The organism is Gluconacetobacter takamatsuzukensis, assembly GCF_014174275.1.
Taxonomy (GTDB): Bacteria; Pseudomonadota; Alphaproteobacteria; order Acetobacterales; family Acetobacteraceae; genus Gluconacetobacter; species Gluconacetobacter takamatsuzukensis.
The window spans coordinates 1-54726 of record NZ_JABEQK010000016.1 but is presented as its reverse complement, the minus strand read 5'-3'; the positions used below and the strand labels follow the sequence as shown (position 1 = coordinate 54726).

61 protein-coding genes and 1 tRNA gene (1 of these 62 only partly in view) are annotated in these 54726 nt (G+C 62.4%); 14 read left to right on the top strand and 48 right to left on the bottom strand.

Annotation, left to right across the window (positions count from 1 at the left end):
- The 10 genes in view from HLH27_RS15900 to trbB are tightly spaced (at most 11 nt apart) and all read right to left on the bottom strand, a layout consistent with a single transcriptional unit that may run on beyond the window.
- Positions 1–153 carry the 5' portion of a TrbI/VirB10 family protein gene (locus HLH27_RS15900; RefSeq protein ID WP_182951023.1) on the bottom strand. Its footprint begins 999 nt before the window's first position, so only the first 153 of its 1152 coding nucleotides appear in the window; the start codon lies at positions 151–153; its stop codon lies beyond the left edge, outside the window.
- Entirely contained in the window at positions 150–1136 is a 987-nt protein-coding gene (trbG, locus tag HLH27_RS15895; protein ID WP_182951022.1) for a P-type conjugative transfer protein TrbG, read from the bottom strand. The genes HLH27_RS15900 and trbG overlap by 4 nt, the downstream gene beginning before the upstream one ends.
- Entirely contained in the window at positions 1136–1816 is a 681-nt protein-coding gene (gene trbF, locus HLH27_RS15890) for a conjugal transfer protein TrbF (RefSeq protein ID WP_182951021.1), read from the bottom strand. The genes trbG and trbF overlap by 1 nt, the downstream gene beginning before the upstream one ends.
- Positions 1817–1818: 2 nt before the next feature.
- Positions 1819–3075 carry a P-type conjugative transfer protein TrbL gene (trbL, locus tag HLH27_RS15885; protein ID WP_182951020.1) on the bottom strand — a complete coding sequence of 419 codons (1257 nt, stop codon included), beginning with the start codon at positions 3073–3075 and terminating at the stop codon, positions 1819–1821.
- Between the two features lie 4 nt (positions 3076–3079).
- Entirely contained in the window at positions 3080–3352 is a 273-nt protein-coding gene (gene trbK-alt, locus HLH27_RS15880) for a putative entry exclusion protein TrbK-alt (RefSeq protein WP_182951019.1), read from the bottom strand.
- Positions 3352–4083, bottom strand: a complete 732-nt coding sequence (trbJ, locus tag HLH27_RS15875) for a P-type conjugative transfer protein TrbJ (protein ID WP_456305495.1) — start codon at positions 4081–4083, stop codon at positions 3352–3354. The genes trbK-alt and trbJ overlap by 1 nt, the downstream gene beginning before the upstream one ends.
- Positions 4084–4094: 11 nt before the next feature.
- Positions 4095–6521, bottom strand: coding sequence for a conjugal transfer protein TrbE (gene trbE, locus HLH27_RS15870; protein ID WP_182951017.1), 2427 nt, complete (start codon positions 6519–6521; stop codon positions 4095–4097).
- 7 nt (positions 6522–6528) lie between these two features.
- Positions 6529–6795 carry a VirB3 family type IV secretion system protein gene (locus tag HLH27_RS15865; RefSeq protein ID WP_182951016.1) on the bottom strand — a complete coding sequence of 89 codons (267 nt, stop codon included), beginning with the start codon at positions 6793–6795 and terminating at the stop codon, positions 6529–6531.
- Positions 6795–7121 carry a TrbC/VirB2 family protein gene (locus tag HLH27_RS15860; protein WP_025829632.1) on the bottom strand — a complete coding sequence of 109 codons (327 nt, stop codon included), beginning with the start codon at positions 7119–7121 and terminating at the stop codon, positions 6795–6797. The genes HLH27_RS15865 and HLH27_RS15860 overlap by 1 nt, the downstream gene beginning before the upstream one ends.
- Positions 7118–8086, bottom strand: coding sequence for a P-type conjugative transfer ATPase TrbB (trbB, locus tag HLH27_RS15855; protein ID WP_182951015.1), 969 nt, complete (start codon positions 8084–8086; stop codon positions 7118–7120). Before trbB ends, HLH27_RS15860 begins: the two co-directional genes overlap by 4 nt.
- A gap of 213 nt (positions 8087–8299) precedes the next feature.
- Here trbB and HLH27_RS15850 point away from each other — a divergent pair, with 213 nt between their 5' ends.
- From HLH27_RS15850 to HLH27_RS15840, 3 genes are all read left to right on the top strand, one after another.
- Positions 8300–8569, top strand: a complete 270-nt coding sequence (locus tag HLH27_RS15850; RefSeq protein ID WP_182951014.1) for an HU family DNA-binding protein — start codon at positions 8300–8302, stop codon at positions 8567–8569.
- A gap of 437 nt (positions 8570–9006) precedes the next feature.
- The gene (locus tag HLH27_RS15845) at positions 9007–9231 is read left to right on the top strand and encodes a YodC family protein (protein WP_182951013.1); all 225 of its coding nucleotides are present in this window, start codon (positions 9007–9009) and stop codon (positions 9229–9231) included.
- A gap of 2 nt (positions 9232–9233) precedes the next feature.
- Positions 9234–12245, top strand: coding sequence for a DEAD/DEAH box helicase (locus tag HLH27_RS15840; protein ID WP_182951012.1), 3012 nt, complete (start codon positions 9234–9236; stop codon positions 12243–12245).
- A 271-nt stretch (positions 12246–12516) separates the two neighbouring features.
- Here HLH27_RS15840 and HLH27_RS15835 read toward each other — a convergent pair whose 3' ends face one another.
- The 14 genes from HLH27_RS15835 to HLH27_RS15770 all read right to left on the bottom strand — a co-directional run bounded on the left by HLH27_RS15835 (position 12517) and on the right by HLH27_RS15770 (position 22455).
- Complete coding sequence (locus tag HLH27_RS15835; protein WP_182951029.1) at positions 12517–12969, bottom strand: CopG family transcriptional regulator; 453 nt, start codon at positions 12967–12969, stop codon at positions 12517–12519.
- Positions 12970–12974: 5 nt separating this feature from the next.
- Entirely contained in the window at positions 12975–14957 is a 1983-nt protein-coding gene (locus tag HLH27_RS15830) for a conjugal transfer protein TraG (RefSeq protein WP_182951011.1), read from the bottom strand.
- Positions 14958–15367: 410 nt separating this feature from the next.
- A complete protein-coding gene (locus HLH27_RS15825; RefSeq protein WP_182951010.1) occupies positions 15368–15661 on the bottom strand; it encodes a type II toxin-antitoxin system RelE/ParE family toxin in 294 nt (97 codons plus the stop codon).
- Positions 15658–15930: a type II toxin-antitoxin system ParD family antitoxin gene (locus HLH27_RS15820; RefSeq protein WP_019086914.1), complete on the bottom strand. Its 273-nt coding sequence runs from the start codon at positions 15928–15930 to the stop codon at positions 15658–15660. The genes HLH27_RS15825 and HLH27_RS15820 overlap by 4 nt, the downstream gene beginning before the upstream one ends.
- Positions 15931–16018: 88 nt before the next feature.
- Positions 16019–17728: a relaxase/mobilization nuclease domain-containing protein gene (locus HLH27_RS15815; RefSeq protein ID WP_182951009.1), complete on the bottom strand. Its 1710-nt coding sequence runs from the start codon at positions 17726–17728 to the stop codon at positions 16019–16021.
- A 246-nt stretch (positions 17729–17974) separates the two neighbouring features.
- Entirely contained in the window at positions 17975–18676 is a 702-nt protein-coding gene (locus HLH27_RS15810) for a lytic transglycosylase domain-containing protein (RefSeq protein WP_182951008.1), read from the bottom strand.
- On the bottom strand, positions 18663–19001 hold the full coding sequence (locus HLH27_RS15805; RefSeq protein ID WP_182951007.1) for a DUF736 domain-containing protein: 339 nt from the start codon (positions 18999–19001) through the stop codon (positions 18663–18665). The genes HLH27_RS15810 and HLH27_RS15805 overlap by 14 nt, the downstream gene beginning before the upstream one ends.
- 1 nt (position 19002) lies before the next feature.
- Complete coding sequence (locus tag HLH27_RS15800) at positions 19003–19545, bottom strand: S26 family signal peptidase (protein ID WP_182951006.1); 543 nt, start codon at positions 19543–19545, stop codon at positions 19003–19005.
- On the bottom strand, positions 19542–20039 hold the full coding sequence (locus HLH27_RS15795) for a DUF2840 domain-containing protein (protein WP_182951005.1): 498 nt from the start codon (positions 20037–20039) through the stop codon (positions 19542–19544). Before HLH27_RS15795 ends, HLH27_RS15800 begins: the two co-directional genes overlap by 4 nt.
- A complete protein-coding gene (locus tag HLH27_RS15790; RefSeq protein ID WP_182951004.1) occupies positions 20036–20278 on the bottom strand; it encodes a ribbon-helix-helix protein in 243 nt (80 codons plus the stop codon). The genes HLH27_RS15795 and HLH27_RS15790 overlap by 4 nt, the downstream gene beginning before the upstream one ends.
- On the bottom strand, positions 20275–20466 hold the full coding sequence (locus HLH27_RS15785) for a hypothetical protein (protein WP_246375954.1): 192 nt from the start codon (positions 20464–20466) through the stop codon (positions 20275–20277). The genes HLH27_RS15790 and HLH27_RS15785 overlap by 4 nt, the downstream gene beginning before the upstream one ends.
- On the bottom strand, positions 20463–21101 hold the full coding sequence (parA, locus tag HLH27_RS15780) for a ParA family partition ATPase (protein ID WP_182951003.1): 639 nt from the start codon (positions 21099–21101) through the stop codon (positions 20463–20465). Before parA ends, HLH27_RS15785 begins: the two co-directional genes overlap by 4 nt.
- On the bottom strand, positions 21098–22162 hold the full coding sequence (locus tag HLH27_RS15775) for a replication initiator protein A (protein WP_182951002.1): 1065 nt from the start codon (positions 22160–22162) through the stop codon (positions 21098–21100). The genes parA and HLH27_RS15775 overlap by 4 nt, the downstream gene beginning before the upstream one ends.
- On the bottom strand, positions 22162–22455 hold the full coding sequence (locus HLH27_RS15770) for a helix-turn-helix transcriptional regulator (protein WP_182951001.1): 294 nt from the start codon (positions 22453–22455) through the stop codon (positions 22162–22164). Before HLH27_RS15770 ends, HLH27_RS15775 begins: the two co-directional genes overlap by 1 nt.
- A 399-nt stretch (positions 22456–22854) precedes the next feature.
- Here HLH27_RS15770 and HLH27_RS15765 point away from each other — a divergent pair, with 399 nt between their 5' ends.
- Positions 22855–23337 (top strand): Hsp20 family protein, encoded by a 483-nt coding sequence (locus HLH27_RS15765; protein WP_182951000.1) that lies wholly within the window; start codon positions 22855–22857, stop codon positions 23335–23337.
- A gap of 470 nt (positions 23338–23807) precedes the next feature.
- On the opposite strand, the gene HLH27_RS15760 is transcribed toward HLH27_RS15765, so the two are convergent.
- Positions 23808–24365, bottom strand: coding sequence for a phosphate-starvation-inducible PsiE family protein (locus HLH27_RS15760; RefSeq protein ID WP_182950999.1), 558 nt, complete (start codon positions 24363–24365; stop codon positions 23808–23810).
- A 77-nt stretch (positions 24366–24442) separates the two neighbouring features.
- Here HLH27_RS15760 and HLH27_RS15755 point away from each other — a divergent pair, with 77 nt between their 5' ends.
- Positions 24443–24637 (top strand): hypothetical protein, encoded by a 195-nt coding sequence (locus tag HLH27_RS15755; RefSeq protein WP_182950998.1) that lies wholly within the window; start codon positions 24443–24445, stop codon positions 24635–24637.
- 51 nt (positions 24638–24688) lie between these two features.
- On the opposite strand, the gene HLH27_RS15750 is transcribed toward HLH27_RS15755, so the two are convergent.
- The 11 genes from HLH27_RS15750 to HLH27_RS15710 all read right to left on the bottom strand — a co-directional run bounded on the left by HLH27_RS15750 (position 24689) and on the right by HLH27_RS15710 (position 30752).
- Positions 24689–25066 carry a hypothetical protein gene (locus tag HLH27_RS15750; protein ID WP_246375953.1) on the bottom strand — a complete coding sequence of 126 codons (378 nt, stop codon included), beginning with the start codon at positions 25064–25066 and terminating at the stop codon, positions 24689–24691.
- 10 nt (positions 25067–25076) lie between these two features.
- Positions 25077–25727 (bottom strand): STN domain-containing protein, encoded by a 651-nt coding sequence (locus HLH27_RS15745; RefSeq protein WP_246375952.1) that lies wholly within the window; start codon positions 25725–25727, stop codon positions 25077–25079.
- Between the two features lie 875 nt (positions 25728–26602).
- The gene (locus HLH27_RS15740; RefSeq protein ID WP_182950997.1) at positions 26603–27313 is read right to left on the bottom strand and encodes a hypothetical protein; all 711 of its coding nucleotides are present in this window, start codon (positions 27311–27313) and stop codon (positions 26603–26605) included.
- Between the two features lie 65 nt (positions 27314–27378).
- A complete protein-coding gene (locus tag HLH27_RS15735) occupies positions 27379–27939 on the bottom strand; it encodes a DUF2285 domain-containing protein (RefSeq protein WP_338029933.1) in 561 nt (186 codons plus the stop codon).
- Positions 27845–28144 carry a transcriptional regulator domain-containing protein gene (locus HLH27_RS16945; protein ID WP_246375951.1) on the bottom strand — a complete coding sequence of 100 codons (300 nt, stop codon included), beginning with the start codon at positions 28142–28144 and terminating at the stop codon, positions 27845–27847. Before HLH27_RS16945 ends, HLH27_RS15735 begins: the two co-directional genes overlap by 95 nt.
- Before the next feature lie 132 nt (positions 28145–28276).
- A complete protein-coding gene (locus tag HLH27_RS15730) occupies positions 28277–28555 on the bottom strand; it encodes a DNA -binding domain-containing protein (protein ID WP_113596948.1) in 279 nt (92 codons plus the stop codon).
- 11 nt (positions 28556–28566) lie between these two features.
- A complete protein-coding gene (locus tag HLH27_RS15725) occupies positions 28567–28851 on the bottom strand; it encodes a helix-turn-helix domain-containing protein (RefSeq protein WP_182950996.1) in 285 nt (94 codons plus the stop codon).
- Between the two features lie 214 nt (positions 28852–29065).
- Complete coding sequence (locus HLH27_RS15720) at positions 29066–29392, bottom strand: DUF736 domain-containing protein (protein ID WP_182950995.1); 327 nt, start codon at positions 29390–29392, stop codon at positions 29066–29068.
- A gap of 553 nt (positions 29393–29945) precedes the next feature.
- The gene (locus tag HLH27_RS17145) at positions 29946–30137 is read right to left on the bottom strand and encodes a hypothetical protein (protein ID WP_246375950.1); all 192 of its coding nucleotides are present in this window, start codon (positions 30135–30137) and stop codon (positions 29946–29948) included.
- Positions 30138–30170: 33 nt separating this feature from the next.
- Positions 30171–30425, bottom strand: a complete 255-nt coding sequence (locus tag HLH27_RS17140) for a hypothetical protein (protein ID WP_246375949.1) — start codon at positions 30423–30425, stop codon at positions 30171–30173.
- Positions 30426–30593: 168 nt separating this feature from the next.
- Positions 30594–30752, bottom strand: coding sequence for a hypothetical protein (locus HLH27_RS15710; protein ID WP_182950994.1), 159 nt, complete (start codon positions 30750–30752; stop codon positions 30594–30596).
- Between the two features lie 768 nt (positions 30753–31520).
- On the opposite strand from HLH27_RS15710, the gene HLH27_RS15705 reads away from it, so the two are divergent.
- A complete protein-coding gene (locus HLH27_RS15705; RefSeq protein ID WP_182950993.1) occupies positions 31521–32120 on the top strand; it encodes a glutathione S-transferase family protein in 600 nt (199 codons plus the stop codon).
- 166 nt (positions 32121–32286) lie between these two features.
- Here the strand turns inward: HLH27_RS15705 and HLH27_RS15700 are convergent, their stop codons facing one another.
- A complete protein-coding gene (locus HLH27_RS15700) occupies positions 32287–32565 on the bottom strand; it encodes a hypothetical protein (protein ID WP_182950992.1) in 279 nt (92 codons plus the stop codon).
- A gap of 703 nt (positions 32566–33268) precedes the next feature.
- On the opposite strand from HLH27_RS15700, the gene HLH27_RS15695 reads away from it, so the two are divergent.
- From HLH27_RS15695 to HLH27_RS15680, 4 genes are all read left to right on the top strand, one after another.
- Positions 33269–33796, top strand: coding sequence for a hypothetical protein (locus HLH27_RS15695; protein WP_182950991.1), 528 nt, complete (start codon positions 33269–33271; stop codon positions 33794–33796).
- A 12-nt stretch (positions 33797–33808) separates the two neighbouring features.
- Positions 33809–34762, top strand: coding sequence for a hypothetical protein (locus HLH27_RS15690; RefSeq protein ID WP_182950990.1), 954 nt, complete (start codon positions 33809–33811; stop codon positions 34760–34762).
- Between the two features lie 2 nt (positions 34763–34764).
- On the top strand, positions 34765–36033 hold the full coding sequence (locus HLH27_RS15685) for a hypothetical protein (RefSeq protein ID WP_182950989.1): 1269 nt from the start codon (positions 34765–34767) through the stop codon (positions 36031–36033).
- A gap of 861 nt (positions 36034–36894) precedes the next feature.
- Complete coding sequence (locus HLH27_RS15680; RefSeq protein WP_182950988.1) at positions 36895–40947, top strand: hypothetical protein; 4053 nt, start codon at positions 36895–36897, stop codon at positions 40945–40947.
- Between the two features lie 60 nt (positions 40948–41007).
- Here the strand turns inward: HLH27_RS15680 and HLH27_RS15675 are convergent, their stop codons facing one another.
- A complete protein-coding gene (locus HLH27_RS15675; RefSeq protein ID WP_246375948.1) occupies positions 41008–41679 on the bottom strand; it encodes a tyrosine-type recombinase/integrase in 672 nt (223 codons plus the stop codon).
- A gap of 317 nt (positions 41680–41996) precedes the next feature.
- Between HLH27_RS15675 and HLH27_RS15670 the strand changes: the two genes are divergently transcribed.
- Together HLH27_RS15670 and HLH27_RS15665 are read left to right on the top strand one after the other, a co-directional pair.
- Positions 41997–42779, top strand: a complete 783-nt coding sequence (locus HLH27_RS15670) for a DUF2335 domain-containing protein (protein ID WP_182950987.1) — start codon at positions 41997–41999, stop codon at positions 42777–42779.
- Complete coding sequence (locus tag HLH27_RS15665) at positions 42772–43161, top strand: hypothetical protein (protein WP_182950986.1); 390 nt, start codon at positions 42772–42774, stop codon at positions 43159–43161. Before HLH27_RS15670 ends, HLH27_RS15665 begins: the two co-directional genes overlap by 8 nt.
- A 540-nt stretch (positions 43162–43701) precedes the next feature.
- On the opposite strand, the gene HLH27_RS15660 is transcribed toward HLH27_RS15665, so the two are convergent.
- The 9 genes from HLH27_RS15660 to HLH27_RS15620 form a co-directional block, all read right to left on the bottom strand.
- On the bottom strand, positions 43702–44406 hold the full coding sequence (locus HLH27_RS15660; protein WP_182950985.1) for a hypothetical protein: 705 nt from the start codon (positions 44404–44406) through the stop codon (positions 43702–43704).
- A gap of 20 nt (positions 44407–44426) precedes the next feature.
- Complete coding sequence (locus HLH27_RS15655) at positions 44427–44702, bottom strand: hypothetical protein (protein WP_182950984.1); 276 nt, start codon at positions 44700–44702, stop codon at positions 44427–44429.
- Between the two features lie 3 nt (positions 44703–44705).
- On the bottom strand, positions 44706–45131 hold the full coding sequence (locus HLH27_RS15650; protein ID WP_182950983.1) for a hypothetical protein: 426 nt from the start codon (positions 45129–45131) through the stop codon (positions 44706–44708).
- Between the two features lie 163 nt (positions 45132–45294).
- Positions 45295–46221 (bottom strand): DUF2493 domain-containing protein, encoded by a 927-nt coding sequence (locus HLH27_RS15645; RefSeq protein WP_182950982.1) that lies wholly within the window; start codon positions 46219–46221, stop codon positions 45295–45297.
- Between the two features lie 323 nt (positions 46222–46544).
- Positions 46545–47594: a DUF7146 domain-containing protein gene (locus HLH27_RS15640; RefSeq protein WP_182950981.1), complete on the bottom strand. Its 1050-nt coding sequence runs from the start codon at positions 47592–47594 to the stop codon at positions 46545–46547.
- Positions 47581–48021, bottom strand: a complete 441-nt coding sequence (locus HLH27_RS15635; RefSeq protein ID WP_182950980.1) for a hypothetical protein — start codon at positions 48019–48021, stop codon at positions 47581–47583. Before HLH27_RS15635 ends, HLH27_RS15640 begins: the two co-directional genes overlap by 14 nt.
- A gap of 83 nt (positions 48022–48104) precedes the next feature.
- Positions 48105–49289, bottom strand: coding sequence for a DUF932 domain-containing protein (locus HLH27_RS15630; RefSeq protein ID WP_182950979.1), 1185 nt, complete (start codon positions 49287–49289; stop codon positions 48105–48107).
- A 126-nt stretch (positions 49290–49415) separates the two neighbouring features.
- Positions 49416–50318 (bottom strand): hypothetical protein, encoded by a 903-nt coding sequence (locus HLH27_RS15625; RefSeq protein ID WP_182950978.1) that lies wholly within the window; start codon positions 50316–50318, stop codon positions 49416–49418.
- Between the two features lie 88 nt (positions 50319–50406).
- The gene (locus HLH27_RS15620) at positions 50407–52401 is read right to left on the bottom strand and encodes a ParB/RepB/Spo0J family partition protein (protein WP_182950977.1); all 1995 of its coding nucleotides are present in this window, start codon (positions 52399–52401) and stop codon (positions 50407–50409) included.
- 392 nt (positions 52402–52793) lie between these two features.
- Between HLH27_RS15620 and HLH27_RS15615 the strand changes: the two genes are divergently transcribed.
- Both HLH27_RS15615 and HLH27_RS15610 read left to right on the top strand, forming a co-directional pair.
- Positions 52794–52988 (top strand): hypothetical protein, encoded by a 195-nt coding sequence (locus HLH27_RS15615; protein ID WP_182950976.1) that lies wholly within the window; start codon positions 52794–52796, stop codon positions 52986–52988.
- A 12-nt stretch (positions 52989–53000) separates the two neighbouring features.
- The gene (locus HLH27_RS15610) at positions 53001–54659 is read left to right on the top strand and encodes a recombinase family protein (RefSeq protein ID WP_182951026.1); all 1659 of its coding nucleotides are present in this window, start codon (positions 53001–53003) and stop codon (positions 54657–54659) included.
- Here HLH27_RS15610 and HLH27_RS15605 read toward each other — a convergent pair.
- Positions 54616–54692, bottom strand: a tRNA-Met gene (locus tag HLH27_RS15605). The two genes, HLH27_RS15610 and HLH27_RS15605, sit on opposite strands and share 44 nt — an antisense overlap.
- Between the last annotated feature and the right edge of the window lie 34 nt (positions 54693–54726).

Below are 54726 nucleotides of genomic sequence, written 5' to 3'. Positions count from 1 at the left end.
GATTCCGCACACGGCGACGACTGACAGGCCGAGGATCACCTTGCGCGACAGCCGCGTGACCGGCGGCCGCGTCGTCCGCAGCCGCATCTCTCCGGGTGGCCTGACAGCAGCCCCTGCCGTTTCGGTGCCGCCATTTCCGGCGCTGTCGCTCATGACCGCCGCGTCCCGTCGGTGCGGACAATGCGCACGACCTGCTGATGCTTCACCCCCAGCCGCAGTTCGGCGGCGGCAAACAGGCGATCGACGATCATGCGATTGCCGCGCACCCGGTAGTTCACCAACTGACCGTCGCCCTGTGGGCCGATCACCCACAGCGGCGGCATCTCACCCTGCGCGATGCCAGTGGGGAATTCGATAAAGACCTGCCGCCCGTCATCGAAGGCCCGCAACGGCCGCCACGGCGCCTCGTCGCCCTCGATCCGGTAGCGGAAATTCAGCGCATCGAGATCGACGCCGTTCGCGACTGGCGTCGAGAGGTCCGCGTCACGATCCTGGCCGCGCAGGGCAACGATCTGGTCCTGGGGATAGTCCCACGACACCGACGCCATGTAGGTCCGCTCATCGGAGCGCAGCTCCAGATGATAGGTGCGCCGGTCGGTATTGATGACCAGGTTGGTGGTCAGGTCCGGGCGGGTCGGCTTGAGCAGGATATGAATCCGCTTCGTCCCCCCTGCCCCGCTCTCGGTATCGCCAATGATCCAGCGCACGGTGTCGCCGGCGGCGACCGGACCGGAACCGACCAGCTTTTCGCCCGGCTGCAGCGCAATATCGGTGATCTCGCCCGGTGCCGCGTAGAGCTGGTAGAGCGCACCCTCGGAAAACGGATAGACCTGAATCGCATTGAGATAGCCAGCCCGCGTCGGCTGGATCCGCGCCGCGCTGTTGGCGCGCTCGACCCGCTGGTGCGGATCCGTCGGGTCCGGGGCCGCATGCCGGGTTAGGATCGGCTTGAGCTGCCCCGGCAGCGGCAAGGGCTCGGGGAGTGCCACCACCTGCACCGGCTTGGGCGGGTCAGGCGTAAGAACCGCCTGGCGGGGCGTATCGTCGTATTTGATGGCAGGCGGCTTCCATGAGGAGCAGGCTGCAAGGGGCGCCAGCAGGATCATGAACGGCGCGATGGTGTTGAAGGTGCGCATCAGCCGAGTTCCCTGGACCAGTTGAGGGCATGGATGTAGATGCCAAGCGGGTTCTTGCGCAGCCGCTCGGCATCAGTCGGGGTGGTGACGACGATGGTGAGGATCGCGCTCCAGCGCTCGCTGGCGGCCAGCGCGCCATCGACATAGCGGCGCTCGATCCATTCCACCCGGAAACTGTCGTCGGAGGCGCGGATGACGCTGGCGATTTCGACCGCCACCTGCATCTTGCCGATCCGGCTGAAGGGATCGCTGGTGCGGGCATAATCGTTCAGGGCCAGCGCGCCGCGATCGGTGACGTAGTTATAGGCGTCGAGCCAGTTCTGCCGCAGCACTACCGGATCGGCCGGAATGGCGCGCACCTCGGAGATGAAGCGTGCCAGATACCAGGCGATCTGTGGGTCGGTCGGGCGATAGGCGGCGGTCGCCGAACCAACGGCCTGCGCCTGACCGAGATGGTCGATCTGCACCACCCAGGGCGTGACGGTGCCGCGCAGCGACTGCCAGACCAGCCCAGCGCCCAGGCCGCCGCTCAAAGCCAGGCTGCCGAAGAAAGCCAGCCGCCAATTGCGGGCCTGGACGCGGGCCGAGCCGATGCGGTCGTCCCAGACCTGAGCGGCCTTGTGATAGGGCGTCTCGGGCTCCGGCGTCCGGCCGAAACGCACATTGGGGCGGCGGAACATGGCTATTCTCCTTCTGAGAGATCGACATCGTGGCCGCCGCTGGGCCGGTCGCCGCCCTTGATCGCCTGCGCGGCCGCGTCAGCCCCGCCCTTGATCCGGTTGTTGCGCTGCATCCGGCTGGCCCAGGCCGGCGGTTTGCCGGCAGAACCTCCACCGCCGCCGCCCGAGGCCGTGGTACCGCCCGTCCCACCGGTGGCGGCCGCCCCGCCGGCCTGATAGCTGGTGCGAACACCGGTCGCCGCGCGGCGCAGCGGGCTGGCGGCAGCGGACAGTCCGGTTTTGGCCACACCTGCCGCGCCGCCCGCCCGATAGGCGGCGGTGGCACCTCCGGCGACAAAGGCCCCACCACGCACGGCCGCCATCGCTGCACCCGCAGCGAGTCCGACCCCTGACGCGGCGGCCACGCCGACACCGACAACCCCAGCCGCAGTGGCGACGGCGGAGCCCGCACCCAACTGCGGGCCACCGGCGATCAGCCCATTGGCCAATGCCGGGCCGAACACGGTCAGGCCGAGCAGCGTCAGCGAAGCGAGGATCAGGGTCAGCGCATCATTGATGGTCGGCGGGTTGTTGAAGCCGCTGGTGAACTGGCCGAACACCGTCGAGCCGATACCGACGATGACGGCCAGCATCAGCACCTTGATCCCGGACGACACGACGTTGCCCAGCACCTTCTCGGCGAGGAAGGCGGTGCGGCCGAACAGGCCGAAGGGCACCAGCACGAACCCGGCAAGTGTGGTCAGCTTGAACTCGATCAGCGCCACGAAGAGCTGGATCGCCATCACAAAGAAACTGATGACCACGATCAGCCAGGCGATCAGCAATACCGCGATCTGGATCGCATTGTTGAAGATGGCGACGAAGCCGACCAGCGAGGAGATCGAGGTCAGGATCGGCTTGCCGGCATCGATGCCGACCTGGGCCAGCCGCCCCGGCTGGAGCAGTTGCGCCTGGGTGAGATGTCCACCACCGGCCTCGATGCCCAGCCCGGCGAAGGACTCATAGATGATCTGCGCCAGATGGTTGAAATCGCCGATAATGAAGGCGAACAGGCCGATGAACAGGGTCTTGCGGATCAGCCGCGCCAGCACGTCCTCGTCCGGCGCCAGCGCCCAGAACAATCCGGCCAGGGTGATGTCGATGGTGATCAGCACACCGGCGAGCCAGTGGACGTCGCCCTGCACCAGACCGAAGCCGGAATCGATATATTGGGTGAAGATGGCAAGGAAATTGTCGATGACGCCGGTGCCCTGCTGCATGGCGTCACCGTGCCGCGTCGGGCGCAAAGAAGCGCTTGCGGTTCTCCGCCCAGATCGCCGCACAAGCCGGATCGCCGTCGGCCTTCATGCCGAGCGCCTGACAGTGCGCCAGACCGGCGGCCAGCCGGTCATGAGAGCCCGGCGGCCCGAGATCGGGCACGCCGACGTCACGGGGGACGTGCCGGAGATGCAGGCTCGCGGCGACCAGAATCAGAACGACCAGCCCGACGGCGACGAGCCGGAAGACGATCGGCGGGGAGAGACGCGGCCAGCGCATCAGTGAAACATCTGCGCGGTGCCGGGGGTGTAACCGGCCCCGTAATTGAGGAAATTCGCCAGTTGTGCCCTGCCCTGCTCCTCACCCTCGACCTGACGGGCGCCTTCCAGCGCCTGGGCGCGACCCATCGCCGTAACGACCGCGGTGAGGTCGGCAAGCTGGCGGGTCTGCAGCGCGGTCAGCTGATTGCCCGATTGCGCGGCCTGCAAGGCGCCGCTCGCCGCCTGGCTGGAGGTAACCAGACTGTCGATCTGGCTGCGCGTGGCATCGAGATTCTGCACCGCGCCAGTCTGCACGCGCAGCCCGTCCTGATAAGCGCCCCGCGCGTTCTGCCATCGCGTCTGGGCGTCGGCCGTCATCTGCACCGCCGAACTCGGGCTGCCCAGCGCTTGGGGATAGGTCTGGGTGAAGGCCTGATCGATGCTGGTCAGGTTATAGGAGAGCCCCTGCGCCTGGCCGACGATCTGCTCCGTCTGCTGGATTGAGTGCTCCAGCGGCGCCAGCACCGAGAGCGGAAGATTGGCGAGGTTGCGGGCCTGGTTCTCCAGCATGGTCGCCTCGTTGAGCAGGCTCTGCGCCTGCTGGTTGACCTGCTGCAATTCCCGCGCCGCGATCAGTACCGTCTGGACATGGGCGGCGCCGTCATAAACCGCCCATTGCGCATGGGCCGGGGCGCTCACGACGATGGATGACAGGGTGCCAAACCCAGCCACGAACACTGCTTTGTAGATCAACGAATTTCTCATGATCCCTCTCCCGGCCTGAGCATTTCGATCGCCCAGTCCACGCCCCTGTGCGCCAGCCAAGCCGCCGCGAACCCGTCGCGCCCGTGCCGGGCGAAGATCCGGTCGATGGCGGCCTGATCGTCGGGCGAAGACGCGGCGGTGAAGGCCAACGCCACCTCGGACAGGCCGAGATCGAACAGCCGGTTGCCGCGCCGAGACTGGCAGTAATAATCGCGCTTGGGCGTCGCCCGGCTGAGGATCTCGATCTGGCGGTCGTTCAACCCGAAACGGCGATAGATCGCGGTAATCTGCGGCTCCAGCGCCCGGTCATTGGGCAGAAACACGCGTGTCGGGCAGCTTTCGATCAGCGCCGGCGCGATCGGACTGGCGTCGATATCGGCCAGCGACTGGGTGGCGAAGATGACGGAGGCATTCTTCTTGCGCAGCGTCTTCAGCCATTCCCGGAGCTGTCCGGCAAAGGCGCGATCGTCCAGCGCCAGCCAGCCCTCGTCGATGATCAGCAGCGTCGGGCTGCCGTCGAAGCGGTCCTCGATACGATGGAACAGATAGGACAGCACGGCGGATGCCGCGTCGGAGCCGATCAGCCCCTCGATCTCGAAGGCCTGGATGTCGGCCACGCCCAGCCGCTCATGCTCGGCGTCGAGCAATTGTCCCCACGGGCCACCAACACAATAAGGCTGCAACGCCTGTTTCAGCGCCAGCGACTGGAGCAGCGCCGACAGGCCGGTAAGGGTGCGTTCCGTGACCGGGGCCGAGGCCAGCGAAGTCAGCGCCGACCACAGATGCTCCTTGAGGTCGGGGACAACCGTGACGCCCTCGCGCTCCAGGAGGGTCGCCACCCACTCCGCTGCCCAGGCCCGTTCGCCCGGCTCATCGATCCGCGCCAACGGTTGCAACGCGACCGGTTCATTCACGTCCTGCGCCAGCGCGCCACCGAGATCGTGCCAGTCGCCAGCCATCGCCAGGGTAGCCGCGCGGATCGAGCCACCGAAATCGAAGGCGAAGATCTCCGCCCCGGCATAGCGGCGGAACTGCATCGCCATGAAGGCCAGCAGCACGGACTTGCCGGCGCCAGTCGGTCCGGCGATCAGCGTGTGGCCGACATCGCCGACGTGGAGGGCAAAGCGGAATGGGGTCGAACCCTCGGTGCGGGCATAGAATAGCGGCGGGGCCGCGAAATGCCCGTCGCGCTCGGGCCCGGCCCATACCGCGGAGAGCGGGATCATATGCGCGAGGTTCAGGGTCGAAACGCAGGGCTGGCGGACATTGGCATAGACATGACCCGGCAGGCTGCCGAACCAGGCCTCGATGGCGTTCACCGTCTCACGCATGCAGGTGAAGTCGCGACCCTGGATGGTTTTTTCCACCAGCCGCAGCCGGTCGGCGGCGATCCCGGGATCCTCGTCCCACACCGTGACGGTGGCGGTGACATAGGCCTGCCCGACCTGGTCGGTGCCGAGTTCCTGCAACGCCGCATCGGCGTCGGCCGCCTTATTGGCGGCGTCGGAATCCAGCAGCACCGACGCCTCGTTGGTCATCACCTCCTTGAGGATCGCCATGATCGATTTGCGCTTGGCGAACCACTGCCGCCGGATCCGGCCCAGCACTTTCGTGGCGTCAGTGCGATCGAGGCAGATTGCCCGTGTCGACCAGCGATAGGGGAAGGCCAGCCGATTCAGCTCATCCAGCAGCCCCGGCCAGGTCTGGGTGGGAAAGCCGGTGACGGTCAGCGTGCGCAGATGCGCATTACCCAGACGCGGCTCCAGCCCACCGGTCAGTTCCTCATCAACCAGGATCGCATCGAGGTGCATCGGGATTTCCGGCACCCGGACCCGCTGCAGGCGCGTCGAGATGCAGGAATGGAGATACGTCAGCGTTTCGCCGTCATCGAGCCAGTCTGCCTCGGGCATGAAGCCGTCGAGCAGCGCCAACACCCGATCGGTCTGGTCGATGAAACCCGCGACCACCGCCCGCCAGTCGGAGCCGCCATGGGCGCGATTCTCATAGAGCCAGGCTTCGGCGCGGGCGGCATCGTCCGCCGGCGGCAACCAGACCAGGGTGAGGAAATAGCGGCTCTCGTAATGCGCGTCCTCTTCCTCGAACTGTGCCCGACGCTCGGCATCGACCAGTTCGGACGCGGGATCGGGAAACGGGCTGGAAGGATAGCCCCGCGCTGGCCGGCGCTGCGCCTCGACAAAAAGTGCCCAGCCGGAGCCAAGCCGGCGAAGGGCATTGTTCAGGCGCGCAGTAATGGCGACCAGTTCGGAGGCGGTCGAGGAGTCCAGATCGGGACCGCGGAACCGGGCGGTGCGCTGGAAGGCGCCGTCCTTGTTCAGCACCACGCCCCTGGCGACCAGTGCCGCCCAGGGCAGGAAATCGGCCAGCCGATCGCGGTGGTGGCGGTATTCGGCGAGATTCAGCATGGCGCCCTCACCCGACCAGATGGGTGGGATAGCGCAGGTGCCGGCGCACCACGTCGACGAAGGCGGGGTCACGCTTGGCCGCCCAGACGGCGGCGAGATGGCCGGCCAGCCAGAAGATCCCGCCGGCGATCCAGAGCCGCAGGCCGAGGCCGATCGCGGCGGCCAGCGTGCCGTTGACGATGGCCACCGTGCGCGGCGCCCCGCCGAGCAGGATCGGCTCGATCAGGGCGCGATGCACCGGGGCGGTGAAACCGGGAATGACGTCGGGATCCATCAGATCAGCGCCCCGCCCGAGAAGGAGAAGAAGGACAGAAAGAACGAACTGGCGGCAAAAGCGATCGACAGGCCGAAGACGATCTGGATCAGGCGGCGGAACCCGCCAGAGGTCTCGCCGAAGGCCAGGGTCAGGCCAGTCACGGTGATGATGATCACCGAGATGATCTTGGCGACCGGCCCCTGCACGGATTCCAGGATCTCGTTGAGCGGAGTTTCCCAGGGCATGCTGGAGCCCGAGGCGTAGGCCGGGGCCGACAGCAGGGCGAGCGAGAGGGTGGCGCCGGCCACGGCAAAGCGGCGGCGCAGGGCGATCATGCTTGTCATGACGGATCTCCGGCGAGTGCGAGGATGTAGTCCCCGTCCGGGGTCAGGCCGTGGACGGTGGCGAGTTCGGCCAGCCGGCGCGCGTTGCCGCGCCCGGACAGGACCGCGATCACGTCGATGGTCTCGGCGATCAGGGCGCGCGGCACGGTGACGACGGCTTCCTGGATCAGCTGCTCCAGTCGGTGCAGGGCCCCGATCGCGGATCCGGCATGCAGCGTGCCGACGCCGCCGGGATGGCCGGTGCCCCAGGCCTTGAGCAGGTCGAGCGCCTCGGCGCCGCGCACCTCGCCGATCGGAATCCGGTCGGGGCGCAGGCGCAGCGAGGAGCGCACCAGGTCGGAGAGCGAAGCGGCCACGTCCCTGGTGCGCAGGGCGACCAGGTTGGGGGCCGCGCATTGCAGTTCGCGGGTGTCCTCGATCAGCACCACCCGGTCGCCGGTCTGCGCGATCTCGGCCAGCAGGGCGTTGACCAGGGTGGTCTTGCCGGTGGAGGTGCCACCGGCAACCAGGATGTTCTGCCGCTCGGCCACGGCGCGGCGCAGAAACGCGGCCTGTGAAGCGGTCATGATCCCGGCCGCGACATAGTCATCAAGCGAGAACACCGCGACCGCGGGGCGCCGGATCGCGAAGCAGGGCGCGGCTACCACCGGCGGCACCAGCCCCTCGAACCGCTCCCCGCTTCCCGGCAGTTCGGCAGAGACGCGCGGGCTGCCAGGATGGACCTCGACGCCGACATGATGGGCGACCAGGCGGACGATCCGCTCGGCGTCGGCAGGTACGATCCGGGTGCCGGTGTCTTCCATCCCGCCAGCCAACCGGTCGATCCACAGCTTTCCGTCTGGATTGAGCATCACCTCGACGATTGACGGATCGTCGAGATGCCCGGCAATCGCCGGGCCGAGGGCGGTGCGCAGCATGCGCGCGCCACGGGCGACGGCTTCGGAGCGGAAGGGAGCGACGGACACCGGAAACCCCGCATTTGACCTCCCGAGGGAGGCAGTGGATCAGCGGGGTCGATTAGAAAGAGGCCTAGACACGCCAGCGCAACAAGTCTCTGGGACCGTAGGGCGCTGGGATAGAAGAACTTGCATAGGGGTGTGTTGCCGTTTCGGCGGTGACGGGGCGAAAGGGCGCTGCTACCGTTCGCGGAATCGATCACGACACGGACCCGCGCCCGCATGAGCAAAGCCTTCATTGCCGCTGTTCTTCAGGATTCCCTCGACTGCACCGGCGTTGCCGCTACCAAGGCCGCCGATGACCTGGTCGGGGCCATCGTCGCGGAGCTGAAGCAAGAGGGCGGGTTCACCCTGCCGTCCTTCGGGACGTTCTCCGTCCAGAAGACCAAGGCCCGCAAGGCGCTCAATCCCCGCACCGGCGAGCCGGTGAAGGTCAAGGCGGGCAAGACCGTGCGTTTCAAGGCCAGTCCGGTCCTCAAGAAAGCGGTCTGATTGGACTCATCGTCCTGCCTGCCGCCATACAGCAATGTTCGGGAATAGAAGACGGGAGACTGGCAGTTTCCGCCTTCAAGGAAGACATCGAAGTCGTGATGGTGGTTGCCCGAAAGCCGACATTGTTAGGCGAGACGCGATAGACCGCGTTTGGGACGTTTCTGCCGTTCCTTCGCGACTTAGCAACCGGCAGGTCCGGCCGACAGCGGTCACTCGGGACCTGCCAGAACGCGACCGCAGGATGAAAGAGATTGGGCCGGTTGCTGACTGGCAGTTTTCAGACGCCTGAATGATCTTAGCCGCCGTTCGCGTGTCTCCGACCGACCGGCAGCTAACGACCTGCAACAAGAAAAAGCTGTGGAATACCTCTCGGCGCAACTAGCCGACGCTTTCGGTTTAAGATAACAATTGAACAAAGCGCGAACCTGGAGGGAATCATGAGCTTCGAGCCTGGTGATACTGTTCAGTTGAAATCCGGGGGCCCCCTCATGACTGTCGAACAAGTCGGCAAGGCGGCCATGACGGGCGAGGACACCGTCTGGTGCGTTTGGTTTGAAAAAGTAGGGAGCCGTCAAGCACGGCAAGAGGCGACATTCCGCCCGACGTCCTTGGAAAAATCTTCCCCGTCCTATGGTGGCAGCTTTAGCGTTTCGAGGGCCTGAGCATGATGCGGGCAGCCTTCTTCGGGATCGACCGACATAGCGACCCATTCGTGGGAGACCTCACAGGCGCGGCACGTGACGCAACCGCCCTGTGGGCGATTATGTCGGATTCCATCCAAGGCTCAGACCCGCAGCTCATAACCAACGAGAATGCTACGTTGGAAGCTGTGCGCGCGGCAATGGATGCGACGCTCGGTGCTGCCGACGAAACTGATGTGGTCATTCTTGGCTTCGCTGGTCATGGAACCCCCGACCATCGACTTGTTCTGCATGATACCAGCGTTGCCGATATTCCTGGCACAACGTTGGGAATGGATGAACTGGCGCGGCGTTTTCGGGACACCCGCGCGCGCGCCGTAATCCTCCTGCTCGATTGCTGTTTCAGTGGGGGCGCTCCTGCACGTGTCCTTGATGTCGGGCTCGTGCCTCGAAACGGCATCGCGTTTCCCTTAGTGGACGTGGCTGGTCAGGGCAGGATACTTTTTGCCGCATCCTCTGCCGAGCAAGAAGCGTTGGAAGATCCACAGACGCGGCATGGCCTTTTCACGAAGGCCGTCATCGATACCCTGCTAGCGGCTGAAGTGCCAATCGGCGTACTGGAGATGGTTGATCGCGTCACCCGCCTGGTCGGGGCTGATGCGGGACGCTTCGGCTACGAACAATCGCCAACCATGTTCGGTCAAACTCAGGGCGATCTGATGTTGCCGCCCGGTCGTGTCGGCGACCGCTACAGGGCCGCATTTCCAGAGTATGAAAACCTCCAAACGACCGGAGATATCCGTGAATTGAGCCAAGCTGGCATTCCCCAAGAGGCCATCGACGCCTGGCATGAGCGTTTTCCGGGTGGGCTCAACGCCCTCCAAATCGCGGCGGTCAACGATAGAGGCATTCTCAGCGGTCAATCGCTTATGGTCGTCGCGCCAACCAGTGCAGGCAAAACCTTTGTGGGCGAACTGGCCGCGCTGAAGGCTATCGCCGATGGTAAGAAGGCCGTTTTCTTGCTGCCGTATAAGGCGCTTGTAAACGAGAAATTTGAGGACTTTTCCGCCCTCTACGGAGAGCGTCTTGGCCTTCGTATCGCGCGGTGTAGCGGAGACTGGCAAGATCAGGTCGGGGAAGTCCTGCGCGGAAAATACGACATTGCATTCTTCACCTACGAAAAGTTTCTAAGCCTTTCGGTTTCGTCCACGCATATTCTCAACCAGATCGGGCTTGTAGTTCTCGATGAAGCGCAATTTATCACCGAGCCTGGACGTGGAATGGTGGTAGAACTGCTCCTGACCAGCTTGGTCAGCGCGCGACAGCGCGGTGTGAGCCCGCAGCTTATCACCTTAAGCGCCGTTATCGGTCACACCAATAATTTTGACCGCTGGCTTGATTGTGCGTTGCTTCAAACGAACGAACGCCCCGTCCCCCTAGTTGAGGGCGCGTTGGACCGGAGCGGCGCGTTCACAAGGGCGGGACCGGGCGGCGCGGAAACGGTTCAGTTTATCGAGCGCCACCGGATTCAACAGCGTAGGCCAAAGCCATCTTCGCAAGACGTCATCGTTCCGTTGGTGCAGCAGCTTGTCGCTGGAGGCGAGAAAGTCATCGTGTTCAGAAACGCGCGCGGACCCGCAAGCGGGTGCGCGGAATATCTTGCCAACGAACTAGGGCTCGATGCCGCGCAAGACGTTCTCGACGCGCTCCCCGAAGGCGATCCGTCAGCTATGTCCGAACGCCTTCGTCGCGCCCTCGCAGGCGGCGTCGCCTTTCACAATGGAGATTTGACAAGAGACGAGCGCGTGGCTGTCGAGAGAGGCTTTCGAGGCCATAACGGCAGCATCAAAGTCCTTGTGGCTACCAGTACCGTCGCGGCCGGGGTGAACACTCCGGCATCTACCGTCATCATCGCCGAAACCGATTTCCCGGGCCGAGTACGCACGCCTTACACGGTGGCGCAGTATAAAAACATGGCTGGACGTGCAGGCCGCCTCGGATTTGAGGCTGAGGGTAAATCAATCATTCTCGCCGATACCCCAATGGAGCGAAACCAGCTCTTCAGGCAGTATGTGCAGGGTCAGCCCGAGGCGATTACGTCCTCGTTTAATCCCAATCAGCCGGGCACTTGGGTAATCCGTTTGCTCGCGCAGGTTCGCGACGTGCCGCGTGAGGCGGTCATAGATTTGGTAGCAAACACTTATGGAGGCTATCTCGCTGCTCTCCAGAATCCAGGCTGGCGGATCCAGATGGGCGAAAATCTGGAGCGCCTGCTCAACCGCATGATCGCGGATGGCTTGATTGACCAAGAGGGCGATAACCTGCGGCTTACGATGTTAGGTCGTGCCTGCGGTGAATCGCCGCTCAGTTTAGAATCCGCCATGCGCCTCGTTGAGCTATTGCGCCGCATCGAGCCAGGCGATGCGACGCTCGAAAATCTCCTCGTTCTGATCGAGTGCCTTCCAGAGCGTGACGAAGATTACACGCCACAGAGTGGTAAGAACGGGGAGCCCCGCTGGCAGCAAGAAGCGGGGGCGCGGTTCGGGTTCAACATTGCTCGCTCGTTGAGCCATCGAGCCGATAGCGATGTTGCCTTCTATGGACGCTGTAAGCGCGCGTTGATTGTAAGCGATTGGATTGCGGGTGAGCCGACGACCGGTATCGAAGCTCGCTACTCGTCAAATGCCTTTTCGCGCGTTGGGCATGGAGACATCCGGGGATTTGCAGATGGCTCACGCTTTCTCTTGGACTCTGCCTTACGGATCGCGGCCATCGTTCTTGGCCGGGCAGATGATCAGGAAGCGGCGGCACTGCTGCTGACCCGACTCGATCTTGGTCTTCCCGCTGATGCACTTCCTATCTCCTCCGTTTCGTTCCCTCTGACACGCGGTGAAATTCTTTCGCTCTATCGAGCCGGGCATCGCGACAAAGATACTATTTTGGCGCTGAATGCGGCCCAATTGACAGCCATTATCGGACGGCGAGGTGATGCCTTTCACCAGGCACTTCAACCGGCGCTAGAGGGGTCTGCATGAGCGCAGAAACGCAACAACCATCAGCCCCATGAATGAATGGCAGGTTTCGGTATCGATGATGATGGCGGCGAACGACCACATTTAGGGCGCCTTCCCGACGGTCCGCTACGCGGCGTTTGGCGGCAGCTTCTGTCATGAGCGGACGTTCGGGGTGGCTGACCTGAACGACGTGTGTTGGTCGGTAGCAGTCATGAACGTGAACACTGCGAATGGCGGCTTTCGGGCATCTCTTTTCGATAGCCAACATTCCGCTTTCCCCCCAATCCAGACATCACGTTACAAGATTGCCTTTCGGGTCAGGGGCATCCTGCCCCTGCTCACCTAGCCCCACGTCCAGCCTCACCTCGTCGTCCAGTGTTTTCCCTCTGGCGAGCCTACGTCCGACCGCTTCGATGAACCCGTCATACCGCTCCCGCCCCTTGCTCTGCGCCGCAGCAAGGGCCGCATCCGGTAGCGGCGGCGTGCTGGTCAGCCAGAACCGCACGAACACGGCCAATGATTCGTTCGAAATCGTGACCCGTCGCTCCATGCGCTCCAACTGCCGCGTCATCCGGTCCAGCCGCCGGGCCAACGCCGCTTCCAAGCGCTCCGGCCCATCCGGTGACAGAAACGACGCCAGCGCCGTCTCCACGATCAGCGCTTGCGGCACCTTCTTGCGGGCAGCGTAATCGGCAAGTCTGACACTGAGATCGGCGGGTAGCCGGATCGTGTGCTTGATCCGCATAGCTGTCATAGCCCCATCCGGTCACCAGGATCGAGCGACACCTGCCGCGCGAGAGCCCGTGCCCCGCGCCGCAGGGTCTGTGCCCGTGTGGCATCATCCTCAGCCTTATCGTCCGGCGGATCGAATTCATGCACCGGCTTTCTCGGCACCTGCACCACCTCTTCCTGTTCCGGCAATTCCGGCTCTCGGCGGATCCCGGCATTGGCTGGGTCGTCGTCTCCGCTGTCCGATGCTGAAGGCTGCACTACGTCGGCCCAGCCCCCTGGCGGCTGCGGTCCGATGGGCGGCGTTCCCTCTGGAGCCAGAGGCGGCTCGAACCGGGGTGGCGGGAGGATGCGCGTGGTCAGTTCGGCGTCTTCGAAATACCGCGCCTTGCGCGCTCGGATCGGCGGGCAACCAGACACCAGCACCAGTTCCTCGTCAGGCGGAAGCTGCATGATCTCGCCGGGCGTCAGCAGCGGCCGCGCGGTTTCGTGGCGCGTCACCATCAGATGCCCGAGCCACGGGGACAGTCGATGCCCGGCATAGTTCTTCGCGTCACGGATCTCGGTCGCGGTGCCGAGCGCATCGGACACCCGTTTGGCGGTCCGCTCGTCATTGGTCGCGAAGCTGACCCGGACATGACAGTTGTCCAGAATGCTGTTGTTCTGGCCATAGGCTTTCTCGATCTGGTTGAGGCTCTGACCGATCAGGAAGCTCTTGATGCCGTAGCCGGCCATGAAGGCCAGCGCGCTCTCGAAGAAGTCCAGCCGTCCCAGCGCCGGGAATTCATCGAGCATCAGCAGCAGGCGATGGCGGCGCTTTGCCTCCAGTTCCTCGGTCAGCCGACGGCCGATCTGATTCAGCACCAGGCGGACCAGCGGCTTGGTGCGGCTGATGTCTGAGGGCGGCACCACCAGATACAACGTTGCCGGATGGGTGCCGGCGACAAGATCACGGATCCGCCAGTCGCAGCGCCGGGTCACATGGGCCACGACCGGGTCGCGATACAGACCGAGGAACGACATGGCGGTGGACAGCACGCCGGAACGTTCGTTATCGCTCTTGTTCAACAGTTCCCGCGCCGAACTGGCGACCACGGGATGCACGCCTTTCGCCCCGAGATGCGGCGTGGTCATCATGGCGCGCAGCGTGGTCTCGATCGCCCGTTTGGGGTCGGAGAGGAAATTGGCCACTCCAGCCAGGGTCTTGTCCTCCTCGGCGTAGAGGACATGCAGAATGGTACCGACCAGCAGGGCGTGGCTGGTCTTTTCCCAGTGGTTCCGTTTCTCAAGGGCACCCTCGGGATCGACCAGCACGTCAGCGATGTTCTGCACGTCGCGGACTTCACGCTCGCCACGCCGGACCTCCAGCAGCGGGTTGTAGGCGGCACTAGCGAGGTTGGTCGGATCGAGCAGCAGCACTCGACCAAAGCGGGAGCGCCAGCCGGCGGTCAGCGTCCAGTTCTCGCCCTTGATGTCATGGACGATGGCCGAGCCCGGCCAGGTCAGCAGCGTCGGCACTACCAGACCCACGCCCTTGCCCGATCGGGTGGGGGCAAAACACAACACATGCTCTGGCCCGTCATGACGGAGATAGGCATCGGCGGAACGACCGAGCACCACGCCATCGGGGGCGAGGAGCCCGGCACGGCGGATCTCGCGCGGGTCGGCCCAATGCGCCGAACCATAAGTGGTGGCGCGCTTCTTCTCGCGGGCGCGCCAGACGGACAGGGTGATCGCGACGATGACGGCGGCGATCCCGCCCGAGGCCGCGATATAGCCCCCGCTGGTGAAGATATCCGGGGCATAGGCATCGTAGGCGAACCACCACCAGAAGAATTCCGGCGGGTAGTAGATCGACCAGCCGAGCAGCGTGAACCACGGAGCACCAAGCTGGGGCTGAAAGCCGAGCCGCCAGGCGGTCCATTGGGTCGCGGCCCAGGTGAAGGCGAGGATCACGGTGCTTACCGCACACACCGAGCCCCAGAGGATCTTGGTCTGGTTCATGACAGGAACCGACCAAACGGCTCGATTTCCTGATACTCAAGGCCTAATTAAAGCGCCTCGGGCCGCCGGATAGGTGCGGACAATAAACGGACGGCCTGCCTGTCCGCCTGCACGGCGGCAAGAATATCGAGAATCGTGCGCGTGCTGACGCCACTTCACTCGCCCTGTTCCAGTAACTCGACAAGCGCGCGCTCGTCTTGACGAGTGGCTGGATAACAGATCGATGGCGCCTTATTTCGCCTTGTCATGCTGGGAAACTCCGATCGCCTTGTCGTCGCATGTGAAGAAGAACTCGGTACGGTAAAGATGCCTCCGCCTGATGATCGCATCCACGCTCGGATCGTCGCCAGGGTGCCGAAGTTTATCGTCGTTGACGGCCGCTGCGCGCGATCCCAAGGAACTCCCTGACTTTACGAGTCGAATATCTGTGGCAGATCCCGTGCGCCATGAAGCACGCGGACGATGCGTACCTCATCAGCCAGTTCGCGGAAGAACAGCAGGTAGCGGCCGTGAACAACGACCCTCAATCCGGGACTGATCTCATCGCGCGCCGGAAAGCTCCCCGGATGTTCAGCCGCAGCGGCGGCCTTCGCTTCCAGTTCGGCAACGAAGCTCATGGCCCGCTCGGGATTGTCCTCGGCGATATAGAGTGCGATCTCCAGAAGATCGGCACGCGCCGCCGGAGCGAAGCCGAGCCGTTTCATCCCTGCGCGCGACGGCGGGCGATCACGTCCCGCAATTCGGCGAAGACGGTTTCGGCCGGGATGCTCGACCCGCTCTCATCACCAAGCCGGATCGCCTCCCGCAGGGCGTCGAGATCACGGCGGTCGGTATCGCGCCGGCGCATCCATTCGCGCAATGCTTCGCGCACCACCTCGCTGGTCGAGGCGTATTCACCACCGTCGACGGACTGGCGCAGGATCGCGGCCATTTCGGACGGCACGGTGATGGTCATACGTTCGATTGTGGACATGAGGCGGTTCCTCCCAAGCGAGCATACTTTATCATACTTATGAAGTATCCGCTTTGTCAGCCGAAAACCTGCAGGCGAGTAGCTGACATCAAATCCCGATCCCGCGCTTCCGTCCGAAATTCCAGTCGACGCCGCCACCCGGCGACATGGTACCGGAAACCTGCCGTCCGAGCTTCTGCTCCAGCGCCGGGCGCCACGGCACGAGTTGGAAGCCCAGCCCGTCATCCACCATGGCAAACCGCCCCGAGGACAGCGTGACCCGGTGGCGATAGACCCCCGAGACAATCTCGCCTTCCTTCGCGGGCCGGTGTTCCAACCCGGTCTGCACCGCCAATCTGGCAACCGCCTGATCAAGATCGCGCTGGCGCAAGGTGCCGATCAGGTCGGGCGCGAACACCGCCCGCTCGCCCTGCCGCCGCGCCAGGCCCTCGGACGCCAGATGGTCGACCCTCTGCGCCAGCGCCTCACGGACCTCGACCCCGAAGCCCACATTGGCCAAGGCTGGATCCCTGGCGAGCAACTGGCGGTCGAGCCAGGTCGCGCCGGGCGCCGTCACCTGCTCGGCCAGCGTGAAGTCCGAACGCGTCGCCAGCGACAGGCGCTGAGTGCCCTTCGCGTCTTCCCAAGCTCGGGTCTCGACGATTGCACCCGTTTTCGCGTCTCCGGTCAGATCCAGATCGGGGAAGCGGACATGATGCGACCGCCCGTCGGTGCCGGCGACCACCACGTAGCCCGAACCCTTGAGTTCATCATCCAGCCCGCGCTCCACCAGCCGGCCAATGACGGGATCAGCCAGCGTCTCGCCATGGATCGCGAAACCCGCGACATCGGGTTCCGCCCCGCTGCCGGACATGGCGCGGTGCATGGTCTTGATGATGTCGCCCCGGATGGAGAGATCGCGCAGGGTCGCCTCCAGCCCCGGCTTGAGGGTCCAGCGTGCCACCCCGACCCGTTCGGCCAGGCCGAGCCCCTCCAGCTTGGTCGCCCTTCCGACCAGCAGGCGGCGCAGTTGCGGGTCTTCGGCACCCGCGCCCGGCCGCAGATCGACGATGCCGCCGCCCTCGGCGCCGATCTCGGTTTCCAGGGCGGTGCGGATTTCCTGCTCGCTGCGCGGGCCAAGTTCCAGCGTCACCCGTTCGGCGGCGCGGTCGCGCAGGCCCTGGCTGATATAGGCGCGGCTGATCACCAGATCCTTGCCGTCATCGGCTACCCCGCGCACCAGAATATGGACATGCGGATTGTCGGTGTTCCAGTGATCCACCCCGACCCAGTCCAGCCTGGTGCCGAGATCGCGCTCCATGTCCTGCATCAGTTCGCGCGCGAAGCCCCGCAGATCCTCCATCCGCGCCGCGTCCTCGGGCGAGACGATGAAACGGAAATGGTGCCGGTCATCTTCGCACCGTTCCGCGAAGGCCTTGCTGTCCGCTTCGTCGGACCCGGCATCGAACAGATGGGCCTTGGCACCGTCGCGGGTCACGCCCTCGCGTCTGAGATAGGCGATATGCCGGGCGAGCGGCGCGGAGCGAAACCGCGTGCCCTGCTGGCGGACGACCCGCGCCTTGACCACGACACGCCGGGCATTGCTGCGCAGCCGCATGGAGAGTGCTGCGCGCCGCCCGCGCCCGAAACGGGAACCACCGCCGCCTCCCCTGCCCCTCGCTCCGAAGCGGGTCCCGGTATGACCGGCCTTCTTCGCGGCACGCATGACCTCGCCAACGAAGGACTTCGGACGCGCGCCCTGGTTGCCATGCCGGATGCGTCCGGGCCGGACAGTCAGGCCGTCATCGCGCGTCGCCATAGCCCACTCTCCGCTTCGATTTGCGCCTGACGGCGCTCGGATCGTTGAAAAGATTAGGAAAAATGCCCGGACAGCTGCAGGCGGTGCGTGGTGAGAGGACAAATTCCCCAATCAAACCAACCACATGCAGCCCCGAATGGGCGCTGCTTTTACCTTGCCGTCCTTCTGCCTGTCGCCTGTCTCCCCCCAGCACCCCATCCCCAAGCCGCCCATGACCCGCCAGCGCCCGATGGACCGGAACGGGACTCATCGGCGCGCCTCCCCATCCCAGGAGGCGATGAACAGCCCGGCCGATTGCGGTGCGAGCGCCGTCCAGTCGCTCGGGCGGGCGTCGTCGGTATGCACCGGATCGTGCGCGCTCCCGACATGCCGGGTGGCATTTCCTGTGCGCAGGAACGGCGCCGGAAAGAGGGAGGAATCCTGCCAGGATCGTGCCAACGGACCGCCAATCGTGATGTCGTCCGCGAGTGGAAGAGCAAGCTGCGCGCTCACCGACGCGACGTAATTCAGCGTCTCAGCAGGCAGCGGTCGGCCGGTCGCCAGATATTCGCCATAGCGCGCAGGACCGGCGTTATAGGCGGCAAGAAACCCGGCCTCGCCATAGCGGTCGCGCATCCAGCGCAGATAGGTCGCACCGGCCAGAATGTTATCATGCGGGTCGAAGGGATCGTCGCCGAGCCCGAGCGACGTGCGCAGGCTCGACCATGTTCCGGGCATCACCTGCATGAGCCCCATCGCACCCGCCGAAGACACGGTGCGCGCATCGCCTCGGCTCTCCGCATGCAGGACGGCGGCAATCCATGACGCCGGAATCCGCGCGCGCCTGGCCGCCTCCGTGATCATATCGGCGTACGGATCAGCCTGCGCCACGCGAACGGATGACACGGAAACCAGCACTGCAAGCAGCGCGTTCGCGACAAGATCGCGAATCTTCTTACCGCCGGTCATCACGCTTCACCGGGCGGCTCCAGACCAGATGAAAGGCACGCCCCTGACGGTCGGACTGGAACAGATTGGCGCGGATCGGCTGCGCCAGCATGGGGTCATCGAGAACGAGCGACAGGTAGGTGCCCGCCTTTTCGCCGGTGCGTTTCCAGGCCGCGCCGATCTCCGGTCCCGCGTCGGCGTCACCGAGGTGGACGCGATAGTCGGGCGCGTGCTCGGCGTCCGACGAAGTCGCTGGCACGATCGTCAGTTCGACGTCGACGACGAGCGTGCGCAGGCGACCGGCGAAGCCGTCAGCCGTACGCACAAAGGTTCCGATCTGGGCCATGTCAGCCTCGTTTCTGCTTGAGGTTGGGAGAAATCGGTGACGGCACGAGCCACAGTGGCTGCGCGCGGCCGAGCAACGCATCGACCGGCAGAACACCGAAATAGCGGCCGTCGAGACTGGTCGGGACCGCCGGGTTCATGACGAAGATCTGGCCGGGCAGGACGTGCCGACAGCCCTGCCACACCGGCAGCGGACGGCCACGATGATCGCGGGCGAGTGCCTCCCCGAGCGCCTTGCCGTCGACCGACACGACGACGCCGATGCGGCAGACCAGTTGCCCTGGCAGTGCCGCGACCGGCTTGAGCAGCGGCACGCCGAGCGGCAGATAGCGACCGCGCGCCAGCATTTCAGCGATGTCGGACGGCGGCCGGATCGCGATCAGATCACCGACATGCAATCCGCGCACCGAGTACAGGCGATACAGCCCGACCGGCGTGCTGGCGGTAGCGTTCCAGATCAGCCGGGGTGCCGGACGGAAAACCGCACCCAGCACGATCGCCATCACCGCGACATAGGTGGTGAGGAACCAACCAAGCCGGCTCATGACACCGCCCTCCGGCGCAGCCAGGCATCATGGCGGTCGCGTGTGTAGGGACGGGACGCCTGGCCGGAGAGCATCCGATTGTGCAGATGCCGCCAATGCTCGGGGGCCACGTCGACGGGGTCGATACCGGTCGCCTCGATGCGATCGATTGCTTCCAGCGCCAGGCGGACCTTCGGCCAGCCGCTCTGGCGCAGCAGGCTCTCGCCACCGGGGCGCACGAACGGCACCGTCTGATAGGGCTCGCCGGGACGGGTGACGCGCACGATGTCGATGCAGGACACCACCGTGCCGTAATCGTTCGCCGCCCAGCGCAGGAACGCGAACACGCTGTCCGGCGGAAAGCTCAGTATCCGCCGCCGACGATCGAGAACCTGCTCATGCGTGGCACGACCAAAACGAATCCAATGCTCGATGCGCTTCTCGATCCAGGTCAGTTCGACGTGAGCGAGCGTGTCGGCCGCATGATCGGCAGCCACCCTTGGTGTGACGTTCATGGCGTGTCTCCTGGGTTCTCCGGGAACTCGCGGGCCAGCAGCGCGCGCAGCATGTCAGCGACCGTCATGCCGCGCTGGAACGCCGCGACCTTGAGCCGCGCGCGCAGCGCCGGCGTGACGTCGATAGTCAGCCGGACGGTAAAGCGGTTGGTGGTCGCGGACTTGTCCGGCGCCTTGACCCAGCGTTCCGGGTCGGCGGGACGCGCCGCGAAACCGGGCCGCATGCGACGCTCCGTCATGACGAAATTCCTTCGCCGATCGGGAACTGGCCACGCAGTCTCAGAGCGGCGTGAGCCTTGCCCGGCCAATCCGCCACGCGCCGATCCCAGGCGAGCGACGTATCGCCATAGGGCGGGTCGACCAGGATCATGTCGTAGGGGCCGTGCCAGGGCATCAGGAGCGCGCTGTCGCCGGTCAGCAGGGTCATGACACCAGCCTCCCGATCTCGGCCGTCAGGGCGGCGATTTCACGAGCTGCGATCCCCTGCGGACGCAGGTCACAGACCAGGCGGCCGGAACGTGCAGCATCGGCGAAAGCGACCCGCTGGCCGATCCGCGCCGACAATGCCGCCGGTTCATGCCCGGCCAGCGCCAGCCGGGTCTCGCGGGCAATGACCGTGCGCGCGGCGCAGCGATTCAGCACGAAACGGGCCAGCAGACCGGGACGGAAAAGGCGTGCTTCCGCCAGCAGCCGCAGCATTTCGGCTGAAGCCCAGCCGTCGAACGGCGACGGTTGGGCTGGGATCAGCACCAGGTCGGCAGCCAGCAGGGCGGAGCGCAGCAGCGCCGCCACGCGCGGAGGACCGTCGATGACGACGTGATCCATCCCCTGAGCCAGGGCCGGCGTCTCGTGGTGCAGCGTATCGCGCGCCAGCCCGATCACGCCGAACAGCCGTGGCAGTCCCTCCCGCGCCCGCTGCGCCGACCAGTCCAGCGCCGAGCCCTGCGGGTCGGCATCGATGACCGTCACGCGCCGGCCTTCCCGAGCCCATTGGCCCGCGAGATGCAGCGCCAACGTGGTCTTGCCGACGCCACCCTTCTGGTTGAGGAAGGCCACGATCACCGCCCCTCTCCGGGGGTTATCCACAGATCGGGCGGGGTGCCAACATCTTTAAAGTTAGAGTCTTTTACGTTAGATTCTAAGTTAAGGGTGCCATAACCCTCTGATTCAATGTCGCGATTCGGCGATTTTTGTTCACATAAGCACGGCTTCGCTGTTCCCGAAATCACGGCTTCCGCCGGTTCGGGCGTTCCCGATAGCACGGACGGACTCACAGTTTGTCCACATAGCCCTGTGGATAATTTGTCGTGGGAAAAGGTCAGGATTTCACGCCCGTCAGCTGTCCGCTCGACCGCCAGACGATAGCCGGGCAATGGCTGCCGCTGGACGATGCCGCGGAGTTCGAACGCGAAGCGACGATAGGGGGACAGACTGGCTGATTTGAGATGCAGGACGTGGAAATCAAATTTCCAGCCTGAACGCTGGCGGCCGCCATGCTTGCGGACCAGCCGATAGAGCCAACGCTCCATTCCGCCGGTCAGCCGGAAATAGGCTGGGTCGATGGTCAACACCAGCGCGTCATCAAGCACGGCCTGGTAAAACCAGTCCGGCAGGATCAGCTCGACCACGCGGGCACGGCCTTCCTGCGTGGTATGCCGCTTCCATTCATTGATCCAGGAAAACCGGTGCAACTGTCCCGCACCGGCGTGGCGCAGTGAAGTCTTGATCGTGGTGGATTGCAGCCGGTCGAGGGCCGCTTCCAGCCGTTGGTAATCCCGTGCGCTGTCGCCCCGGCCGATGAAGGCCAGGATTTCATGCGGTGTCGCCACCATCAGACGCGACGTGCAACGACCCGCGTCGCGTGCTTCCACGATCTGGCTCGCCGCCCAGATCAGCACGTCGGCATCCCAGATCGTCGCCATGCCATGTTCGGCTGACGTCTCAACCCGGATTGTGACGTCCGGAGTCCGGAAATCGATCGGTACAATCCGCGATGCCTTGGACAGGCTGAAGAACGGAAACGCCATCAGATCCTGCGCGTCGCGCGGAGCGAGTGTGCCGGGGATGGCACGGAACACCGCGAGCTTCGCGCGCTCGGAATGGTTCCAGTCGGACGTGCGCATCAGCGGCGGTTCCCATGTGAGGTCGCCGGTGTCGGCGGGATCAGCGGGCTTTGCCGTGCGGCCGCCGGCACGGTGCCGGCGGTGGTGTCCGAGGTGTGGGCGCGTGCTCCGCTCTCGACCCAGGCCTGCAGTTCATCGACCCGATAGACCACGCGGCCGCCGAGCTTCGAGTAGCGCGGTCCGGTGCCGTAAATCCGATGTTTTTCCAGGGTGCGAATGGAAAGTCCGACGAAGCGCGAGGCGTCGGGCGTGCGCAGATAGCGCGGCGGCAGGTCGCTGTAATTGGCGGACATGAGATGGCTCCGTGTTCGCTGTCTGGGGCCGCGGGACAGATGCGGCCAGCAGGGATCAGCGTGGCGGAGCCGGGTCTTCCGGGACTAGGACCGATCTCACCGGGGGGCGAGATCGGTCCTAGACAAGCCGGAAATAGCGAGAGGACCGTATCGAACGGGGCTGCGGGACCGACAGAATTCTGGCTTCCCTTGTCCAAAGCGATCTGAGCGAGCAGAAAATGGGAGGCCGAAGAATGATAAAATCCGATACGGACGGAACCAGATTCCTGAACGCCTCCGGCCCCTTGAACATATCAAGGGGAAACCCAGATCAGGATCGCTGGCCGCCGAGAGGGGCCAGCATGCAGCCATACGTTGCATTGATCTTGTGCCCATGTTGCTCAGAAGGAGGATATGGCTATGAGAGCCACGGTTGATTTTGCCCCCCTGTTCCGTTCGAGTGTGGGGTTTGACAGAATGCTGAACGCCATTGATCTCGCCAGCCGGATTCCGACGGCCGATAACTGGCCACCTTACGATATCGTCAAGACAGGTGAGGATGATTACCGGATCGACATGGCGGTGGCCGGACTTGCCGAGAATGACCTCGCGATCACGCAGGAACGAAACACTCTGATCGTGACAGGGCGAAAGGAGCCGGAACAGCAAAGCTCGACCGAGTATATCCATCGCGGCATTGCCGGCAGAGAGTTCGAACGTCGCTTCGACCTGGCCGAGCATATGAAAGTAACGGATGCGCGTTTCGAAAATGGGCTTCTGTCCATCATTTTGAAGCGCGAAATACCGGAAGCGATGAAACCGCGCCGTATCACGATTACGTCGTCCACGGCACGCCGCGGAGAGGATGTGCCCCGGATCGAGGCGCAGAAAGAAGCTGCCTGATGGCATGACGAAAAATTTCCCCCGGTCATTCAGCAGGCCGGGGGAAGTCTCGAAAGGTCATGAGCATGAGAAGAACGAGAGGTTTTCTATGGTGTGCGGTCCTGGTTTTACCTGTGCTGAGCCAACCGGGTGCGCATGCCGATGATCTTGTTCGAAAGATCCAAGGGTCGTCCAGCACAGACGCGGCACGGTCCGCCGCCATGGCCCGGGGAAGTGAACCTCGTAGCCATTATGCGGACGGCACCGGCAATATGCTGGTCGACAGGTTGAACGAAAGCCAGTTGGATCAGAATTATAAGGGGCCGGTCTATTATCCCGGGCAACCGATTCCGCCGTTCAGAGCGATCGACACAGACCGTCTGACATTTTCTGACTTAGATACGGTGAGAGATACGGCTTCGTCGCGGGCGATGTAGTCCGAGTCACGGCAGGAGCCGGCGCCATATGGGTGCCGCTCCTGCCTCCCTCATTCAGGTTGAAGACTTCCCAGCCATGCGCGGTGATGCGGCTTTTTCTTCAAGACGTTCCTGTTCCCTGGCATCGCGCGCAACGCGCGCATCCTGTTCTCGAACCAGCCAGTAGACGATGCCCAGGGCAAGAACAGCCGCCGAAAGAGCGAAGAGTTCATTGGCGGTCACATCATGCAGGTCCAGGAGAATGAACTTGCGCGCGATAGCCAAAAGAGCGATCAGAACGATGGTTCTTACCCGAATGACATTCTCGTGCTGTGCGAGAACGACCAGCAGGGAATGCTTGAACTCAAGGGCGATGATGACGGTGAAGATCGCACCGAAAATCGCCTGAAAGATATTCTGGTTGATGGGATCGATCCCGACATCGACAACAAGATGCCAGACCGCACCAAGCAGATGAATCGTCGCGGTTGCCGTGACCAGCATGATGAGCGCGATCAGGATCAGAATAATCGCCTGTTCGAAACGCTCATAGAATGTCAGACCACTGAACAGCCTGATGAGGCGGGACCAGTCCCTGCCGTGCCAGGAACGTTTCATGGAGATATCTTCCATAACCGTTTTCCGATCGAAGTGCTGAAAACTCTGATGCTTGATTATTTCCGTCTGGCCTTTCGGTGGAGAGTGACACCATGCACGACCCGATACGGATCATGGGCGGTCATCGCCCCTTCGAGCCGCCTCCCCTTCCTGCCCGAAAGAAAGAGGCGCCCCCGCGCCCCGCGCCGGCTCCTGACGAAGAAGAGCCGCCGATCGACCCGGACAAGGAGGGGCTGGTCGAACCTCTCGACCCGTCAGACATGGACGCAGATCCGCATTCCGACTGAACACGTGCTCTGGACGAGCGGCAGGATCATTGCCGCTCGTGCCGCCTTTGCTCAAAAGCGGTGCCAGTGGGGAAGTCGGCAGGACAATGTCCTAGCATAATCTCGCACGCCCCTTGGCAATACGAGGGCCAGCCGCTCTTCGAGGCTTTCCAACGACATGCCAAGGATGTTCGCCATTTGCATGCGGTCCGTCGACGGCAGCAGCATCCGCACCACCGCCACTGTCGTGGCTTCCGGCCTGGGCGAGGTTCCCCAGCGGACGATCCGGTCATAAATCCCGTGATCTGCCGCTCGACGCATGAGGGCGATATATCCCCGCCCCTTCTCGTCATCGCCGAGATAGTCTGCCAGCACGGTGGGTAGATCGAGATCCGCCTGGAATGGCGAGGGCGGCGCGCTTCTGTCGTGTGTATGAGCATGAAGGGTCATGATGCACTCCTCAGGCTGGCTCACGAGAAGAGATCGGATGTTGCGGTTTCGCCGCGCCGTCGTTCAATCGCGCCTGCGATACTCCGGGGAGCATCCGCGACGTGGCGACTGTTTTATCGTCCGAGTCATGCAGGGGGCTGCCCGAAGCCAATGCCTGGGCATCTATGGGACTGACGCTCAGGCCCGAAATGGTGGCGGTGACGTCCACATGCGCGGCCCCGAAGAGGTGCGCCAGGGCGTCCCGCGGCGTAAAGGAACCATTCACGGCCACAGCATTGCGCCCCGCCAGGAGGGTCGGGTCGACAAGAACCGGACATCCGGTCTGGTGGATAAATGTCTGAACGGCGCGGGATAACGACATGGACGGTATGTCCATCGTCTGCGTCTCCCGCTCGCATGCGATCGTATCATGCTGGGCGTGAGCGCAGGCCGGCACAGCGAAGCCGAACGGCAGCATCAGGCCCAGAATGGTAGCGAGGCGTGGCGCTTCCCGCCTGTGAAGAGGTCCGGGTTGATCGGACGCCGGTTCTTTCCGATCTGTCTCTCGATCGGGGCATGACCGTATCGGCCGCTTCGTTCCTCCCGCCCAGGACGCATAGGCGCGGCTACGCCAATAATGCTGGAGCGCCGCCAGGTTGAGAAAATGGATAAGGCTCGACATCTCCTTGCTCTCGCTGCTTCGGCACATGGCCTTCGGACGCGGGGCCTCTCAACGAGAGACCCCGCAACCGACAGTTGCCCTCCCGTTCCAGCGTTCGTCCAAACGGGGACGATTGCCCGGTTCCGAGGAGGGTGCGTTCCGGTTCAATGCGCGCTGCCCGCGCCTTATGCTGCGACCGGAAGCGACGGCGCGACACTTGCATGCAGGGGCAGACGGAATGCGAGATCAGACGCCAGGGGGTCACGCCCGGCGGGCATGACCGCTCCAGATTGGACCAGGCGCTCCAGCGTGGCGCGGAGTCTGACCCCCGGTATGCCCGTATAGGCCACCAGCGACGTCAGGGTGACGCCCCGTCCATCATGACCAAGACGGCGGAGCACGGGGAGGACACGCTGTGCCAGCGGGTCGTCACCAAAGAAGGGACGCGTTACCATGACACGTCTCCTTCCAGTCGATTACGCCATCTCCGGGCGGCCGTGCGCAGGGAGCGGCGATAGCGAGAATAAAGCCCTTTCAGCTTCGACATCCACATCCTCCAATCAAAGCAACATGGATCCCAGTTGTTTCTGCTCATGGAGCCGATGCCAGACCCGGTGGCGTCTGGCGAAAGGAAGATTGGAAGAGATTTTTGCGTCGTCAAGAGGGGGAGCGAAGCGCAGGCCAGGACATATGCAGGCGATGATCTCGTCCGGCCGCAACAAGCATGATTTCCATAAAATATTTTATATAATTATTCTGTCTTTCAGAATATATACCTTTAAAATTACGACAATACATAAAATATCCCGTCCAGGCTTCAGTAGATCACCCTTGGACTCGCCAAAGTTGGGACGGCGTCATTACGGCGGCCCGGCAACACCGAACCGCCGCTGCTCTTACAGGGCGTTTCGGCCGTGCTCACCCTCTGGAGCCGCCATATGCCTGTCTCCGGCGTGGAAGAGAACCGGGCTGTCCATCCCCCTCTGCTCGAATCCCTTGACCGCCAACGGCGCGGTGAGTGCCGCACAGGCCTGACCTCCCGTGCTAGAGGTATGAACGATTGGTGCCGACTGACCGTCCGATGTCACCGTGACAGTCTGGATGCATGAGGCCGTCGGGCCCCCGACGTGGACCATCTCGACACTTTGCCAGGACATGCTCTGGTTCGGCACATCGCGATCGATAGCCGGAACGGCACGTAAGGGGCGATTCAATTGTGCCATCAGTTCCCGGTCGGTCGCCTCCATGACAGCCATCTCCCGCGCCATCATGCGATCGAGGGCATCGAACATCGCGATGTCAGGCATAGCTGGAACAGTGGAAATGTTGTGGACCGGGACCAGAATGCCTATCTGATGTCCCTGCGCATCAACGACGCGCACCGTACCCTGTGCGTATGCGGGCATCGTGGCCGCGCTGAGAGCCAGCGCGGCGATCACGGCACCACCCCGAACCATCTGACGAAATTGCATTTTGGAATCCTCCGTGTCTGATAAGCAGTGTCGGACGACGGCGGAAATATGGAGCGCGAAGAATGCGCCCGCAAGGGACTGGATGAACTCCAGGCCAAACGGCTCTGTAACACCGACATTGTTTGGTGATGTCATCCGTCAGGCGCGTCACGGGCGCCGGACTGTCCGCTCTCGCCGACATACAAGACAATCGCCATCTGCTACCACCCGCGGAACGGATGCAGCAGCAGGCGCCGGTAACCTCCTTCGGTCAGCCCTCGCGCGAACGACACCAGCCGTTTCATGCGGAAATGCAGATCGTGGGAGAGCCAGTCCCTTGCGGAAACCTTCTGGCCGAACAGTACGCCAGCTATCTCGCGTTGCGTCGCCCCGGCGTCCAGCCCATCGAGCGCACGGAGCGCCAGGATCAGTCGACTGACCCGCTCCGGCGAAAGTTTGACCGGGTCGGGGCCGGCTCGCCGGTCAGTCAGTACACGCCAGAGCCGCAACGCGACCTGGACACGCACCTCGAACAGGGCGTCGAGCGGCAGGACGACGGAGACCGCTTCGATCCCAGGCGCGGCAAGATGCAGGCGAAGTACGACACCTCGACGCTGGATCAGGAGTTCACCAACTCGCCCCGCCGGCAAGCCGATGAACATGGTGGAAAGCGGCGGGTGATCCGGATCAGCCAGACCGGCCGGGAGATCCATCAGAGCGATTACCCCCGGCAGCACCGCAGCGGTCCATAAGGCAGAGCGCGGGTTCAGCGCAGTGCGCACACTTTCGAAATCGCAACCCCCAGCGTCGGGCGAACGCTTCGGCATCCGGCTGCATCAGGACGCCTCGGCGCAGAGCGCGCTGAAGCGTCGCCCGCTCGCGCATGAAGTCGTGGTTACGGCTGACAAACTGCAAGGCAAAGGCAGGGGCGTCGAGCGACCGCAGGCCCTCATACGCGCCCGCCGACCGCCAGGTGGCGCGGCTCATGGCGTCGTCTCCAATGCGTAACGGGTGGGAACAGGGCAAGCACTTGCTCGCGAGAGTATGCCAGACCGTCCCGCTGCCCGCTACGCCCCGGTCCTGCAACAGGTCTTGCGCATTGCGCAACGATCCCGGGTGTCAGTGAGGCGCGCCGCCGCGTAGCAGATGCTGGTAGCCATGCTCGGTCATCCAGTGCGCCCGCGCCAGATGGCTGTGCCAGCAGCGATGGACGCCCTCGGGATCGGCCGCCGGGTCGCGATGGAGTACGATCCGGGCGACCTCGCGCCAGTCGGCACCGTCAGCCTCGGCGTCCAGCAGGCGGAGATAGGTGATCAGATGCTGCTCGTCATAGCCGGTAAGACAGGACGCTTCCGGAGCGCTGTCGGCGACGGGCGGGTCGAGCGGGGGCTTCTGCATGGGGGAGCCGATCAGGTCGAGGAACGAACGCGACGCCCCCTACCCTGCCGCGTTTCGGTGCCGGAAGTCTCGTTAAGAAACATGACGCCGCGCCCTTGTCCGGACTCGATGAACAGGATGCCCGCCGCCTCCAGTGCGCGACGGACCTGGTCGATCGTGCCCTCATGGACACCGAGCCCGCGCTCGGATTCGAGACGCTTCAGCGCGGTCAATGCTACAAGGGCTTCTTCGGCGAGCCGTTCCTGCGTCCAGTTCAGGAGTGCCCGCGCCGCCCGTACCTGTCGGCCAGTGATCATCCACGATCACATCCGACAAGAGATGGGCGCACACCAGAAATACGACTATATTAGTCGCACACCGGTGGTTCAAGCCTATTTTTTCAAGGCACGCCGCGTTCCGAATCGGTCGGCTGGTCCTCGCCGAGATCGGTGCCGTCCCTTGCTGGAGCCCACCGACGTCTCCTGGGGGAGAGAAAACCCCGCCCGGAGAGCCGGGCGGGGCCGAGGCGGCTCACTCCCCGTTGCGCCGCCCGTTGGGCCGGGACCAGATCAGGCTGTAATCCTCGCCATCCTCGTCCTGGAACAGGTTGGCGTAGATCGGCGCGTTGAAGCTCGGATCGTCCAGCTTGACCGAGAGATAGTCGCGGCCCTCGTTGGAGGTCTTCTTCCACGCCGCCCCGATTTCGATCCGGCCGACGAAGACCCGGTGGCTGGGCGCGTTGTCGTTGCTCCGGTTGGCTTCGGCGACGAAGCGGACGTTCTTCGTCTGGAGGGACAGGGTGACGATCTCGCCCTGGATCTCGTTGCCGACCTTCTTGAAGGAACCGATGTTGGCCATGTGACTTCTCCTGCTGTTATCGGGCGGCGACCACCGCGGCCTCGATGGCGATCGTCCGCCCGAGGGCGAGCGACCGGGCACCCGCTTGCGGGCCGGAGCACCGCGCAGGACGGCGGCGGCAGGACTTTCTTGCCTCGCGAGGAATGGCGCCCTGGCGCCAGGGGAAGAAAGTCCTGACGACGGCGTTGCCCAAGGGCGATCGAGGCGAAGCCGACCTCGGGCAGATCAGGCCAGGAGAGGACGGGGTGGTCGTTGCCTCACAGCATCTCTGGGAGAAATGTGGCTGACCGGCGTGTTCCCCCGTCAGGTTGCGCGGAGAGACAGGCCAGGCTCCACGCGATTCCGGCAGGACGCTGCGCGATCCCGTCTTTTGACGAAGTACACCAGGGCAATGTGCCGGTTGCTGTTGCCTGAGGGCCAGACGGATGGAACTGGGGCGGTGGCGGAAACTCTCCCGGCCGGGCGGCCGCGTTCCCGGTCAGGATCATGCCGGATGATCCGGGGCCTTGATGCCCCGATCGCCTCCATGCCGGCCGGAACAGGGAGGCGCGGCCTATGCCTGGCCGGTCGGATCGATCAGCGCGCGACCGGGAAGCGTGCCATCCTCGCCATGAGCCGGCGTCGCAGGGGGGAGTTCCGCGCCGATACGGACCCAGGCCGTGCCACCGACAAGGACCGCGCCGATCATGGCGAAGATATACCGCCAGAGAGAGGACGGGACACAGAGCTGCGACACGTCGAGCATGGCGCAGTAGCCGGCGATGACGGCGGGAACCGTTTAGAGCAGGCCGAGTGCCATCCTGAACCAGACGATGGGCACCATCGCAAACGCCATTTGCCCGGCAGCCTGCGTCGCCGCGCCGGCGACGATGCCGATCAGGATCGCGCCGGGATAACCCGCGCCGGTATGCAGGCCGCCGAAGAAGGCGTTGAGCCCGACATAGAAGGGCAGCGCATAAACGGCGACCACGAAGATCAGCCAGCAGAAAAGACCGAGAGCGGACAGGAGGATGAAGGGCGCGAAGATAACCATCTGCGATCTCCGTTGTACAGAATTGGATGATCGCGCTTTCCACCACCTCCCCAGAGCACGACTAATATAGACGCTTTGAGTGTGCGATTCCATCAGGAAGTTACGGCAGCGGACGGAGCACAAGCCGACAGGCGGAGCCGCGCGCCCAAAGGTCAGAAAGCTCCCGCGTCATGCGGGAGCCTCCTCGTCGGCAGCCCGGTTGCGTTCCGCCTGCCGGGCAATCGCCGCCGCGAGTTCGGCCTCGATCGCCGCCCGCTCCCGGCGGGTAAGATGGAAGCTGGTGAGTTCGGCGCGCAGTTGCTGGATGGTGTCGTACAGCGTGGTCATTGTCCTGCTCCTTTCGTTTTGAAGACAGGACAGACGGGTCATGCGGGGACGGACCGGGTCGCGGATCGCCCTTGGGCGACCGGCTTGCCGGTGGGTGGGGGAGCCGATTTTGTCGAACGAGGCAAGGAAAGCAGCGCGCGGCACGCGCGCACCTTGCGTTCGGCAAAATTGGGGGCACCGCCCGTCCACGACGCGGTTAGGCCACGCATGGTAGGATGGGAAATCTGAAGAGACGGCCCCTGTTCTCCACGTGGCGGCGAAACCTGCCCAGGCCAGTCGCGTTGGGAGAGCGTTCATGGTCGGCGCAGATGAACGTGTCATCCGCAATGCCGTTCGGACAAAATGCGACTGTAATAGTCGCCAATCGTATAGCGATTGAAAGCGCCGCGTGCTATCGTAAAGGCGGCGCTTTGCGGTGCATCTTGCACGGCCTCAGACGATGTCCGGCAGCGCACCAGGAAAGATGTCTTTTATAACGGCGTATAGAAAGGGCGCTTTCATGCCTGATGATGGCACGCTGCTCATGGCCCGGCGTCAGCGGTGGGACTGTAGCGGACCACGTCCTTGACCGGGTCCACGCCACAGTCCGCCCACGCGGCCGCATTCCGAGAGCGGGCCTTTCAGGCCTGGCTAAAGGACACTTTGCGACGCACGTTTGGCAACGTGACAAAAGAGCCGATTCCGGAAGCACTTTTGCGACTGATCGGTACGTCTTATTCTCCTCCGACAGAGGCTGGAACACGATCCAGAGCAACAGGGGAGCACGTCATGGCACAGTGTGTGCTGTATAATTGCGGGCCATCCGGAAACTGCTACAAAGTCCGCCTGTTCGCATCGCTTGCCGACATTCCGCTGAAGATCCTGGAGGTGGACCTGGTTGGAGGCGAGCACAGGCAATCCGCGTTCACGGCGTTGAATCCCTGGCAGCAGGTGCCGGTACTACAGGACGGCGCAGTCGTCCTCTGGGATTCCCAGGCGATCCTGGTCTATCTGGCGGAAAGATACGCAGAACCGGAATGGTGTCCGCCGGACCCGCTGTCGCGTGCCCAGATCACGCAATGGCTTTCGGTCAGCGCCAATGAGATCCAGCATGGTCCGGCCGATGCGCGACTGGTGCACAAATTCGGGTATCAACTGAATTACGATCAGGCTGTGCGGCTCTCGGCGCACGTCCTGGCGACGATCAATACGCACCTCACGGATCGCGACTGGCTGGCCCTGCGCGGGCCCAGCATCGCCGACTGTGCGGCCTATCCTTATATTGCGCTCGCCCCGGAAGGAGGGATCGACCTGGAACCATATGGTGCGATCCGCACATGGATGGCACGGATTGAAACCCTGCCAGGCTATATTCCCGTGGGGTCCTAATTTATAAGAGTCTGCCTCCAGACAGAGGTGCTCGGGCGTTTCACAACGCACTCATTCAGGGCATTTTTGCGGAAGGCTCCGCCCGCTTGCCGGGCAAGCGGAAGCCTTCGCTCCGGCGATGAATTCGGGAGCAATGCGACCGGCACCGCTCCCGGTGACCGCCCGATCAGGCGGTCAGAAGCGCAAGGCGTCCCTGTGCGCCAAGGATCTCGGCAATGGTCGGATTGGCCGCCAGCGCCTGCTGATAGTCATGCACCCTGTTCCACGGTTCGACGTTCGCATCGATGTCGGGCTCACCGTCGACATAGCCGATGATGCACCAATGCGGCTGCCTGTCGCGCCAGGCGATCATGCCCTCCAGCTTACGGATCTGGGCAAAGGCTTCCCACCGATCCCGCCAGTAGGCATCGGTGCCGGGAACGGGACGTTGCATGTGCTGGGTCATCTGAACCTCCATGGTTGCTATCCTCCTCACCGAGGACAGCTTCCGGCGCTCAGACGGTGAGGTGGCAGTCGATGACGCCTTTGGCGCCGCATAGCGGGGCGCGGAGGAACCGAAATGCGCAGCATTTTGGAGGGGCCGCGCATCATCGACGGCGGCCGAGCCTGTCTGGTACGCTGGGAAGCGACAGGACGGAGACACCCCTGTTTGTCGGAGATTGCTTCTAGCCTGCGTCCAATGGACCGCACCTTCTTCCGGGACCTGCTTTACCAAGGGAGCCAGGAAGCTGACTACCGTGCGGCGACACCACGACCCTCGGATAACGGGCGCGCAATATATCGAACTGCCGCAGAGCCGCGGGCAACCATGGCATCCGTACTGCTGTTCGCCGGCATGTTGCGGTCATTTCTGGCCCGGCTACCGTTTGGGCGACTGCCGATCGATCAGCTAGCGACGACGTTGCGGGTATATGTTCCATTCCGCTCCACGCATCTCAGATAGGCGGCATAGGGCGGGAAGGCGGCCTGTCCGCTTCGCGATGCATGTTTTCAAAAGCGGATCTCAACGGCCCCCTGTGCGGTTCAGTCTATGATGACGCCAATATTCGATTGCAGCTATTCTCTGCTTCGTCATACAGATTATGTGTATGACGTAATTGAATCGGAGATCTCACCGATCAGGTCCGATTGAGCCGAAGGAAACATAGATGCCAAACGGGGATCAACGAAGGCAAGGCGACCGCGAACCAACAGACGAAGGAGACACGCCGTCCCAGCGTCCTTCGACCGAAATCGTTCACACCAATATTACCCTTGCGAACAACTACAGGCTAGAGTTGAGCAAGACGATGCTGGCGCTCTCGGCGGCGCTATTCGCGTTTACAACTTCATTCCCACCTGCGTTGATGCGCATCGATTATCCAATGATTCTCGCCTGCAGTTGGGTTGCGCTCGCTATATCAACAATCGGCGGCCTCTTAAATCTCTACGGCTGGGAGAAATTCTACATCAGCTATCGCGACTATCATCGCGACTATCGCTGTGGGAAAGCTTATCGTAAATGGATCACGCGCGGACGTCGGGTGGCGCATATCGCCCAGATGCTGGGGTTGATCGTCGGTATCAGTGTCTTGGCTGCATTCGTGTTCGTCAATCGTACAAATGTGAAATTGGCTGAGGCAAAGGAAACCAAATCGACAACCGACAATGTTTCGGTGGTCAAGGTTTTTAAGTAGAGGGGACGAGGCATGGCGATAACTTGGTGGGGAATAAAAGCCTCCATTGCTACTTTAAATGCTTACATTTTCTGCTCGAGAAAGAAAAAAAAGGTTTTAGAACACTCCACTTGGTCCGCACGCCGAAGCCAACGGGTCACCGAGCTTGATGCGATTCCAGGGATGCCGAACGGCATGCCACAGGCAAACGCCGATATGGTCGCCATGACGCTCTCGCCACCTGCGGAGCACGCTTCTGGGGCGATATGCGTGGTGAACATCTCATCTGAACATGTCCCCGGCTTTTGCCTTGGCGGCTCGAACGCCTATCTTAACGCTTATGACCTCGTCCGGCTCGGCAAAAATCCGGAAGCCGTCTCAGCGACCCGTGAACGGGTCGATCAAGCCTTGGCGGAACTTGTTGGGCAATCGGCGAAGGATATCTACTTTGTCGCGGCAGAGTTGAACGGCACCGGTATTCGCTTCTATGGTGACATTTGCCTGGTGCTGGAATCGCCAGAGAATCTGGCGCAGTCGGTGATTCTGGAAAGCAACTCCTACGACCTCGTCCGTGCACCGAAATCGGCCATGACGACGACACCAGCGACGCTTCTGCAGGAAGCCCAGCATATGTCCGGCCGATGGGGCGATGACCTTTCCGCAGTCGCCGCCATCAAGATTTTTGCGTATCGTCAGAGCCAGAGGCGCCTGACGACGGGCCAGGTCTCCGACGGCTTGCTCGATGATGAGGACTATATCGAAGTGCTGCGGATCGGATCCTTCTCTGTTAAGGACGTTAAAGAGGCGAGGCTTTCTGCCGCGAGTGTTGCTGAGGACGGCCGGATCGACGAACGGCTTCGTTCCGGCCCCATACCGGACGCTGCCTCTCTCAAATGGCGCCACCAACGGCGCCAGGCTGAGCGTTCACTGGTTCAGCACGGCGTGCCCGTTCGGGTCGTGTCGACCACATCGCGAACGAGGTCCTGACCATGAACCCGACCCAAAAGTGGTATATAGACGCGCTGGATCCCCGATCGGGCCGTGCTTTCGCAAGTTATCGTGATGGCGATTTGCAAGATGTGATGGATCTTGACGCAGCGCAGGTAACATACTTCTTGGAGCCACCTGCTTTCGCCCCCGTCCAAGTAAGCCGCAGCATCGCCTTTTCCGCGACGCGCTACCAGTTCCAAGCAGGTTTGTTCGACGAAGATGGTGAGCTTCCGTTTAACCAGCTAGACGACGTCGTGGAGTTCGTGAGGAGATCCTATCTACGCCGTGGGGGAGGTGGTGGCGGAGGACCGGAGCCAAGCGTCACCCCAGAGCCACCACCAGGACCAACCGAGGGGCCGGCGGACCTCACGGGCGAGGATCCGCTCATTGATCTGCGTGGGATCGTCAAGCAGTTCAAGGCGCCGGAGGTCAATATACCTCGCGGCGCGGCGCTGCCCGTCGGGTTTATCGATACTGAGGCAAAAGGAAGCGGCACCTTCGCAAAACGGCGCCTTGGTCGCGGTGCGCTCGCATTGGCACTCGAGCAGATCGCTGTCTTTCAGACAAACGGCGACTTCGAAAGTTCGACAAGACAGAGATCAAGATTGCTGCGGCTCTTCCAAGCAATTGCATCCGCGGGATTGGCGGAGGAAGCTTATGCGGCTGCGGAAGGTAACACGGTGATAAAAAATTGGCTCACCCAACGATTTGATCACCTGAAACCTTTCGGGCCGTATTGGCCTCTTCCCGAGAGTGTCGACACTTCAAAGATTATCCCTTCGTTAATCCTCGCATTTCTGGCGACCGGGGGGGGCGCCGATCTATGGCCCGAGGTTTTGCACGGATTTTTTGAGCCCGATTCTTGGCGTTGGTTTGGTTGGTATTTCAGCCAGCGGGAAGACGATCCGGTCGGGCTTCTTGCAGAGCTTGCAGTCCCCGCGGAGTTAGCAGATGCCTACAAGGCTCAGGCTGATGCTCCGATGTCTGTCGGCCAGTTCCTGTTTTCGTTTCTCGCAGCCCCTCAGCTTGCCGCGGAGAAAAGCGACCTCGCGATTGAAGTCGCGCTGTTCGCATCCGCTTGTCTCGTTCTACCCTCGGTCCAGAGTCGGCTTCCCGATCACGGCATTTATCGTCGTGAAACGCGCCACCGAGCCGCACTCGTTGCGTTCGAAGCCGAAAAGTGGCTTCGTGGGAACATGCCCCAGAAAATTTTCTCGGAGGTGGCTGAAGCCCTTCTCACCGAGCGCAACCAAATGGCGGTTGTCTAGCCATGACCTATTGGGAGCTCTGATTTGGCGAAGTTGAACAATATAGAGGAGAGTCCTGTTTTACGGACAGGTGTGTAAGATACAATCCTACCTCAGAGAGGACGGACTTGCGATATGCGGCGGAGTTCAAATCACGGCGTGCCCTTGAGGCGCTCCGTGGGGAACTGGCGTCAAAGCATAGCGGCGAGCTTCTAGTGTAATGAGATTTTTGCGCAATGCCTCTGTTCGATTTGGCGTTATCAGTGGCGACAGATGTCCGCTATCGAGATGTACGAAGAGGCGCCCTATGTCCGACATGAGGCGACTGCCGCCTGTCTGCTCCTGCATCACTGAGCGGACAGGCAGATCAGGGGGGAGAACGGGATGTCGGTTATCGGGAAGGCCTGACCGGAAGCTGCCATTCGCAGCGTTCAAGTTCATGACGATTTCCGACCAACTCAAGCCATTCAGCGTCGTTGATGTGAAAGTCGGCTTTTGCTGAAATCCGCCGTTCCGGTTGCGCGAACCAGTTGGTCGGTTTTGCGCCCGTCAATCGTAGGAGCCATCTCGACACTTCCTAGTTGCCGACTTTCAGCTTACCGGCACGGCGGTGTGAACCGCGGCGGGTTTGGCTCAGCCCCAGCATCTTCAGCCTGTACGTCGCGCGCCGCAATGACCGAGGAGCGGGAAATATTTCCGCGTCGATTTTGATATAGGGCTGCCTCACTGGCGTCCCCGGACGCGGAAAATCCGCGTCGTCTTACTAGCCGATCGCGCATCTCAGATTGGCTAAACCTGAACCCGATGGCAGATTGTTTCGTATGAAGTGCACATGCTCAAACTCTATGGGACTCGTTGTCGTGAATGACGGAGATCGTCCGCATGACTGACGGTGAAAAGCCCTCGCTTCCGCTGGACGAAGGTGATGATGGCGCCGGATCTGGAGCCCATTCCCTCGCTGGATATGATTACCAGGTCGATGTGTCGGTATGGCTCGCGCTGGATCTCCTACTCGCGAACAAGATTGCCCAATCGATCGAACTCGAGCCCGCAACCGAGGAGGATATCGAGGCAGAGCTCACCGAGAGCGAGCCTGGCCGCTTGGCGACGAAAGTTTCCGCCGACGGCTATAAGCTTGTCGTGCAGGCAAAGCTCCGTGGCGGCGATGCTTGGACGGTCGCAGGCATCAATGCGCTGCTGAAGCATGGTGGTGCGCGCCGGCTCTCTGCGGCGCGACGCCTCGCGGACTCTGATGTTCGGTACCTTCTGATCACCAGCGCTGCCCTTAACGGTGAAACGCGAGGCCTGCGCGTCGGCCGAGCAGGAAGCTGGCCCAAACCAGGTGGAATGCCAGCGACGACAGTTTCCAGCCTTCCCGCCAAAGCTGCCGGACGTGTGGGCATCATCGCCAACCTCGACGAAGACAAGCTGGTCGGGGAGATTAAGCGTCTCCTGATCGAGCGCTTTGGGGTTCCCTATTCCCGCTGGATAGAATGCCTCCACAAGCTCCGCGAGGAAGCGCGCATGCGCGTTCGGCGGGTCGGCGGTGGCCGGTGGCAGCGCGACGAAGTCGCCCACATTATCCGGGAACATGACGGTTATCTCGCGACATCGCCGCAGCTCGAGAACTACATCTATCCCAAGAACTGGGCGGCGCTGCGCGAGGCGATGGGCTCGCCCGGATATGCCGCCGTGATCATCGGTCAGTCGGGAACTGGCAAGACACTGGCGACGCGCAAACTCTACGAGGAGTTGCGCGCCGAGAATCCTGGCATGTCATCAAAGCCGATCCGGCAAGGACCGCAGCAACTTCGCGACGACAAGACTGATCCTCCGGTCCTTTACGACATCGAGGACCCGTGGGGCCGTTTCGATTTCGAGCCAGCCAGCCGCCCTTGGAACGACCAACTTGCCCGCTTTCTTTCCGGCGCCACACATGATCGGCGTATCGTCGTCACGACCCGTCGCGACGTGGGTGTGTCGGCGGGCGTACTCAGCACCATCGAGCCGTGGTTGGTGCCGCTCGAGGTCGAACATTACGGCCCAAAGGAGCGCAGCGAGCTCTATCGAACCCGGATCGGCACGCTGCCTCGCGATGTGCAAATGCTCGCTGCCGATGCTGAAAAGCAGGTGCTCGACGAGCTCGCCTCACCGCTCGAGATCGAAAAGTTCTTCGATGCCATGAGAACGTCCGGGCGGCCCGAGCCCAATAATAGCGCTGGATTCGTTAAGGCGGCGATGAACCGAGCGCATGAGGAGTCGATCGAACTAACGGTCGTCGAGCAGATTCGGGAACGGAAAGATGTCGCAGCCGCTGCCGTGATTTGGGGGCTCCTGAAGGCGAGCGAGAAGCTCTCGATCCGGACCGTTCGATCGCTGGAAGTCGATCTGGCGGAACGCGGTGACCGATTCGACCGCGGCGTCCAACCCCTTATCGATTTCTTCGCGGCTGCACGCAATCTGCGCGTCGGCGAAGGCGACGCGACCTATTATCATCCTCGAGTGGAGGCCGGCATTCAGGCCGCGCTGAAGCGCGATCCTATTCCTGCTGCTGTCGCGCTTCGGACGCTGATTGACGTGTTGACGGATCCAGACGGCCCTGGGGCTGCCTGGGGATCGGGGATCGCGGCACGCATTCTGGAAGCGACAGGTCGCGTGGAGGAGTTGGCTGTATCGGCGAAACCCGCCGCGCAAAAAGCGATCGACACCTGGATCGATCAACAGTTCTCAGATCCCGCTACGCGCATTCCTGAACATTTTCGGATCGCAGCCGCGGTCGGATCGGAGGAGTCGGTCGGCGCGGAATTCGCGCGATACATCAACCATCGGCCCGACAGAACCTTCGCCAACCTGATGCACTGGAGTTCGCCGGGGCATGGCCAGGATTGGTACGAACGAATGGCTCATGCGCCGCAGATGCCGACGATTGCGACACGGTTCGTCCGCGAGATGCTGCCGAATGATCGAACCGGCTACGGTTCCGCGCTCGTGGCCGATCTCGAGCGCTTCGCGCCCGATCTGACCCCAGTTTATCTCGAGGCGACCGCCGGAATCGTTCGAAATGGGTTTGACCCGGTCGTCGACACGCTGGCCGAGGGAGCTTTGCGCGATCTCGACGGGTTCGAAACCATCGTTGACGCCGCTGTTGCTGAGCTTTCGCCCACACCGAGCGATCCCGAGACGGACCGCAAGGAACGCCTCGCCTACATCAACGGCGTCTATTCCGAAGAATATATGGAGCATCTCGCCGATCAAGACGACGGACATACTGCCCAGCAACTCCTGCGCGCCTATGTCGATAAGGTGCGTGAGGTCAAAGGCTGGCAGCAGCTGGCCCAGCATCCTCATGCTGAAGCCCTTCAGGCTGACTGGATGCGATCGCTCGCAGCCGACGCCCGCGAAGGAACTTCGCCTAGCTCAGAGGAGCTTGATGGTGCCTGGTCGATCGTTCGGGACCGCGAGAACGAGGATGCGATCTGGCACGCGCTTCGTCATCATTGGGACGAGACCTATCATGATCGTCTAATCGAACGAATCCGGAAAGGGCTCGACGACAGAGATGTCAGGACGGCAGCACTGTCGTGTTTGATTGCCCATCACCGGGAACAGTTGCCGCAAATTCTCGACGGCCTGATCGCTGCCGGTGAACAGGAGCGAGCGGTCGAACTCGCAATCGATCTCGGCCACATCCTCGCTCAACACACTAGGAGTGGGAATTTCCATGAGCCGGACGATGACGCTCCGAGCCCGGAAGAAGATGAAGCCAACGCCGCCAGGAACCTAATGCCTGCGGACTACGCGGCTATCGCATACGCCGCCCGCGCGTTGCGAAGCAATGCGGCCGAGATCGTTCCGCTCCCGCCACCAGCGGCAGCGTTGTTGGCAGCTACGCCGGGAACACGCCCCGACGTTCGGCGGCTGCGGATCAAGCAACACGCGGTGTTGGGAGCCAATGTCGCGCCAGACATTGAGACCACGCTTGCTGAAGCCAGGGTCTCCTGGGAGGATGCGCATCCGTGTGCCGAAGCGATAACCGCCGCAATCGCGCTTGGCCTCAACCCGATCGTCGAAGACGCGCTTGACCACATGTTCGCCGACGTCGTCGCGCCCGCCCTTAAGGCGGTCGGCGATCCCTTGGAAGCCCCACTTCCTGCGGGTTTGCTCGAACTTGCAAAGGCGGAGGGGAGTCCGGTTCGGAAAGCTCTGGTGGCGCTTTTAGGTGCAAAGCCCCATCCCGACCATGTTCCGACGTTGATGTCGCTGGCACATGACCAGTGGTCTGCTTCCTATCGGCGATACGAAGAGGATGATCACTTCCCCATCGCCCACCAGGCGATTGCCGCGCTTGCGGCACTGCCAAGTCTGCCAGACGATGATCTTGAACGTCTCGACACGCTCGGGATTGAGACCACCGATCCAAAGCTCCGCTACGACGTCTTTGAACTGCTCGTCACGCATGGCGGGCGGGCGATGCAGGAGCGCCTGCTAGATCGCGCCTGTTCGCCCGGTCGCCCAGCTGTGCGACGAGCGGCTGCTCATGCCCTCGTCTCCAAATCGGAGAGTCTAGATGCGGCCGTTGTAGCCAACATCGACGCGGCGACAGTCGCGACCCGCATGCCGAGCGTCGCCGCTTCGCTCGTGCTTGTCGCCGCCTATCGTGGCCCGAGCAAATTCGTTATCGAGCTCGCACAGTATCTGGCAGCGCGCCCGAAGCGGCGCGTTCTCGTCCTCCTTGCGATCTGGCTAACCCGCGAAGAGCGTCCGGAAGTGACCGAGGCGTTGGAGGCGCTCCTTCCCACAGGCCATCCAGCGATTGCCTGGCTTCGGAGCGGCCCCGCGACGATTGCCGATGATGAGCTCGTCAAGGATCTGGGCGACCCGGCGGTCTGCCACGAGGTCCTGCGCTGGCTCAACCCCAAGGAGCCAAAAGCGTGAAAAAGCCCTTCGACCTGTTGCGTGAGATCGCCCGGTTCGGCGTGAGCCAGGGGGGTTCGCTCAATGATGGCTCCCCGCCAGTAGCGAGGAGCCTTTGGGTTCAGATTTCAGTGTTCTCGGCGAGGGCAAGTGCGTCTTCCACGTCGATCCCGAGATAACGGACCGTATTCTCGATCTTGCTATGGCAAGAAGGATTTGGACGGCGCGCAGATTGCCTGTCGCCCGGTAGATGATTGACGCCTTCGTGCGGCGAAGTGAATGAGTGCCATATTCACTTCGCATCAGACCTACTCCCGTTACCCATTCATCGACAACCCGGGCGTATTGGCGGGTGCTTAGATGACCGTTATGATCAACCCGGCTTGGAAAAACATAATCTTCTACCGTGCCACCCCGGCGTTCAAGCCATGCCAACAGGCTGGCACGGGCGTCGGGGAGCAGTTCAAACTGAACAGGCCTGTTTGTCTTCTGCTGCATCATGATCGCGCGGGTTCGGATCTGCCCGCCGCTGACAATGTCCCCAATCTTCATCTGCACCAGGTCGCAACCCCGGAGTTTGCTGTCGATCGCCAAGTCGAACAGCGCCCGGTCTCGCAAGCGGCGACGCTGATTGAGGTAAAATCGGGTCTCCCATATTTCCTTTGGTTTCAGCGCGCGCTTCGCGCCGACGGCCCTCCCCGCATTCCAGACCTTGCGCTGGGTGGCAGCGGGTTCGGTTTGAGGCATGTCCATGATTATTCTCCAATGGCCAGAATGGCCACCTGAAGAACGCTTCCCGCTTAATGAAGGTGAAATGCTGCGACGCTCCTGCCCGACCACAATACGCCGTTCCGATGCGGTGCAGGGTATGTCGGCTCAGGCAGACACCAGCCATTCACCGCTCCTCGAACTGCCGGTCGGGGCCCGCTAACTAAGCCGCCGTTCAGAGACTCCCGTGCAATCACCGAAGGCGGGCCTTCGTTCATACAGCACTACAGAGTTGAACCCTCCAGCAAAAGCGGCGCGGTTCTCCCCTCGAAATCATCCGCGTTTGGTGACATGTTAGATGAATGTCGCAAAACCGCCCCATCGACGTCTTTTTGAGTTATGCTTCGGCAGATCGTGCAAAGGCAGATCAAGTCGCCCACGCTTTGGAAGAGCGTGAACTGTCTGTTTGGTTCGACAAGACCTTAATAGGTGCCGGCGAGAATGTTCTAACTGTACAAATTGCAGCGCTTCGGAACGCCCGCGCCTTCGTAGTTTTGGTTTCCAAAGCAGCGGGTAATAGCGAGTTCATGGCAAGTGAGCTCGCCAATGCATTGGCAGCAAACGAAGCGCAGGGCTCTCCTAAGATCATTCCTCTGAAGGTGCAGGAGGATGTAAGTGATCTGCCATTCCTCCGGCAATTCCAGTATGCGGATGCAACAACGCCTGAGCGTTTGAAGTTATCCGTTGATATGATCGTTACGGCGCTGGAGACAGACCGGAGGACCATTTCCACGGAGAATTACTCCGGCCCTCTACCGCCACCAGATCAACTGGCTCGGTATGAGCAAATTATGCCCGGCGCGGTGGATCGGTTGATTGCGATGGCTGAGCGAGAGCAGCTACATCGACTAGAGATTGAGAAGACGATAAAAATAAGACGCGAAATAGGGACCAGCTTGGCCGTTTCGCTCCTTGTCGCAATTGTAGGTGTTGGAATTGCCGTAACTGGAAATTTTAGCGGAAGTATAGCTGTCGCATCCACAATTGGCGGCGCTGCCGTTGCAATACTTACACATATCTTTACCCGATTGTTGATCGAACATACATCGGGCAGCAAGAAATCCGAAGGTGCTGCTCATGAGTGACATCACCGCGGATGCCATCGCTCTGGAATCCGCTATGGAGCGCCTTCGTCAAGAACGCGAGACATTTAATCAAACGCTCATACACCAAGAACGCTGGTTTATTCTCAGACTGGCAATGGGTTACACCGCCGTTGTATTGCTACCTCTCATAGCAATACTATGTGGGTATATCGTGTTCGCACCTGAGAACTACTCAACGACCACAGTGAGTATCGCGACTGGTGCATTGCTCACCGATGTGCTCGGACTGTTCGCCTCAATATGGAAGGTCGTGTTGAGCCCCGCATCGATAGGAAAGCTTTCTCCAGTCACCGATGCTCCTGCACGACCTCAACGTAAGGCGCGTACTTTACCGTCGAGCGGTGCAACTCCATCGACCTGACCGCGTGACCCGCTGCCGGATTGATGTCCTCGGAGATCGGCTACGCAGGCAGTTCCGGTCTCCTAGGATAGGCCTATAAAGGACTTCGGCCTTCTTGAGGTATAATCAAACGAGACCACGCCTTTGCGCCCCGACAGGTAATGAACGACCGTCAGCTATCCGAACTGGATCATCACGATTTGCATTTCCGGAGACCATAACGGAGTGAACTTAGGTATTCGCCTGCGGACTAGTTGAGGAACGACCGGTTCCGGCTCATACTGCCGTTCAGGACAGGCGCGCGAAAGGCGGGTTTGTCCCAAACCCGGTCTATCCCGGCTCGCCTAGCAATGTCGGCTTTCGGGAAGCTCTTCTAACCGCCTGTGTGTCCGCGAAGAAGGCGACTCCCGCCTGCCGGCTTTGTTTCCGTCGAGCCGATAAAGGGTTTTGCGGCGATAGCGGCTGCGCTTACTGGCGCATCACAATCGCTTATCTGTAGCCGGAAGCAAACCGCACTTGGATCTGTCGTGCGTCAAACACGAGCCATGCTCGGAGCGCCGCTTAATTGCTGGCCTTGGCCGCCCGCATGCGGGTGCGCCATTCCCACACAGCTTCGTCGTTCTGGTGTACCCAGTTGGCCAACTTCTCCACCTCGTCGATAGCGGCCATCAGCTTCTCCCGACTGATTTCGATCGAAGGGCATCGCCACTCCAGGTTGTCGCCTTCGGCGAGATGCTCGTTGGCACTAGTGAAGAATGGATTAGGATGCTTTTCGACGGTCCGCTGGTTGTGCGTCGTCTGGAACGAGATGAAATCTTGGCCATGGGTGAAGTCGTTGCGGGCTAGGATCACCTGCTCGATGACATCGAAACTGACGGGGCAATTCTTGAACGTATCGCCCATGACGTGCTCAATGATCTGCCGATAGGCCTCGACCTTCCCCTGCTTGAACAGGCGGACGCGCTCTTTCTGATCGACAAACGCGATGCCGATCTCGCGCTCAAGCTCCACGAAGTAAAGGCTCAAGGTGTCTGCGAGAAGAGACACCGCCAGCATCCCGACTAGCTCGCGAGTCTGGTCCGCTTGCATCCATTCGTCAAGAAACGCCGGCTCCGGGTCGTCGGTCTCGGGGTTGAAGTAGGGTGGCTCCCATGGCCGCACCTCTTCCTCGATATCGCGCTTCAGTTGCTCGAAGGGCACGCGCCCCTTGTCGTAGAATAGCCGGATAATGTCGGTGCGCTGCCGCATCCAGTAAGACAGATCCATCTAGCCCTCCTCGATTATGTTTAGAAAGATGTTCGTCCATACGAATTGCAGCTTGACGTGGATGCAGTGCAATCGCCCCATCCGTTTGAGCGCCCGTAGCTCCAGCATGTCTCGACCGCAGTCATCGCCATGATGGCGTCAACGTCCGCAGGATCATCAATCTCCCCCACGCCTGCTGTCGCGACCATCGTCAGCTGCCGGAACAGCAGTCGATCGACAAAGCCTTTGACGCCGAACGTCGCCAGCGGCAGGCGGCACGAATCCACGCCCCATACTTTCGTTGCGAAGTGCTTCATCGCCTACTGCGCCACAGCCGCCGTTCGAATCTTGCGTAGCGTCCCAGTAGTCGGCACCCTGACCATAAACCAATTGGTAGCCATGGCGTCCGCCTGCTCCTGCTGCCACGTCCGGCCCGGACGCGTGACGACGTGATCGCCGGGCGCGTTGAGCCGGTCATTGATGACGATGCAGTTCAACGCCGGCAAATCGTTGGCAACGCAAATGTCACCGACGACCCCGAGTTGCCGATTGAGCGTAATACCGGCGCGGCGGTCCATGCCCATGGCTTCGGCAAGATCACCGTAGGTTATGACCGTGGGGCGCCGTGGGTTGCGTGGGGACGACATCACTTTAGACACCAGGATCAGCCAAATCTGCTGGGCCCGGACGTGCACTGGGTCTCCCGCCTTGAAGTAACGAAGAGGGGGGGCAACTTCATCAACCATCGCGCATTCTCGCATCTTTCGTGCTAGACTGCACGTTTCGTGCGGTATTGCAAGTCGCATGTCAATCGGATTCTGCGCGCTATCTGCATGAGGATGGCCGACAATGGCAGCTTTAGGGAAATAGCTGATGTTAGTTTGATGTCCGGTATGAGGGCGGGACCGGTCATCCGCCGCTAAACCGCAGGACCGGGATACCGAGGCGCTTTGCCTTGTCGGCCAGGTTCTCCTGAATGCCGGTGCCAGGAAAGACGATGACGCCGATCGGCATGGTGTCGAGCATGGCATCGTTACGACGGAAGGGCGCTGCCTTGGCATGCTTCGTCCAGTCCGGCTTGAAGGCGATCTGCATGATCTCGCGGTGGTCAGCCCAGCGTGAGGCAATGAATTCCGCCCCCTTCGGCGAGCCGCCGTGGAGCAGCACCATGTCGGGATGCTTGGCCCGGATCCTGTCGAGCCTATCCCAGATCAGGATATGGTCGTCGAAATCCAGGCCGCCAGTGACGACCACCTTGGGACCGGGCGGCACCAGCAATTTGCCCTCAGCCTTACGACGGGCGTTGAGAAAGTCGCGGCTATCGATCATGGAGGCCGTCATCCTGCGGCGTGAGACCAGCGAGCCGGTCTTCGGGCGCCATGCTGACATGGTGAGGCGCTCGAACTGCTCCTGCGCCTCGTCGCGGAAGATCTCGTAGGCGTTGCGGCGCTCGATCAGGGTCAGCCCTTCGGCGATCAGCCGCTCCAGGTCCACCGAGCGGATCTCGCTGCCATCCTGTTCCTGCTGGCTGCGCTTCTGCGCCTGCTCGTTGCGGTCAAGCTCACGCTCGACCTGGCCGACCATGCGGTGGAAGATGTTCACGGTGGACCAGAGCAACGCCTCGAGGTCGGGTTCCAGCCGTGTGTCGGTCAGCGTCGCGGCGATGGCGTCGAAGATGTCGGCCACAGCACCCCCGATGCGCGGAGCTTCGGGCAGCGGCCTTGGATCGGGCTCGGCCTCGAAGGGACGGTAGCCATACATCTGGAGTTCGGCCAGCACATGGGCGGTGGATGAAGCGGCGTGCGGCGGTTCGAAATCGTCCTGTGTGCGGGTCATGAGGCTGTCCTCCCAGGTCTCCGGCCGCGCCCTTCGCGGCCTTTCCGGGGGCGGATAGCGGCAGACCAGGGACGGGCCGGAACCGCGCGCTCGCGCGCGGCCGCAGCGCAGCGAAGGATGGCAGGGGGCCGGCTATTTTGTTTCGCGATGTAAAGCGGCCCCAAAGGGGCGCGACGGAAAATAGCCGGCTCCCGCCATTGCAGGCCCGGCCCGGCTGACGCCCGCTCCCCATCTGAAAGGCCGGGGCACGGACCTGCCGGACGGGAGGCACAACAGGCCCGTCAGACGAAAACGGAAACCGCCCGCCCCTCTTTCCGGCCCGCTCAGGTGCCGGCAGTCTCCAGAAAAAAGCGTGCCACGTCCGCTGGTGCGAACTGCGGATGCAGGATCGCCCGCAGCGCACCGCGTCCGAGGGCACGGAGATCGTCGTTGAAATCGCCCAGCCGGGGTGACAGGCCGATCAACTCGATCCCGGCGTCATCCGCGCGGGCATGCAGCGTCGCCAGCGCCTGATCCCCGGCCGGATCGTCGTCGCGCAGGACGTAGAGACGGCGCAGCAGCGGCGGAAAGATCAGGGCCGCGAGATGCGCCGAGGACAGGCATGCGGCCAATGGCAGATCGGGCAGAACCTGCCGCAGCGACAGCACCGTCTCGATGCCTTCCCCGGCGGCGAGCACATCGGACGCCACCCCGAAGCGCACGGCATGGCCGAGCAGGCCGCCCAGGGCGCGGCGCGGATGATCGACCGGCGCCTTGCCGCGCCCTTCCGCCGCCAGCCAGGTGCGATGCACACCGGTCAGAGTGCCGTCGAGGTCAGTGACGGCGGCGATCATGGCCGGCCAGGTCTCGGTCGGACCGTCCTCATCCGGGCGGTAAAAGCAGCGCGGATGGAAACGCAGGGCTCCGGCTCCGTGCAAAAGCGTAATGTCGCGTCTACGGAGATACGTTTCTACGGGCGTGCCCGCGATCAGCCCGGACATGGCCCACAGCCGGCGTGCGGCTTCGGAAGAACTGGCAGGTCCGCGCTCCTGAACCGGACGATCCCGCGACGACGGGACCGGATCGGGTCGAGGCAGGCTGAGGAAGGCGCGCGCCTCGTCGGCCACGTCACGGAAATCCACCAGGCCGAGGCTTTCGCGGATCACGTCCAGTAGGTCGCCATGCTCGCCCGACTGCGCGTCGGTCCATTTGCCGGCCCTGCCATTGGCGGTGTCGTGCAGCCGGACAAACAGCGACCGGCCAGGCGCATTGCGCACGTCGCCGACCAGCCAGTAATTGCCGTGACGGCGACCGGCGGACAGATACCGCCGGCACACCGCCTCTGCGTTCTCTGCCAGACGGCGGGCCAGTTCGCCCGCGTCATGCAAGGTCATCGCCCTGCCCTCCTGTGTCGGGATCGCCTCCGTCGAGGGCGATCGCCAGCCAGCGATCGGTGGTCATCCATGAAATCGTCTTGCGCCTGCCAAGGTCAAGCAGATGCGCACCACCGCTGAACGCGCCGGTCCGGGGACGTGAACAGCTATTGGCCCACTGGAATCCCCATCGGCCCCGCAACCGGAATGTTCGCGCACAGCGTAGCACGAATTCCACCACCTGCTGCGGATCTCCGGTTGTCTCGTCGTGCATCCAGAGTTTCGTGCCGCCATATTCGGGCACGATCGACAGAATGAATCCGTCAGACGGTGGATCTTCCGCCGCCAGTTCGTCCATGAACGCGTTGTAGAGGTCGAGCGCCTTGGCAGCGTTTTCCACCGTGCCCACATCGAGCACGCAGAAAAAATGCGTGAAGAAATCAGCCATCGGAAGAACTCCCGAAACGAAAAAACCCGGCGCAGGGGCCGGGCTCGTAAAAACGTCTTTACGGAAAGACAGAAAAGCGGCTTTCAGGAAGCACGCTCCATCAGCCTGCGGGCCTTCTCCTCCAGATCCAGCCGCGTATCCTGATTGGCCCTGGTGCGGGCCAGCGCCGTGATGCCCTGCACGAAATCGAACACGCTCTCGGGCTTGCGTCCCTCCTCGTTCAACACGGTTTCAATGATCCTGTTGGTTTCCGGTTTCGAGAACCCACGACGACGCAGGAAGGTTTCACGATCCTCGTCATTCTTCGCCACCAGCGCACGGCGTGACGCCTGGATGCCGGAGACGAACGAGGCCGGGCTGGCCGTGGCGAAATTCCGCAGGGCCGGTGTCGCCTGATGCACAAAACGGGATGCTGCAAACTTGCTATGCCGGATCGTGATCTGTTCGAAATTTTCTACGCCCCACAAAAGGCGGTTTTGACACACACCGCGCAGATAGAAGGAGGCGATGCCGAGGCTCTTGCTACCGACCTCGCTGTTCCAGGCATAGAAACCCCGGAAATAGAGATCGGGGTCGCCGTTGGGCAAACGGCCAGCTTCAATCGGGTGTGTATCGTCCACAAGGAACAGGAACACATCGCGATCTGATGCGTACAGCGTCGTCGTTTCCTTGGTGATGTCGACATAGGGATTATGGGTCATGGTGGCCCAATCGATCACACCCGGCACCTTCCAATTGGTATCGCCTGTGCCATCGCCAGCGATCTTCCGCACCGCACCGACCAGTTCGTGGTCCCAGATGCGACCATAATCGGGGCCGGTCACGGCGCGCAGTTCCACCCGACCGTCTTCGGTCTCCAACGTTTTCACCAGTTCGGCGCGGTGCGACAGCAGCCCGTGCTGCAGGTTGATCGCCGCCAGCGGAGCCGGGAGATTGCGCAGGTATGACGATGGCGCGCCGACCAGACTGCACATCTGGCCGAACGACCAGTGGGTGGGCGCGATCGGGTCATTCTGCCCTGGCACGGTCAGGGTCAGACGCTCGGCATTGTCGCGCGCGGCCTCCACGCGAATGGCGCGGCTTTCCACCGTGCGGGCGATGGCCCGATCCGCACGGGCGAGCGTGGCCGCATGTAGGTCGGACAGGGACAAGTAACGCTCATCATCCGGGCGGGAGAACCATTCGGACGATACGCGGGCGCTGCGTTCGCCGCGCGACGGGTCGATGCGGAATCCGGTACGGGCAGAAGACATAATCGAAGCGGACATGGGAACTCTCCTCTCTTGCCGGACATTCGGCATCAGAGGCGAAGCCTCCCTCTCACTCTCTCTTTCCCGGCGGATCGACATGAAAAAAGGCGGCCCCCGTTCCCCAGGAGCCGCCCGATATCATGGTCAGATATGGCAATCGACAACAGCGATACGCGTGTCGCCGGGCAGACCAAGGATCAGATCACGGATTCTGCTCGCCCATGTTGCGTCATCGAGTTCGTCGACCGCCATGCCGAACCAGTTCATCCTGCCCTTCTCGATCCATTCGCCCTCATGCAGCAAGGCGAACGGCAACCAACTCTGGCGAGCCCGATCGGCAGCATGCTCTTCCGGCTTGCGGGAAAGCATCGCGGCGATACCTTCCGGTGAAGTATCCCAGCCCCATAATTGCGCGTCAAAAAGCGCCTGACGCAGTTCTGAGAGGCCTTTCTGTTCCCAATATCGCGTCCGGGCCTCGTCGCTATTTCCCGCCTTACGCTGCATCTCTGTCCGGATATCCTCCCAACTCCGTATGGCGTGGAGGTCGTCGAAGGACATGGTCTTCTGGGCGATCTCTCGCGTCTGCTGCCATCGGCTCATCGCCGCATCACATGCCTGGCGCTCCATCGCCCCGAAGTCGATATCCCCTCGACGGGCTTCATCGACCAGGATCCGCCCCTCTGGCGACCGATGGATGGCCTGATAGTTGGGCGCCGCCTCCTGTCGGATCATCAGTTCGCCGGACCACCGACCACCGATCTCGTACCAGTCCCATTTGGCATCGGGATTTTCGAAATAGCCGTAGTGACCGGTATCACGATGGCGCAGATAGCCGAAGAACTCCCTGACGAAGTGATCGAATGTCCTGAAGCGTTCCTTATGCGGCACACCGTTCTGGTCGACCTCTTCCCAGCGGGCCACGCATTCGTCGTGGCAATCACAAAATGTCAGATATTCGGGCGGACAATCGCCCATATTGTTTTCCTGGAACGGTGCGAGTTGCTCTTCAATATCCTCGCCCGTCACGAACACATTGAAATGCGACATCGGATTTCTCCATTGTTGGAGACGCGCGAGACCGCGACCCGCACAGAGTGTGCAGGCCGGGTCATTCGGCGATCAGGAATGTGAAATGTTATTCGGCGGCGATGTCGGCGGCTGGAACGTCCGTCGGCTTGTCGGCCGAAATCGGTGTCCGCAGTGCCTCCGGTAGCCATCCGGTGCCCTCAAGCAGCCGCTCGGCAGCCTCGTCACCCCGCGCCTCGCGCACGGCTTCGAGAATGCGCGCCTTGGTGACGCGACCGAGATAGTTCTCCACCGTCGCCTGCCAGCCCGCCTCGGCTAGGTCGAGCCTGAGCGCGGTAGAAAGCCGGTCGGCGCGGGCCAGTCGTTCGGAGACGCTGCGCTGGGACACGGCACCATAGGGCGGCATCCGTTCGTAAAGCGCGTTGACGCCGAAAGACAGGCAATGGGCCAGCAACGCCAGGCGGCTGGTGTCGTCCAGCCGGTCGAGCCACAGCCAGAGCGCCTCCTCGTCCTCCGGCAGGTCGTGCTTCCAGCCCTCGTTGCGCTGGCGTAGGGCGTGCGCTGGAATGCTGCCCGGCATATCCGGCGCATGCACCCGCAGCGGGATGTCCCGGACATACGCTTCCAGGCAATCCGCGCCCGAGACCTGCCAGTAGAGATCGCGCACCAGCGTGTGTAGCAGTTCGGTCAGCGCTATGTGCGGATTGGCCGCGAACGCGTCGCGAAGGGCGAGCGTGCGCCAAGCCGTCAGTTCCGTCAGCAGGCGGTCGGGCAACGGCTTCAGCCCATCTTCCTCTTCGGGCTCGGTGCCGGGGGCGTCTTCCGTCCCAATTCCTTCGAGGTCGTTACCCGCGCGGTGATGGGCGACTGCGTCATCATAGCTCTCGGGTGCATCGTGACCGTCCTCGGGTTCCACCAGCACATCTTCCGGCCGGACGAAACCCCGCTCGACCAGCAACGTGCCGTCAGTATCCAGGCTGACGAAGGCACCAGCGCGGGCCATGTTCGCCGGATCGAAGGACACAGGGCGTTCCTCCAGCGCCTCGATGGCCTGCTCGATCTCGCCCAGCCGGATATCAATGTCCTCGGGGAATTCATCGGCCTGCGCGTATTCCGCCTCGATGGTTTCCTGCTCGCTGTGCAGAGCGGTCAGACGCGCAACTTCTTCTTCCGAGATTACAACCGGCGTACCTTCAATCCTCGCGAAGCCCCGCGCGTGTCCCCACGGGAAGGACAGCGCCGTCTCGACCCATTTCCAGCCTTCGGTGCGGATCTCCTCGACCGCCCCAGCCAGTTTGTCCATCACCAGCCGGTGGAGAAGGGTGGGATCGTCCAGCCATCCGCCGTCGTCGGCTTCGAACAGATCGCGCATGACATGGCCGCCAGCTGCAACATAGGCATCCAGCCCGACGAAGCGCACGCGGCGATCCGATGCGCGCACGGTTTTTTCCGTCAGCATGCGGCGGATCAGATAGGGCTCGCGATTGTGGCTCTGGGAGACGATCTCCCAGACCTGTTCCTGACGGGTGTGGTCATCCGAGATGGAAAAGGCCATGAGCTGTTCCAGCTTCATGCCATCCTGCTCGTAGATCTCGAGCAGCTTGTCCGAAACGGTCATGAGGCGCAGGCGCTGTTTGACCACGGCCGGCACGACGAAGAACGCGGCGGCAATCTCGTCCTCGGACATGCCCTTCTCCAGCATGTCGCGAAAGGCATGAAACTGATCCAGCGGATGTAGGGCCACGCGCTGGACATTCTCGGCCAGGGAATCATCCTCGGCGAGAATGGCCGATCCGGCCTCGCGTACGACACAGGGCACCGGGGCCGTCTTGGCCAGTTTCTTATGCTTTACCAGCAGTTCGAGCGCGCGGAAGCGACGGCCGCCGGCTGGCACTTCATAGGCGCCGGTTTCTGCCCCCTCGCCGTTCAGGACGGGGCGGACGTTCAGGCTCTGGAGAAGCCCCCGACGTTCGATATCGCGGGCCAGTTCCTCGATCGACAGACCGACCCTCACACGCCGCACGTTGGACTGCGACAGCACCAGCTTGTTGAAGGGGATATCACGGGACGCATTAAGGGCGATTTTCTGGATGGCACTCGCCATGGCGGGACACTCCGTGACGGACGGGCGGAAGCCTCTCTTCCACCCCTGAATCCGTCACGAAAACCCCACTTCCCTCTTCCTCTTTCCCGGCCCCAAGAAGCGGCAAAACGTATCCTCGGGATTACACGGATGCGGCTTTACTGACGGCACATCCGCCCCAATCCATCATGCGAGTCTGTCCTCTTGGAATTTGAATACGACCATTATAGTCGCAATTCACTAACTTGTGACATTGCCGACGACGATATCCGTGGATATTCGTGTCTATCCTGAAGCCCTATCCATTCCGAATATCTCTTTGTTTCTTATTATTTTTATGTTCCCGCACATCATGCCCAACATCCACAGTGCCTTCAGGACTCTCCGAATGTCCATGCAGAAAGGACGGGAACATGGCACGCCAACGCGATACGATAGTTGCCAGACTGCAGCTCGTTCTCGACGTCTCGGACGCCAACGTGACGCCGTTACGCACTGGAGCCGATCCGCGGCTGGTCAGCCTGGTCCGGCTTCTGGCCCGCCAGGCCGCACGGGATTTCGTCAACGCTGAAGTGGAGGCCGCGAGGCGACGCGATCTCCAGGATTAGGGAGATGGGATTGTGAAGGTCGCGCTCTATGCCCGCTATTCGTCCGAAAACCAGCGTGATGCCTCGATCGAGGATCAGTTACGCCTCTGCCGGCTTCATGCAGAGAAACAGGGCTGGACGATCGTCGACAGCTATACCGATCGCGCCATCTCGGGCGCCTCCCTGCTCCGCCCCGGCATTCAGGAACTGATCCAAGATGCCACGCGCGGCCGCTTCACGATCGTGCTGGCCGAAGCCATGGACCGGCTGTCGCGCGACCAGGAAGATATCGCGGGCCTGTTCAAGCGGATGACCTTCTCCGGCGTCCGGATCATCACCCTCTCCGAGGGCGATGTCACACACCTGCATATCGGCCTCAAGGGTACGATGAACGCCCTGTTCCTCAAGGACCTGGCCGAGAAGGTCCGGCGAGGGCTGCGCGGACGCGTCGAAGACGGCAAGTCCGGCGGTGGCAATTCCTACGGCTACGACGTGGTGCGCCAGTTTGACGCCAGGGGTGAGCGTATCCGGGGCGACCGGACCATCAACGAGGAAGAAGCCCGCACGGTCAGGCGGATCTTCACCGATTACACGCGCGGCAAGTCCTCCCGCACGATCGCCATGGAACTGAACCGGGATGGCGTTCCAGGTCCGCAGGGACGCGAATGGGGGCCATCCACCATTCACGGCAATCGGGAACGCGGCACCGGCGTCCTCAATAACGAAATGTATGTCGGGCGCCTGGTCTGGAACCGGCTGCGCTATCTCAAGGATCCCGATACCGGCAAGCGCGTCTCACGCCTCAACCCTGAATCCGAATGGGTGATCCAGGACGTGCCGGAGCTACGGATTGTCGAGCAGGATCTGTGGGACGCCGTGAAGATGCGCCAGGAGCAGACAACATTCACGATGCCCGAAACCGGCAATGAGACCCTCAGTGAACGGCGGCGTCCTCGCCATCTCTTTGCCGGTCTGATCCGCTGCGGCTGCTGTGGCGGTGGCTACAGCATGATCTCGAAGGATCTGCTCGGCTGCTCGACGGCACGCAACAAGGGCACCTGCGAAAACCGCCTCAACATCCGTCGCGACGCGCTGGAAGCATCAGTCCTGAGCGGATTACGCACGCATCTAATGGAACCTGATCTGTTCAAGGAATTCTGCAACGAGTTCACCCGCGAGGTGAACAGGCTTCGGATGGAACACGGTGCCGATCTTGTCGCCATGCGGGCAGAACTGCCCCGCATCGATCGGGAGCTGGCAAAACTTCTAACCGCGCTCAAGGCTGGTGGACCAATCCAGGCAATCGTCGACGACATGAAGCGGTTGGAAGCACGCAAGGCCGAAGTGGCAGAGCGTCTTGCTAATACTGAGGAACCGCCCCCCCTTCTCCACCCGAACATGGCGGAGATTTATCAGCAGCGGATCGCGTCTCTCTATGAAAGCCTTCAGGCCGAGGAGACGAAGACCGAGGCGGCCGAGCGCCTGCGCGCGCTCGTCTCGCAGATCACGCTCCAGCCAGCCGACGGCGAACTGGCGATCATCCTGCGCGGTGACCTGGCGGCGATCCTGCAGTTCGCGGCGCACAAGAAAAACGCCACGGTCCATCCGGACAGTGGCGTTCTTGATGCGTTCATATCGCAAGTATCGTTGGTTGCGGGGGCAGGATTTGAACCTGCGGCCTTCAGGTTATGAGCCTGACGAGCTACCGGGCTGCTCCACCCCGCGGGGGTGAGGGTAGACTGGAAGACCTGGCGGCGAC

Excerpts from the sequence above, each read along its gene's own strand:
- trbG (WP_182951022.1), bottom strand. The coding sequence starts at position 1,136 with ATGCGCACCTTCAACACCATCGCGCCGTTCATGATCCTGCTGGCGCCC.
- trbF (WP_182951021.1), bottom strand. The coding sequence starts at position 1,816 with ATGTTCCGCCGCCCCAATGTGCGTTTCGGCCGGACGCCGGAGCCCGAG.
- trbL (WP_182951020.1), bottom strand. The coding sequence starts at position 3,075 with ATGCAGCAGGGCACCGGCGTCATCGACAATTTCCTTGCCATCTTCACC.
- trbK-alt (WP_182951019.1), bottom strand. The coding sequence starts at position 3,352 with ATGCGCTGGCCGCGTCTCTCCCCGCCGATCGTCTTCCGGCTCGTCGCC.
- trbE (WP_182951017.1), bottom strand. The coding sequence starts at position 6,521 with ATGCTGAATCTCGCCGAATACCGCCACCACCGCGATCGGCTGGCCGAT.
- HLH27_RS15865 (WP_182951016.1), bottom strand. The coding sequence starts at position 6,795 with ATGGATCCCGACGTCATTCCCGGTTTCACCGCCCCGGTGCATCGCGCC.
- HLH27_RS15860 (WP_025829632.1), bottom strand. The coding sequence starts at position 7,121 with ATGACAAGCATGATCGCCCTGCGCCGCCGCTTTGCCGTGGCCGGCGCC.
- HLH27_RS15850 (WP_182951014.1), top strand. The coding sequence starts at position 8,300 with ATGAGCAAAGCCTTCATTGCCGCTGTTCTTCAGGATTCCCTCGACTGC.
- HLH27_RS15845 (WP_182951013.1), top strand. The coding sequence starts at position 9,007 with ATGAGCTTCGAGCCTGGTGATACTGTTCAGTTGAAATCCGGGGGCCCC.
- HLH27_RS15840 (WP_182951012.1), top strand. The coding sequence starts at position 9,234 with ATGATGCGGGCAGCCTTCTTCGGGATCGACCGACATAGCGACCCATTC.
- HLH27_RS15835 (WP_182951029.1), bottom strand. The coding sequence starts at position 12,969 with ATGCGGATCAAGCACACGATCCGGCTACCCGCCGATCTCAGTGTCAGA.
- HLH27_RS15830 (WP_182951011.1), bottom strand. The coding sequence starts at position 14,957 with ATGAACCAGACCAAGATCCTCTGGGGCTCGGTGTGTGCGGTAAGCACC.
- HLH27_RS15825 (WP_182951010.1), bottom strand. The coding sequence starts at position 15,661 with ATGAAACGGCTCGGCTTCGCTCCGGCGGCGCGTGCCGATCTTCTGGAG.
- HLH27_RS15820 (WP_019086914.1), bottom strand. The coding sequence starts at position 15,930 with ATGTCCACAATCGAACGTATGACCATCACCGTGCCGTCCGAAATGGCC.
- HLH27_RS15815 (WP_182951009.1), bottom strand. The coding sequence starts at position 17,728 with ATGGCGACGCGCGATGACGGCCTGACTGTCCGGCCCGGACGCATCCGG.
- HLH27_RS15810 (WP_182951008.1), bottom strand. The coding sequence starts at position 18,676 with ATGACCGGCGGTAAGAAGATTCGCGATCTTGTCGCGAACGCGCTGCTT.
- HLH27_RS15805 (WP_182951007.1), bottom strand. The coding sequence starts at position 19,001 with ATGGCCCAGATCGGAACCTTTGTGCGTACGGCTGACGGCTTCGCCGGT.
- HLH27_RS15800 (WP_182951006.1), bottom strand. The coding sequence starts at position 19,545 with ATGAGCCGGCTTGGTTGGTTCCTCACCACCTATGTCGCGGTGATGGCG.
- HLH27_RS15795 (WP_182951005.1), bottom strand. The coding sequence starts at position 20,039 with ATGAACGTCACACCAAGGGTGGCTGCCGATCATGCGGCCGACACGCTC.
- HLH27_RS15790 (WP_182951004.1), bottom strand. The coding sequence starts at position 20,278 with ATGACGGAGCGTCGCATGCGGCCCGGTTTCGCGGCGCGTCCCGCCGAC.
- HLH27_RS15785 (WP_246375954.1), bottom strand. The coding sequence starts at position 20,466 with ATGACCCTGCTGACCGGCGACAGCGCGCTCCTGATGCCCTGGCACGGC.
- HLH27_RS15775 (WP_182951002.1), bottom strand. The coding sequence starts at position 22,162 with ATGCGCACGTCCGACTGGAACCATTCCGAGCGCGCGAAGCTCGCGGTG.
- HLH27_RS15770 (WP_182951001.1), bottom strand. The coding sequence starts at position 22,455 with ATGTCCGCCAATTACAGCGACCTGCCGCCGCGCTATCTGCGCACGCCC.
- HLH27_RS15765 (WP_182951000.1), top strand. The coding sequence starts at position 22,855 with ATGAGAGCCACGGTTGATTTTGCCCCCCTGTTCCGTTCGAGTGTGGGG.
- HLH27_RS15760 (WP_182950999.1), bottom strand. The coding sequence starts at position 24,365 with ATGGAAGATATCTCCATGAAACGTTCCTGGCACGGCAGGGACTGGTCC.
- HLH27_RS15755 (WP_182950998.1), top strand. The coding sequence starts at position 24,443 with ATGCACGACCCGATACGGATCATGGGCGGTCATCGCCCCTTCGAGCCG.
- HLH27_RS15750 (WP_246375953.1), bottom strand. The coding sequence starts at position 25,066 with ATGACCCTTCATGCTCATACACACGACAGAAGCGCGCCGCCCTCGCCA.
- HLH27_RS15745 (WP_246375952.1), bottom strand. The coding sequence starts at position 25,727 with ATGTCGAGCCTTATCCATTTTCTCAACCTGGCGGCGCTCCAGCATTAT.
- HLH27_RS15740 (WP_182950997.1), bottom strand. The coding sequence starts at position 27,313 with ATGACATCACCAAACAATGTCGGTGTTACAGAGCCGTTTGGCCTGGAG.
- HLH27_RS16945 (WP_246375951.1), bottom strand. The coding sequence starts at position 28,144 with ATGAGCCGCGCCACCTGGCGGTCGGCGGGCGCGTATGAGGGCCTGCGG.
- HLH27_RS15730 (WP_113596948.1), bottom strand. The coding sequence starts at position 28,555 with ATGCAGAAGCCCCCGCTCGACCCGCCCGTCGCCGACAGCGCTCCGGAA.
- HLH27_RS15725 (WP_182950996.1), bottom strand. The coding sequence starts at position 28,851 with ATGATCACTGGCCGACAGGTACGGGCGGCGCGGGCACTCCTGAACTGG.
- HLH27_RS15720 (WP_182950995.1), bottom strand. The coding sequence starts at position 29,392 with ATGGCCAACATCGGTTCCTTCAAGAAGGTCGGCAACGAGATCCAGGGC.
- HLH27_RS17145 (WP_246375950.1), bottom strand. The coding sequence starts at position 30,137 with ATGCTCGACGTGTCGCAGCTCTGTGTCCCGTCCTCTCTCTGGCGGTAT.
- HLH27_RS17140 (WP_246375949.1), bottom strand. The coding sequence starts at position 30,425 with ATGGTTATCTTCGCGCCCTTCATCCTCCTGTCCGCTCTCGGTCTTTTC.
- HLH27_RS15710 (WP_182950994.1), bottom strand. The coding sequence starts at position 30,752 with ATGACCACGCTGTACGACACCATCCAGCAACTGCGCGCCGAACTCACC.
- HLH27_RS15705 (WP_182950993.1), top strand. The coding sequence starts at position 31,521 with ATGGCACAGTGTGTGCTGTATAATTGCGGGCCATCCGGAAACTGCTAC.
- HLH27_RS15700 (WP_182950992.1), bottom strand. The coding sequence starts at position 32,565 with ATGACCCAGCACATGCAACGTCCCGTTCCCGGCACCGATGCCTACTGG.
- HLH27_RS15695 (WP_182950991.1), top strand. The coding sequence starts at position 33,269 with ATGCCAAACGGGGATCAACGAAGGCAAGGCGACCGCGAACCAACAGAC.
- HLH27_RS15690 (WP_182950990.1), top strand. The coding sequence starts at position 33,809 with ATGGCGATAACTTGGTGGGGAATAAAAGCCTCCATTGCTACTTTAAAT.
- HLH27_RS15685 (WP_182950989.1), top strand. The coding sequence starts at position 34,765 with ATGAACCCGACCCAAAAGTGGTATATAGACGCGCTGGATCCCCGATCG.
- HLH27_RS15680 (WP_182950988.1), top strand. The coding sequence starts at position 36,895 with ATGACTGACGGTGAAAAGCCCTCGCTTCCGCTGGACGAAGGTGATGAT.
- HLH27_RS15675 (WP_246375948.1), bottom strand. The coding sequence starts at position 41,679 with ATGGACATGCCTCAAACCGAACCCGCTGCCACCCAGCGCAAGGTCTGG.
- HLH27_RS15670 (WP_182950987.1), top strand. The coding sequence starts at position 41,997 with ATGTCGCAAAACCGCCCCATCGACGTCTTTTTGAGTTATGCTTCGGCA.
- HLH27_RS15665 (WP_182950986.1), top strand. The coding sequence starts at position 42,772 with ATGAGTGACATCACCGCGGATGCCATCGCTCTGGAATCCGCTATGGAG.
- HLH27_RS15660 (WP_182950985.1), bottom strand. The coding sequence starts at position 44,406 with ATGGATCTGTCTTACTGGATGCGGCAGCGCACCGACATTATCCGGCTA.
- HLH27_RS15655 (WP_182950984.1), bottom strand. The coding sequence starts at position 44,702 with ATGAAGCACTTCGCAACGAAAGTATGGGGCGTGGATTCGTGCCGCCTG.
- HLH27_RS15650 (WP_182950983.1), bottom strand. The coding sequence starts at position 45,131 with ATGGTTGATGAAGTTGCCCCCCCTCTTCGTTACTTCAAGGCGGGAGAC.
- HLH27_RS15645 (WP_182950982.1), bottom strand. The coding sequence starts at position 46,221 with ATGACCCGCACACAGGACGATTTCGAACCGCCGCACGCCGCTTCATCC.
- HLH27_RS15640 (WP_182950981.1), bottom strand. The coding sequence starts at position 47,594 with ATGACCTTGCATGACGCGGGCGAACTGGCCCGCCGTCTGGCAGAGAAC.
- HLH27_RS15635 (WP_182950980.1), bottom strand. The coding sequence starts at position 48,021 with ATGGCTGATTTCTTCACGCATTTTTTCTGCGTGCTCGATGTGGGCACG.
- HLH27_RS15630 (WP_182950979.1), bottom strand. The coding sequence starts at position 49,289 with ATGTCCGCTTCGATTATGTCTTCTGCCCGTACCGGATTCCGCATCGAC.
- HLH27_RS15625 (WP_182950978.1), bottom strand. The coding sequence starts at position 50,318 with ATGTCGCATTTCAATGTGTTCGTGACGGGCGAGGATATTGAAGAGCAA.
- HLH27_RS15620 (WP_182950977.1), bottom strand. The coding sequence starts at position 52,401 with ATGGCGAGTGCCATCCAGAAAATCGCCCTTAATGCGTCCCGTGATATC.
- HLH27_RS15615 (WP_182950976.1), top strand. The coding sequence starts at position 52,794 with ATGGCACGCCAACGCGATACGATAGTTGCCAGACTGCAGCTCGTTCTC.